The organism is Aeromonas lacus, from assembly GCF_000764665.1.
Lineage (GTDB): Bacteria > Pseudomonadota > Gammaproteobacteria > Enterobacterales > Aeromonadaceae > Aeromonas > Aeromonas lacus.
Genome location: NZ_JRGM01000136.1, coordinates 114,604 through 171,201, shown reverse-complemented (window position 1 = coordinate 171,201; position 56,598 = coordinate 114,604). Strand labels below are relative to the sequence as shown.

The following is a 56,598-nucleotide window of genomic DNA, read 5'->3' as shown; positions in this document are numbered from 1 at the left end:
TCAAATTTTTCTTTAGACATGATCGTCCCTCTAAACTAACGCTGAGTACGCGGTGGCAAGCTAACCACAGAACAGTTTATATGATGGATTTGAATCTGGTGGGGAAGAGAGGCTGGTGCTGACAGACAGGTTCGACTGCCGACTTCACCCTGAGGGCGTAGCTCTTGGTATCGCCTGAGCCATATCAGCATCTTGGAGCGGGCAGCGGGAATCGAACCCGCATCATCAGCTTGGAAGGCTGAGGTAATAGCCATTATACGATGCCCGCATTTCTCTAACCCAAAGAACTCAAACCGCAGAGAAATATGGTGGAGGGAGAAGGATTCGAACCTTCGAAGGCAGAGCCGTCAGATTTACAGTCTGATCCCTTTGGCCGCTCGGGAACCCCTCCAGATGCCAGATTGTCACAGTGGTAATTCTGCTTGCACCCACTGTTTTTTATCGCTTTTGCCGAGCAAACAGGCGACAGACATCCAAGCGTCGCGCATTTTATTGTAAGGATTTGGGGGATGCAACCATTGCACCCTGCAAAATGTGGATTATTGCCGGGATCCGGGCAAAAAAGTGGAGGGATTCAGGCCAATCTGGATGCGTCCCTTGTCGCTCTCCACCCCTTGGTGTATGGTCGCCGTGCCAAAGAAACAGTGATGACACCATGACGACAGAGCATAACCCCTATCTGCAATTCACCCGCGAAAAATGGGCGTTATTGCGCGATTCGGTCCCCCTGACCCTGACCGAACACGATCTGCAGACCCTGCGCGGTATCAACGAAAAGGTGTCATTGAAGGAGGTAGAGGAGATCTATCTGCCCCTCTCCCGCCTGCTCAATCTCTATGTCAAAGCCAAGCAGCGCCGTAGCCGGGTACTGGAGCAGTTCCTCGGCCAGTCCCGCGGCAAGGGTACCTATATCATCAGCATCGCTGGCAGCGTGGCGGGGGGCAAAAGCACCACGGCCCGTATCCTGCAGGCCCTGCTGGAGCGCTGGCCGGAGCACCCGCGGGTGGAGCTGGTCACCACCGACGGCTTTCTCTACCCAAACAAGGTCTTGGAAGAGCGTGGCCTGATGCGCCGCAAGGGTTTCCCGGAATCCTACGACATCCGCCATCTGGTGGAGTTTGTCGCCAATATCCGTGCCGGCCACGAGAAAGTGGAAGCGCCGGTCTACTCCCACCTTATCTACGACATCATCCCTGACGAGAAGAAGGTGGTGGAGCAGCCGGACATCCTGATCCTGGAAGGACTCAATGTGCTGCAGAGCGGTATGGATTATCCGCAGGAGCCACACCGGGTCTTTGTCTCCGATTTCGTCGACTTCTCCATCTATGTGGATGCCGAAGCCGACCTGCTGCGCACCTGGTATATCGAGCGCTTCCTCAAATTCCGCAGCGGCGCTTTCTCGGATCCCGACTCCTACTTCCACCACTACGCCAAGCTGACCGAGAGCGAAGCGACCCAGATCGCCAACAACATCTGGCAGGATATCAACTATCTCAATCTGCAGGAGAACATCCTGCCGACCCGGGAGCGGGCCAACCTGATCCTGACCAAGGGCAACGAGCACGCCATCGAACAGATCAAGCTGCGCAAATAAGCACGGCAGTTCGCACAGTCCCGGATAGCCGGATAACAGAGAGGGGACCCACTGGTCCCCTCTCTTTTTTGTCGCTAACGGTTATCGCCAGGCGCAACGTTCAATCACCCCGGCGCAGGGAGAGTTCGCCACCCAGATAGAACTTGGTGCCCTCCTCCGTCTCCAGCCGCAGGGCACCGCGATCGTCGATACCACGAGCGATACCGCGGATCTCCTGCTCCCCCATCAAGAGACGGACGGGGCGACCGGCAAAGTGGTCGAGCCGGTTCCACTGATCGACAAAGCTCGCCAATCCGCTCTGCTCGAAGGTCTGCATCGCCCGCTGCAGATAGGCGATCATCCGGGCGGCGAGCTCATTGCGATCAACCAGCTCGGGATTGATGTGGCGCAGCTCAGCCCAGGCCTGATCGATCTTCTCCCCCTCGCGGGCCGGCATCGCCAGATTGAGGCCGATACCTATCACCAGATGGCAACTGGCACCGGCGCTGCCGCTCATCTCTACCAGAATGCCCGCCAGCTTGCGCCCCTGATAGTAGAGATCGTTGGGCCACTTCAGCTCAACGCCGTGATAACCGAGAGACTCCAGCGCTTCCACTACGGCGACGCCAACCGCCAGACTCAACCCCATGGCGGCGGCCATGCCTTGTTCGAGTCGCCAGTACATGCTGAGGATCAGCTGGCAACCAAACGGCGAGACCCAGGGCTTGCCACGGCGACCGCGCCCGGCGGTCTGGCACTCGGCAAGGCAACTCTCGCCAGAGCGCAGTTGATTGACCCTGTCCAGCAGATACTGGTTGGTCGAACCGATCACAGGAAAACAGTGCACCGGCGCCATTGGGGCCAGCGCCTGCAGCTGCGCCTCGTCATAGAGCGCCATCGGCACCGCCAGCCGGTAACCCTTGCCGGTCAGGCTAAAGAGATCCAGCCCCAGCTCCTTGAGTGCGGCCATATGCTTGCTCACTGCCGCCCGGCTGATACCGAGCTGCTCGCCCAGCTGTTCGCCGGAGTGGAACTGGCCGTCGCTGAGCAGGGTGATCAGGGTCTGTCTGATTGGAGTCAACGTCATGAGAGCACCTCATCGAGCCAGGTTTCACCGTGCGCGCCCATGAAGCGCACCTCGTGTTCCAGCACCACGCCAAACTTCTGCTCCACGCTGTCACGCACGTGGGCAGCCAGCGCGATCAGCTCCATGGCGCTGGCTCCGCCCTGATTGACCAGAACCAGCGCCTGCTCCTGATGAACGGCGGCGCGGCCGATGGCAAATCCCTTGAGACCGCACTGGTCGATGAGCCAGCCAGCCGCCAGCTTGGCTTGCCCCTCCCCGGCCGGATAACAGGGCATCTGCGGATATGTCAGTTTAAGTGACTCCGCCAGCGCGGCGGGCACCACCGGATTCTTGAAGAAGCTGCCGGCGTTGCCGAGCACGACGGGATCCGGCAGCTTGGCCATGCGGGTGGCACAGACGGTATCAAAGATGGCCTGCGCGCTCGGTTGGTCGCCAAGAGCGGCCAGCGGGCCATAGCCCAGCACCGGCTGCCACGCCTTGGGCAACTTGAGGCCGACTGCGGTGATCAGATGGGAGTCCTGATACTCGTGCTTGAAGATGCTGTCGCGATAGCCGAAGCGGCACTGCTGCGCCTCGATCCGCTCGATCTCGCCGCTCTGCCAGTTGAAGGCCTCGACATAGGCACAGAAGTTCGCCAGCTCGACCCCGTAGGCGCCGATGTTCTGCACCGGGGCAGCACCGACCGTGCCGGGGATGAGCGCCAGATTCTCCAGTCCAAACCAACCCTGTTGCAGGGTATGACAGACCAGCTGATGCCAATCCTCACCCGCTGCGACATGGAGCAGCCAGTGATATCCCTGATCCTGTGCGGTAATTCCCTTGAGCCGGTTGAGCACCACCAGACCGTGGAAGTCGGTAGTAAACAGCACATTGCTGCCACCACCGAGGTTCAGACGGGGCAGAGTGTTCAGCTCGGCATCACTTCGCAGGGCAGCCAGATCGGAGATCAGCTCCACCTCGGCCAACCAGAGGCAGTAAGCATCGAGGGCGAGGGTGTTGAGTTTCAACAAGGAGGCGTTGGCATTCAGTTTCATCTGTCTATCCCGGCTTGGTGCAAGGAGGCAGTCTACCTCAAGTTGCCGGTGACGAAAAATCTGTGCTCTTTTCGGACGAATAACAGTGGGTTAGAGTAGTCAGCTTCAACTGTTGAGGAATAACTCATGAACAACCAGTTTGCCGTCATCGGCCTGGGCCTGTTTGGCAGTGCGCTGTGCGAAGAGCTGCAGCGGCAGGATGCCGAGGTGCTGGCTATCGATATCGACGAGAGCAAGACCCGCCAAATTGCAACCCTCTGCAACCACGTCATCGTGGCCGATGCCACCGACGAGGCCACAGTGGCAGAACTGGGACTCTCCAATTTCGACATCGTCTTCGTCGCCATCGGTGACAACCTGGAGACCAGTATCCTCACCACCTTGGTTCTGAAAGAAGCGGGGGTGAAGAAGGTATGGGTGAAGGCCCGCGACAAGTTCCACGCCAAGATCCTGCAGAAAGTGGGCGCCGACAAGGTGATCAACCCCGAGTGGGACATGGGGCGTCGCGTTGCGCAGAGCATGCTCGACAACCGCCTGTTCGACTATCTGGAGCTGGGCCACGACATGGTGCTGACAGAATTCGTCATCGGTCTGCCACAAAACGGCAAGGCCCTCAGCGACTTCCACCTGCTGCAGCAGAACGACTTCCAGCTGCTCGCCATCAAGCGCGGCGACGTGCTGCACAACGTGCTGACCGGCAAGATGGAGCTGCAACTGGGTGACATCCTCATCTTGGCAGGCAACAAACACGCGATCGATCACTGGCTGGAAACTCTATGACCCGTTGGCGTAACAACTTCGCCTTCGCCCTCCATAAGGAGGATGACTCCCGCTGGAGCGAGGCCAAGCTGATCCTTGGCAGCTTTCTTATCATCCTGCTGATAGGCACCATCTTTCTGGTGCAGCCCTCCAGCCATAACGGCGAGGTGAGCTTCATCAATGCCCTGTTCACCGCCACCTCGGCCATCTGCGTGACAGGTCTTGGCGTGGTGGATACCGGCACCGCCTTCACCCTGCAGGGGCAGATCTTTCTGATCATGCTGATGGAGATAGGCGGTCTGGGGCAGATGACCATGACCCTGCTGCTCATCGCCATCTTCAGCAAGCGGGTCGGCCTGCGCCAGCAGGTACTTGCCAAGGAGGCGCTGGGACAGGAGGGCTCGGTCAACATCATCCAGCTGGTGAAGCGGATCGTACTGTTCGCCTTCATCGCCCAGCTGATCGGCACCGGCCTGATGGCCATCCGCTGGGTGCCCGAAATGGGTTGGGATCGCGGCCTCTACGTCAGCTTCTTCCACGCTGTCTCCGCCTTCAACAACGCCGGCTTCTCGCTGTTTGCCAACAACCTGATCAGCTATCGGGACGATCCCCTCATCAGCCTGACCATCGCCGGCCTGCTGATCCTCGGCGGTATCGGCTTTACCGTCATCGTCGACCTGGTGCGCAACCGTCGCTGGCGCAAGCTGAAGCTGCACAGCAAGCTGATGATCCTGATGACGCCGGCCCTGTTGCTGCTGGGGACCGTGGTCTTCTGGCTGCTGGAGCGCAACAATCCGGGTACCCTCGGCAACGCCGGCATTGGCGGCCAGCTGCTGGCGGCGTTCTTCCAGTCGGCCAGTGCCCGTACCGCAGGTTTCAACTCCATCGACATCGGCCAGATGGTGCCCGCCTCGCTGCTATTCATGATGATGCTGATGTTTATCGGTGCCGGTGCCACCTCCACCGGTGGTGGTATCAAGGTGACCACCTTTGCCGTGGTGCTGCTGGCGACCAAGGCGTTTCTTACCAAGCGCCCTCACGTTACCGCCTTCGGCCGCACCCTGTCGCCCCAGATCGTCACCCGCTCGCTGGCCATCATTATCGTCAGCACCATGGTGCTGATGCTGGCCATGTTCCTGCTGATGATCACCGACGCCCTGCCGTTCGACAAAATCATGTTCGAAACCATCTCGGCGTTTGCCACCGTCGGCCTCTCCACCGGCATCACCCCCAGCCTGAGCGGCCCGGGCAAGTTCATTCTGGTGCTGGTGATGATCTGCGGCCGTCTTGGCCCGCTCACCCTCGCCTTTATGCTGGCCCGCCCGAGCGAGACCCGCATAAAGTATCCGGAAGAGAGCGTCTACACCGGCTAATGACCGCTGACCATTACGCCGACAAAAAGAGAGGGGCCCACTGTGGCCCCTCTCTTTTTCCTGCCGACACCCCATGGTCAGGCCGCCTGGCTTTTGGTAGTCCGCTTGCCTGTGCTCCTGCCCGCACTTCTGCCTGAACTCTTGCGAGGCGCTGCACCGCCAGCAACCGGACTCTTGCGCTTGGTAAAGCGCCGCTTGCCGGCGCCTGGTGCCTCCTTGGGTAGGGCGCTGAAGCTGGCACCGGAGTCCTGCCGCGCCCCCTCAATCAAGCCGTTGAGCTGCTCGGTGAGCGGCCCCATAAACTGCTGGTAGCTGCCGTGACGCTCGGCGATCTGACCGAGACTCTGCTCCCACAGCGCCGTCATATCCGGCGTGGTGGCGGTGGCAGGCAGCGCCTGCACCAGTGCCCGCCCGGTCGGAGTCGCCTTGATGCTCTTGCCCTGGCGCACCAGAAAGCGGCGTTTGAACAGCAGGTCGATGATGCCGGCCCGGGTCGCCTCGGTGCCGAGGCCATCGGTGTCGCGCAGGGTTTTGCGGATCTCGGGATCCTGCACATAGCGGGCGATGCCGGTCATGGCCGCCAGCAGAGTCGCATCGGTAAATGACTTGGGCGGCTGGGTCATCTTCTCCTGCAGCTCGCCCCGCTCGCAGAGCAGCTGTTCGCCCTCTTTCAGGGCAGGCAGAGTGCCCGCCTTCTCTTCATCGTCATCCTCCTCCACCCCGAGCAGCGCCTTCCAGCCCGCCTTGAGAATGCGCCGCGCCTTGGCCTGAAACAGGCCACCGGCGATGCGCAGCAGCACCTTGCTGTCGTTGTATTCGAACGGGGGATAGAACTGCAGCAGGTACTGGCGGGCAATCAGGCCGTAAAGCTTTGCCTCGTCGGCCCCCAAGGTGGCGGGGTTGCCCTGCTTCTCGGTGGGAATGATGGCGTGGTGAGCATCCACCTTGCTGTCGTTCCACGCCTTGCTGCGGATCTTGCCATCTGCCTCGCTCACCGCCTTGGCCAGCGCAGGAGCAGTGGCGGCGATGGCGCCGCGCACCTGCTCGGCCCGCTTGAAGTGGTCGGTCGGCAGATAGCGGCTGTCGGAGCGCGGATAGGTGATAAGCTTGTGGCGCTCGTAGAGGCTCTGGCAGATGTCGAGCACCCGCTTGGCATCCATGCCGAAGCGCTTGGCGGCATCGATCTGCAGGCTGGAGAGGTTGTAGGGCAGCGGCGCCGCCTGCTTGCGGGCCTGCTCCTCCACCGATTCAACCTGTGCCGGTTGGCCGTTGATCCGGCTCACCACCTTGTCGGCCAGCGCCCGGTTGAGCATCCGCCCCTCCTCATCCTGCCACGGCAGGCAGGCTTCGGACGGCAGCCACTTGGCGGTGAAGCGCTCGTTGCTATCGGTCAACAGATGGGCCAACACCTCGTAGAAGGGTTTGGGGACGAAAGCCTCGATCTCGAGATCCCGCCGCACCACCAGCCCCAGCAGCGGGGTCTGCACCCGGCCAACCGAGAGCAGCTCGCTGCAACCGGCCTTGCGCCCGAGCAGAGTGTAGGCGCGGGTCATGTTGATGCCATAGAGCCAGTCGGCCCGGCTGCGCGCCAACGCCGAGACCGCCAACGGCACGAACTCCTTGTTGTCTCTGAGCTTGTCGAGGGCGCGGCGCACCGCGGGCGGGTTGAGATCGCTGATGAGACAGCGCTGCACCGGCTTGGTTTTCGGGTAACCGAGAAAATCGATCACCTCGTCCACCAGCAGTTGCCCTTCCCTGTCCGGGTCACCGGCGTTGACCACGCAGTCGGCCTGCTTGATCAGCCGCTTGATGACGGTGAGCTGGGTTTTGGTTTTGGGTTTGGCCACCAGCTGCCACTGGGCCGGGATGATGGGGAGATGCTCCATCCGCCACTGCTTGAAGGCCGCGTCATAGGCATCGGGTTCGGCCTGCTCCAGCAGATGGCCGATGCACCAGGTGACCACATCCCCTTGGGCGGTCTCGATAAAACCGTCGCCCTTCTTGTGGGGCTTGGGCAGGGCATCGGCAATGGCGCGCCCCAGAGTGGGCTTCTCGGCGATGAAGAGTCGCATCGGTGACTACCTGAAACACTGTATATGTAGACAGTATACAGCGCCCACCGGTAAAGCCCAACCGCGACTATTCGTCGAACGGATTGTCGTGAATGGCGGCAAACAGCCGCGCCTGATTGAGCACGGGGGCATAGTGGAAGGCGTTGTCGCCATCCTCCGCCAGCAGGTAGTCGGTCAGCTGCTCGCGCACCGCCTCCTGCAAGCTCTCCAGCTTCCACGGCTTGGCGAGGTAGTAGTGCAATCCGCCGCGATTGACCGCCTCGATGGTCGCCTCCAGCCCAGCCTGCCCGGTCAGCAGCAACTTGCGGCTGGCCCGGGTCGCGCTACGCCGGTTCAGCTCCACCAGAAAATCGACCCCCAGGGTTCCCGGCATGATGTGATCGCAGAGGATCAGCGCCAGCCTGCCCCCATCCCGCTCCCAATCGTGCACCACCTCGCGCGCCTCCTCGACGCTCTCGGCGCCATCCAGCTCGAAATGGCTGCGAAACAGTGCGAGATCGTGGAGCACCGCCTCCAGCACCTCCCGCTCATCGTCCACGCACAGGATCAGATAGTGTTTGTTCATTGCTCCTCCTTGGCGGCGCACCATGGCTCGCCGTCTTTGGGCAGATGCGTCCGCTCAGGCCGCATGCTCGTTGTGGCGGGGCTCTCCCCCGTAGTCGGCCATCCCGATATCCCCCAGCGGCAGGCAGACCCGCATCCGGGTATAGCGTCCCGGCTCCGAAGCCACCTCGATCCGGCCGTGGTGCTGCTGCACTATCTGCAGCGAGACGCTCAGACCAATGCCGAGACCAAAGTGCCCCTCCCGCTTGGTGGTGAAGTTGAGATCGAAGATCCGCTGCCACAGCTCGGGCTCGATGCCGCAGCCGCTATCCTCCACCTCCACCATCACCCAGCCGGGCTCCGGCAGGCCGGTGCGCACCGTCAATCTTCCCGGCTCGCTCATGGCATCCAGACTGTTGGCGATGAGGTTGGTCCACACCTGCTGCAGGGCGGCGGGATGACAGCGCACCAGCGGCAGGGGTTGGTACTCCTTGCACAACTCATGCTGCTTGAGGCGGTTCTCAAACATCAGCAGGGTATCTTCCAGCCCCTCGTGCAGATCCACCAGCGAGGGCTCATCCCTGTCCTGCCGGGCATACTGCTTGAGGCTCTTGACCAGATCGCCGATACGACGGGCACACACCTCGATATTGCGCAGAAAGCTGCCGGTCTGCTGGAACAGCTCCAGCTGCACCAGCAGCGCCTCCCGCTCATTGGCGGTACGTCCGGCAAACCAGCGCTGCCAGCTCAGCTCGTCATCCAGATTCATCTGCACCGCCAGCCGCGCCTGCTGCCGCTCGCCAAAGCGCCGCTCGGCCTGCCGGGTTTTGTCCCGGATCTCGCTGGTCGAGACCGGCTGGGAGAAGAGCGCCTGACAGAGTGTCTGGTTGCCAAGCCCCTTGAGGGCGGCGGGCAGTTCGAGGTTGATGAGATCTGGGATGGCGGCGCGCAGGGTCTCGCTGCCGCGGATAATGGCCGCCACAGGGTTGTTGAGCTCGTGAGCGACACCGGCCACCAGCTGGCCCAGCATCGCCATCTTCTCGCTCTCCATCAGCTGGGCATGAGCCGCTTCGAGGGAGTCGAGGGTCTGCTGCAACCGCATCTCGGTGCGGATGCTGTTTTGCAGGCGACGGTTGAAGTGGCGCAGCAGCAGGTTGGTAAAGGAGGGAAGCAGCTCGCTGCGCGCCTCCATGACGCGGGAGAACTGCAGCTTGTCGAGCTTGATCACCTCGGCGCCGGTCAGGGTCACTCCGGTGGTAAAGGCGGGTTCGCCGCTCACGAAGGACATGCCCCCCACCAGCGCGCCGGTGCGGTAGTGCACCACCTCCTGATCGACCCCGTGGGCATCGCGCTTGCGCAGCACCACCTCCCCCTTGGCGATAAACCAGAGGAAGCTGTTGGGCTCCCCCTCGCGGGTCAGCACATGGCCCGGGCTGTAATGGCGGCAGACCCGCGCCTCGTCGTTGCCTTCGAAAAACTGGTAGAGGCCGTCGATCACCACTCGCGACAACTCCTCGTCGCTGCAACGGGTGTAATCCATAAAGCCCTGACGATACTCGGCCAGCTGGCGATCGACATGGGCCCGCAGCAGTCGCTGGTTATCGAGCACGGTCGCGTAGCTCAGCAGATCCGCCTCGGGGCAGTGCAGCACGAACTGACTCGCTTGCTCGATGACGGCGCGGCGCAGACTGCCATCGCGCCAGGGGCGCTGCAGGTAGTAGTCGAGGCGGCCGAGGTTGACCGCCTCGATGATCGATTTCATCTCGGGCTGGCTGCCCAGCAGGATCTTGCGGCACGCCTCGTGCTGGCTGCCGAGGCGGATCAGAAAGTCGGCCCCGCGCCCATCCCCCAGATCGCTGTCGCACACCACCACGGCCGGCGGCTGCCCCTTGCGCTCCAGCTCGTCGAGCGCCATCTCGGCCGACTCCTGCCCGGTGGCGACCACCAGCGCAAAGCGGCTGAGCAGCGGCGCCAGCTCCTGTTCGAACTCGGCCAGCAGCTGGACATCGGCGGCGACACACAGCAGGGAGAAAGGGCTCATCAGCGACACTCCGTTGAGGCTTAATCCCGACTATATCAACGAATCCGTCAGGGTTTTGCGAGGGGGCTAACAGCGGCAAAAGAAAGTAAAACAATCATTAAATTGATAATTTTCAGAACTAAATTCGACAAATCAGTCAATAACAAAACATTAATCACAATGTGACGTACATCTTAAAATTCAAACCATGATTGAGGTCAACACCCCCAGCGCCTCCGATGACTACCATGTACCTACTACTATGTTGGTATTCATCGACCACAGGACACCGCCCCCATGATTGGAAAACTGATAAGAAAGCCCTGGTTCTGGCTCCTGCTGCTGGGCGCCATGCTGGGTATCGCCGCCCTCGGCGTCACCGTAACCGTGCTGCACAAGACCAGCTCCACCGAATTCTGCGTCTCCTGCCACTCCATGCAGACTCCGCTGGCCGAGTATCAGGGCAGCGTTCACTTCCAGAACACCAAGGGGATCCGCGCCGAATGTGCCGACTGCCACATCCCGGGCGACCCCACCTCCTATCTGTGGACCAAGATCCGCGCCGTGAAGGATATCTATCACGAGGCGATCGGCACGCTCGACACACCCGAGAAATATGAGGCCCACAAGCTGCGGATGGCCCAGACCGTGTGGGACGAGCTGAAAGCCAATGACTCCGCCACCTGCCGCAGCTGCCACAGCTACGCAGCGATGGACATTCTGGCCCAGCGCCCCAACGCCCGTGCCGAGCACCCGATCGCCATCAAGGAGGGTCAGACCTGTATCGACTGCCACCGCGGCGTCGCCCACATCATGCCAGACATGAGCGGCCTGGCCGCCGCCGGTGCCAGCGAACTGGCGCAAGCGGCCGCCCAGACCCCGGCCAGCGTCACCACCCGCTACGCCATCGCCACCACCCCGCTGTTTCTCGATGCCGCAGCCAAGACTGACGAAGGCACCCTGATGCCCTCCACCAAGGTGGAAGTGCTGGCCAACGAAAACGGCCGCGCCAAGGTGCAGATCGAAGGCTGGCAGCAGGATGGCGTGAGCGAAGTGTTCTACGCCGCACCGGGCAAACGGATCCTCAGCGTACTGGTCGGCGATGCCGCCAAGAAAGCGCTGGTCACCGGCAAGAGCGAAACCGACAGCGCCACCAACCTCACCTGGCATCAGGTCAGCCTGACCGCCTGGGTGGACGAGAGCCAGCTCATCGGCGATCAGGGCAAGCTGTGGCAGTACGCCTCCACCCTGATGTCCAACAACTGCACCGGTTGCCACGGCCTCACCGCGCTGGATCACTTCAACGCCAACCAGTGGATCGGCGTCATCAAGGGGATGGAATCTCGTACCTCCCTGACCCCGGAACAGGCTCGCATGCTGACCCAGTATGTCCAGAAACATGCCAGTGACATGAGCGCGGCCCACTAAGGCTGGAACAGAGGAAAACCGTTATGACTTTTTTCAACGACAAGAAGACCAATCTGTCCCGCCGCAACCTGCTCAAGGGGCTCGGCGCCTGCGCAGCCCTGCCCCTGCTCGGCGGCATTTTTCCCAAGAGTGCGCTGGCACAAGCCATCAGCACCGCATTGAGCCAGTTCCCGACCCTGGTGCCCGCCCAGAAGGGCATTCTGACCGGCGCCCACTGGGGTGCCTTCGAGGCGATCGTCGAGGATGGCCGCATGGTGCGCGTCCAGCCGGTGGCCGATGATCCGGCACCTAACGATCTCATCGACATGGCGCCGTTCCAGGTGCACGCCAAGAACCGCATCAAGTACCCCATGGTACGCAAGAGCTGGCTGGAGCACGGCCCGGGCGCCAAACCCGAACTGCGCGGCGCCGACCAGTGGGTACGGGTGAGCTGGGAGAAAGCGATCGAACTGGTGGCTGGCGAGATCCTGCGGGTCCAGACCGACTTCGGCCCGCAGGCAATCCACGCCGGTTCCTACGGCTGGAAGAGCGTCGGCATGTTCCACAACAGCCGCACCCTGCTGCACCGCCTGATGAACCTCTCCGGCGGTTTCACCGGTTATGCCGGTGACTACTCCACCGGCGCGGCTCAGGTGATCATGTCCCACGTGATGGGCTCCATCGAGGTGTACGAGCAGCAGACCGCCTGGCCCAACGTGGTGGAGAACGCCGAACTGGTGGTGCTGTGGGGGGTCAACGCCCAGGTGACCCTGAAAAACAGCTGGAACATACCGGACCATGAAGGTCAGGCTGGCTTCAAGGCGCTGAAAGAGAAAGGCACCCGCGTCATCAGCATCGACCCCATCTACAACGAGACCGCCAAGCTGGTCGGCGCCGAGTGGATTGCCCCCAACGCCTACACCGACGTTGCCATGATGCTGGGTGTGGCCCACACCCTCTATACCGAACAGAAGCACGATCAGGCCTTCCTCGATCGCTACACCGTCGGATTCGACAAGTTCCTCGCCTACCTGCTGGGCAAGGATGACGGTCAGCCGAAGAGCGCCGAGTGGGCGAGCAGCGTCTGCGGCGTCGATGCCAAGGTGATTCGCCAGCTGGCCCTCGACATGGCCGCCAAGCGCACCATGATCATGGCTGGTTGGGGCATGCAGCGTCAGCAGCATGGCGAACAGCCGAACTGGATGCTGGTCACTCTGGCCTCCATGCTCGGCCAGATCGGCCTGCCGGGCGGCGGCTACGGCTTTAGCTACCACTACTCCTCCGGTGGCAGTCCCACCGCCAAGGGCGGCATTCTGGCGGGCATCTCCGCCGGCAACGCACCGAAGAACAGCCCGGCACCGATCCCGGTGGCGCGCATCGCCGACTGTCTCGCCAACCCGGGCAAGACCATCGACTTCAACGGCCGCAAGGTGACCTATCCGGACATCAAGCTGGTCTACGTGGCGGGCGGCAACCCCTTCCACCACCATCAGGACACCAACAACCTGCTGCAGGCGTGGCGCAAACCGCAGACCGTGATCGTTCACGAGCCCTACTGGACGGCCACCGCCAAGCACGCCGATATCGTGCTGCCGGTCACCACCAGCTACGAGCGCAACGATCTGGAGATGGGTGGCGACTACTCCCAGCGCTATGTGTTCCCGATGCACCAGTGCGTGCCGCCCCAGTTTGAAGCCCGCAACGACTTCGACATCTTCAGTGCCATCGCCGCCAAGCTGGGTGTGCAGGAGCAGTACACCGAAGGCAAGGACGAGATGCTGTGGCTCAAGCAGATGTACGACGGCATGGCGGCGCAAGCCCGTGGTGCCCGTGTGGCGCTGCCGCCGTTCAACATGTTCTGGGAGTCCAACAACTACATCAGTTTCCCGATCCCCGAGGCCAACCGCCAGTGGATCCGTCACGCCGATTTTCGCGAGAACCCGCTGCTCAACCCGCTCGGCACCCCGTCCGGCAAGATCGAGATCTTCTCCAACACGGTAGCCGGGATGGGTTATGCCGACTGTGCCGGCCATCCCAAGTGGTATGAACCCAAGGAGTGGGTGAAGAGCGAGGTGGCGACGCGCTATCCGCTGTCCCTCAACACCTCCCACCCGACCCAGCGGCTGCACTCCCAGCTCGACAACACCCCGCTGCGTGACAAGTTCGCCATCGCCGACCGCGAGGCGATCATGATCCATCCCGCCGACGCCAAGGCCCGTGGCATCGCCCAGGGAGATCTGGTGCGCGCCTTCAACGAGCGCGGTCAGATCCTGGTGGGTGCCCTGCTCTCCGAGGATGTGCGCCAAGGCGTGGTGCGGATCTGCGAAGGGGCCTGGTATGACCCGGCCAAGCCGGGCGAAACGGGTAGCATCTGCAAGAACGGCAACGTCAACTGCCTCACCTTCGACGAAGGCTCGTCCAGTCTGGCGCAGGGCAACTGTGGCCACATGGCCCAGCTGCAGATCGAGAAGTACACAGGCCCGCTGCTGGCCAACACCGCCCACGCGGTACCGGCTAACGGCTGTAGCTAACAGACAAAACGGCGCCATCATGGCGCCGTTTTTTTATCCCCGTCGTGGCGGGGATAACCCTTGTCGGGATAACCGCCACCGTCAGCACCAATAACGAGGATCGGAAGATCCCCTCGCACAGCACTGGCGGCGCTCGCAGGCACCGTGAGGGGTGCCTGATTATCCTGCATAAATTAAATTTATGGTTTTTCCGATAATGACCCTATTTTTACTTATACCAATGACCAACCGCCCCATGGCGGCCCTGCCCGTCTCCTATGCCGCCCCCGAGGGCAGCGCCCGATCACCATAAGGACGCGCCATCCTCGCCAATAGAAACGGCGCCCGAAGGCGCCGATTTTTTATCGCTGCGATGGCAGGAGAGAGGGAAATCAGAACTCGCCCTCTTCCATATACTCCTGCGCGCACTCCACCAGCTGCGGCCAGAGCTCTTCCGGCACCCAGGCGTCCGGGTCATCTTCATCCCCGTCGTACTGGCTCCAGAAGTAGCGGCGCAGACCGGAGGCGAACTCGTCGCTGATCTCGGCCAGCTCGGAGAGCGGCCCCAGCCAGGCGATGCGACGCAGGCCGGAGGCGAGATCGTTGATGGCATCCATCAGGGTGCGATCGTCGAAGCTCTGCTCCACCAGCAGGGTGAAGCGCTCGCGCGCCTGTTCGGTCTGATCCTCTTCCAGCTCGCCCACATCGGCCAGCAGATCGACAAAATCTTCCAGAAGGAACGCGATCAGGCCATCCCTGTCTTCAAACCACTGGATCTGGGCGCCCTTGACCCCCAGCACAGAGGCATCAAACGAATCGTCAAGGTGACACAGTGCCCACGGATCGTCGGTCATGGTTCTCTTCCTCAGGCTAAAACAAATGCCATATGTTATGCCTAGCTCTCGACTCTTGCCACCTTGGGCAACGAGAGGGAGGCGGCCAGCCCGCCCAGTTCGGCGCGGCCCATGATGAAACTGCCCCGATAAGCTTCCGCCAGATCGGAGACGATGTTGAGACCAAGGCCGGAGCCCGGCACCTTCTCGTCGAGCCGCACCCCGCGCAGCACCGCCTTGGCGATCTGATCCTCGCTCATGCCGGGGCCGTCATCCTCGATACGCAGGGTGATCCAGCCCCCCAGCTCGGCGCTGGAGATGCGCAGCTCGCTGGCAGACCACTTGAAGGCATTCTCCAGCAGGTTCCCCACCATTTCGTCAAAGTCCTGCTCCTCCACCCCGACCGCCAGTTCGGCCGGCACCTGCAAGTCCACCGTCTTGCCCGGATAGAGGCGGGAGAAGGCGCGGCAGATGTACTCCACCCGCGCCCGCACCGGGGTCGAGACCCCGAGGATCTTGGCGGCGCCGGTCACCCGTGCCTTGCCGAGGTGGTAATCGATATGACGCTGGATCTGGTCGAGCTGCTCACCGATGGCGGCCTGATCCTCCGGCGGTAACTGGGCCACCTGATTGCGCATGATGCTGAGCGGCGTCTTGAGGGCGTGAGCCAGATTGCCGGTGTGGGAGCGCGCCCGCTGCAGCAGCTCGCCGTAGTGGTGCAGCAGCCGGTTGATATCCTCCACCAGCGGCTGGATTTCCAGCGGATAGCGCAGCCGGAATCCCTCCTGATGGCCCTCATGAACCCGCCCCAGTTCGCGGCGCAGCAGATGCAGCGGCCGCAAACCGTAGACAATCTGGAACATGAAGCCGAGCACCAGACCGGCGGCGGCAAAGCCGAGGCCGAGGAACAGGCTGATGCGGGTCTTGTTGAGGGTCTGGGTCAGGGCGCTGCTGTCTTTCGCCATCACCAGGGTAAACAGCCGATCCGAACCGGGCAGCAGCACAGCACGGGTCATGATCAGCAGCGGCTCCTTGTTGGGCCCCTTGCCAAAGAAGAGGTCCGGGTCGCCAAAGGCGGACTTGAGGCCGCGGCTTTCCAGATGGGTGTCCCACAGGGAGCGGGAGCGCCCCACCACCTTGTGATCCAGCTCCAGCTGCCAGTAGTAGCCGGAGTAAGGCTGGCTGAAACGGGGATCTGACATCGGCTCGGTGACTACCGGCAAGCCGGTTTTAGCCACTTCCAGCCGGGAGAGCAGATCATAGAGCTGCAAACGCAGGCCGTCGGCCTCCGCCTCCTGCCAGTAGTTGCGCATCATGGTCTGCAAGCTGAAGCCGGTGGCGAACAGAAACAGCCCGCACCACACCAGCGCGATGGCGACCAGTCGCCCCCGCAGGGTTCTCACCAGCCTCATTCGTTGATCCGGTACCCGAGGCCGCGCACTGTCTCAATCAGGTCTGGATTGGTCTTCTTGCGGATCCGGCCGATGAACACCTCGACGGTGTTGGAGTCGCGGTCAAAATCCTGAGCGTAGATGTGGTCGATCAGCTCGCTGCGCGACACCACCTTGCCCCTGTGCTGCATCAGGTAACCCAGCACCCGGAACTCGTGGGCAGTCAGCTTGATGGGGGTCCCTTCGTACCACACCTGCGATGCCGCCATGTCGAGGCGCACTCCGCCGATCTCCAGAATGGAGCTGGCGTTGCCCGCCGCACGGCGCACCAGCGCATGCACTCGCGCCACCAGCTCGGCAACCTGGAACGGCTTGGTGAGGTAGTCGTCGGCACCGGCGTTGAGCCCCTCGATCTTCTCGTGCAGCTGGCCACGGGCGGTCAGCACCAGCACCGGGGTATCGATCCCCTTGCTGCGCCACTCCTTCAGCACGCTCAGGCCATCGCGCCCCGGCAGGCCGAGGTCGAGAATGATGGCGTCGTAGGGCTCGGTCTCGCCGAGAAAACCGGCCTCGTTGCCATCGTGGCAGAGGTCGGTGACAAAGCCGGAGAGGCGCAGCTGTTCAGCCAGCTGGCCGGCCAGAATTTTTTCGTCTTCAACAATCAGAATTCGCATGAACAGGCTTCCAAACAGAGGTTACTCATCATCCTCGACCGGGGGCTTGGGTGGCTCAAACAGCCGCTCCAGATGGTGGCCCTTGGCCCACACCATCTCCAGGTTGTCGGCCCGATAGGCCACCTTGAGCACGCTGTTCTCCCGATCGATCACGCGCAGTTCATAGAGCCAGATACCATCCTCTTCCCCCAGATCGACCCGCAGAACCCGCACCGGCAATCTGGATGCCACCTCCATCATTTCGTGGAAGGGCCGAACCCGTCCCTCATGGACAGCTTGCTGCAACAGGGCTTCGTCAGGCGTCAGCGCCTGCGCCAGCACTGGCAACAACAACCCGATCAGAGGGAGCGCTCTATTCATGGATGATTCATCTCCAAAAACCTAACATAATGGCGTTTATAGTCTGCCAGCCATGAATCCGGAATGAATATGATCCCGCGCAGTTTCCTGCTGATCCTCTGCCTGCTGAGCGCCTCAAGCTGGGCTGCCCAAAACCGCCTCGACATGGCCGGGCTGGTCAAACTGTTGCTGGCGCAAGGGTATCACGACATTCGCGAAGTGGAGCTGGAAGGGGACAAATTCGAGGTCAAAACCCTCGATCGCCAGAATGAAAAGGTACATCTCATCGTCGATGCCTACACTGGCGAGATCAAAAAACAAGAGGCCGATTAGGCCTCTTTTGCTTTCCAGCGCAGGCGCCAGGGGCGCAGCAGCTTCTCCCGTCTCGGCCAGAGCAGGGCGCAGGCCAGCAGCAGGTAGATAAGCGGCTCCAGCCAACCGCTCTTGAGCGACCACCAGTAGTGCACCGGCACCAGCAGGGCTACCGCATAAACCCAGTTGTGCAACTTCTGCCACCCCGCCCCCATCCGCCGCTGCAATACAGGCAGCGAAGTGATACCCAGCGCCAGCAACAGCAGCAGCGCCACCATCCCCACCACGATATAGCGGCGCTTGACCAGCTCGCCACCAATCAGCCCCCAGTCAAACTGCAGATCCAGCCCCAGCCACACCATGAAGTGGAGCTGCGCCCAGACCATGCACCAGAGCCCGAGGGGGCGGCGCAGCTTGATGAGCTGCCCCTGCCGCCAGCGTTTGGCCAGCGGCGAGACCAACAGGGTGAGCAGCAGCAGGTTGAGAGCCCCCTTGCCGAGGTAGTGGATAAGCTCGGGCACGGGGTCGCCCCCCAGCAGACCGGCCGGCAGGGCGTACCCCAGCCAGAGTAGAAAGCCGAGGGAACCCAGATGCACCAGCGCCCGCAAGCCGCTGATATGTGAGGCTTTCAGTTTCAGTACCATTGGCGCAGATCCATCCCCTGATAGAGCGAGGCGACCTCGTCGCCATAGCCGTTGAACATCAGGGTTGGCTGGCGCTTGGCACCGAACAGCCCGCCCTCGCCGATGAACCGCTCGCTCGCCTGACTCCAGCGCGGGTGATCCACCTGCGGGTTGACGTTGGCGTAGAAGCCATATTCGTTGGGGGCCAGCAGGTTCCAGGTAGTGGGTGGCATCTCCTCCACCAAGCGGATGGAGACGATGCTCTTGATGCTCTTGAAGCCATACTTCCACGGCACCACCAGCCGGATCGGCGCGCCGTTCTGGGCTGGCAGGGTCTTGCCGTAGAGCCCCATGGCGAGGAAGGAGAGCGGGTGCATCGCCTCGTCGATACGCAGCCCCTCGACGTAGGGATAGTCGATGCCGCCGCCAAGGGAGGCTGAGGCCTGACCGGGCAGCTGTTTCGGATCGAACAGGGTCTCGAAGGCAACAAACTTGGCGCGGCTGGTCGGTTCGGCACGGCGAATAAGCTCCGCCAGCGAGATGCCATTCCAGGGCAGCACCATGGACCAGGCTTCGACGCAGCGCAGCCGGTAGATCCGCTCCTCCAGCTCGGTTTTGTTGATGAGATCCCACACATCCAGAGTGAAGGGCTTGGCGACCTCCCCCTCCACCTTCAACGTCCAGGGTTCTGGTTTGAGGTAATGGGCGTTGCGGGCCGGATCCGTCTTGTCGGTACCAAGCTCGTAGAAGTTGTTGTAACTGGTCGCCTTCTCTTCCGGTGTCAGCACCAGATCGGCTGGCCGCGGGGCCTGCTTGCTGTTGAGCGGTTTGGTGGCTAGCTGGGGCGCATCCTCTTTACCGCGCAGCAGATCGAGTACCCCGGCCTGGGTCGGAAAAGCGAGGGTGGCGGCGCCCAGACCCAGCCCCTTGAGAATAAGGCGGCGATCCTGATAGACGGCTTCCGGGGTGACATCCTGTTCGGTGAGATGATGGGGGGCACGACGTTTGATCAACATGAAAAACTCCCGGGGCAGTTAGAGGCGACAGAGATAAGACCCGCCCCGGCAGATTTTTATTTCACACCGGATTACATGAGGTGGTACAGGGGCAGCGCCTTGGCCATGGTTCCGACCAGAAACAGCACTACGAATACCAGCAGGGGAACGATCACATTTGGCACCATCAGACTCACTCCATGAGCAGGACAGGGCCTCTAACTATGGTCGAGGGTTTGGCCGGTCACCAATGAATTTTTTTCGCGAGCGCAAGCGTATTCCTGAGTTGAAAAAGGTGATGGAGATCACACACAATTCCGCCCCCGCTTGCCGCCCCGATTGCCAGGGGTAGGCTGCCCGTTTTCGTGAAGCCAACTGAAGAGTCACGCCATGAGCCCACTGATCGCCATCGCTATCACCACAGGTATTCTCTCCGCCGTATGGGGCTGGCTGGCCGTCGCGCTCGGTCTGCTCTCCTGGGTCGGCTTCCTCGGCTGCACCAGCTACTTCGCCTCCAGCGGCGGTTACAAGGCGCTGTTGCAGACCATCTTCTGCAACACCAGCGGCATGTTGTGGGCGCTGCTGCTGATCCATGGCGGTGACCTGTGGGGTGCCGGCGTGGCGGGTTATGTGATGACGGGTGTGGTGGCGACCCTGATGTGCGTACAGGCCAAGCAGCAGTGGCTTGGCTATATTCCCGGCACCTTTGCCGGCTGCTGCGCCACCTTCGGGGCGGCGGGCGAGTGGCGGCTGGTGCTGCCCTCGCTGGTGGTAGGTGCCCTGTTCGGTTATCTGATGAAGGCGAGCGGCCTCTGGTTCTCCCAAAAGACCCTGAAGCCCCGCAACGCGGATGGCGTCACCGACCCCGCCTGAGCGACATCCACTGCGAAGCGGCCCTCTCATTCAGGGCCGTTTCGCACAGCGTTACCCTTTCGACTTGAAGTTTGCCGCCTCGATGCCGTGTCGATTCAATAGCTTGTAGAAATCGGTACGGTTCCTCCCCGCCATATTGGCCGCCAGAGTCACGTTGCCCTCGGTGGTGCGCAGCAGCCGGATCAGATACTCCTTCTCGAACTCGGCCCGCGCCTCGTTGAACGAGGGGATGCCACCACCACCACCGCTCAGGGCAGACTCCACCATGGATACCCCGATCACCGGGCTGCAGCAGAGGCTGGCCAGCTGCTCCACCACATTGCAGAGCTGGCGCACGTTGCCGGGCCAGGCCGCCGCCGCCAGCATGGCCAGCGCCTCGGGTGAAAACCCCATGGCAGCGCAGTCACTGTTGCGACTGCGGTAGTCATCGAGGGCCTGACGGGCCAGCAGGGGAATATCCTCGCTGCGGGCGCTGAGGGATGGCAGGGTAATATTGGCGACGTTGAGGCGGTAGAAGAGATCTTCGCGAAAGCGCCCCTCCTCCATCGCCCTGACCAGATCCTGATGGCTGGAGCTGAGCACCCGCACCTCCGGGGTGCCCTGACCATACTCCTCCATCACCTGCAGCAGCTTGGCCTGCAGCGACTCCGACAGGCTGCCGATCTCGTCGAGAAACAGGGTCGCTCCCTTGGCCTGTTCGAACAGACCCGAGTGCCCATCCTCCCCGAACAACTGCAGGTCGAGGGCCGCCCAGGGAATGGCGGCACAGTTGATAGTGTGCAACGGCCGATCACGCCGCTGGCTCGCCTGATAGAGCGCCTGCGCCATCGCCCCTTTACCGGAACCGGACGGCCCCATGATCAACACGGGCACCTCCATGGTGGCGATGCTGTGCGCCTGGATCAGCAGCTGCTCCAGCTGGGGATTGCGGGTCAGGATCAGCGACTGCCACTCCAGCTGCTGTTTCGGGCGGGTCAGGCTGAGGGCCTGCTCTATGGTGGCCAGCAGCTCATCCTTGTCGATGGGCTTGGTCAGAAAGCTGAACACCCCGGAACGGGTCGCCTGAATGGCATCGGGTATGGTGCCGTGGGCGGTCATGATGATGACCGGCAAGCCGAGCCACTGGGCCTGGATCCGCTCGAACAGCGCCAGGCCGTCCATACCGGCCATCCGCAGATCGCTCAGCACCAGATCGGCCCGCTGCTGACGCAGCCGGTCGAGGGCCCCTTCCGCACTGTCGGCGGTATCCACTTCATAACCCTGACTGCGCAGCCGCATGCTCATCAGTTTGAGCAGGCTGGCATCGTCATCCACCAGCAGGATCCGGCTCATGGTACTACCTCACGATGCTCGTTCAGTTTGCGCTGATTCAGCTGTTCATCGATGGCTGAGAGCTGTTCGATCTGGCGGCGCAGCCGCTGGATCTCCTGACTCTGGTCATCGCGCCGGCTGTCGCGAGCCAGCAGCTGTTCGCCGAGGGCGATCCAGCTGCGCAAAAAGGCCTGCGCATCGAGACCCAGTTCTGGCAGCATCTTCTTCAGACGCGCCAGACCGGCGGTACGATTGGCCACCGATTCGGCGGGGTGGGAATCCACCATCGCCAGACTGACCCGGCTCTCCAGATCGTCGGCCCCCTTGAGACGCTGACGCTCCTGCACCCGCTGCTGGGGATGGCTGGCCAGCAACCAGTCGGAGTATTGCAGACGCACCTGCATCTCCTTATTGGCAAACTCCATTCGCTTGGCAAAAGCGATATCGGAGGACTCCTGCTGTGCCTGCGGCGGCAGCCAGGAGCAACCCGCGAGCAGCCCGGCTAGCAGGGCTGGAAATACGCGCTGTATTTTCATAGACCTCATTTCAACGTCAACCTGAAGCAGACATCTGCCTGTTCATCCTTCACCAGAACCAACTCCCCTCCCAGGCTGGAGGCAGACTCGCGAGCGATGGAAAGCCCCATGCCAGAGCCTTTCAGGACACCTTGCCGCACTGTGCTGCCCTGCTCAAAGGGTTCAAAAATACGCAGCCGGTCTGCCTCGGGGATCTCGGGCCCCTCATTGGCAACCTCCAACCAGTTCGCCTGCTCCTCTGCTCCGGCGCGGATCCAGATATTGCCACCCTGGGCACCATAACTGACGGCGTTGGAGAAGAGGTTATCGAGGATCAACCGCAACCGGTAGGGCTCTGCCCACAAGGTAACCGGTTCGGTCGGCAAGTGTACACGGATCTGCTTGGACTCCAATGCAAGCCGATACTCGGCAGAAAGTTCTGCCAGCATGGGCAACAGGGGAACCGGCTCCAGTTCGAACGTCTCCTGCTGGGTGAGGCGGTTAAAATCGAGCAGGCGCTCGATCAGGGTCTGCAGCCGGCGACTGTTCTCATCCAGCATCTGGCAGATCTCCAGCTGATCCGGAGTCAAAGGCCCGACCAGCTGCTCGCAGAGCAGATCCGACCCCTCGCGCAGCACCGCCAACGGGGTCTTCAGTTCGTGGGAAACATGGCGCAGGAACTGGTATTTTTGCAGCTCCAGCTCCTTGAGTTTGTCGTGCAGCCAGAGGATCCGCTCCCCCAGCAGCACCAGTTCGGCGGGGCCATCCACCGGCTGCGGATCCGGCTCTACCCCCGCCCCCAGACTCAAGATACGCGACTCAATTTGTCGTACCGGATGGGTGATCAGGTAGGTGAAGATAAAGACCAGCAGCAGGCTGATCACCGCCACCACAGCGCTGACCCACCAGAGCTCTTTGGTCAGGGCATCGATGGCCAGACGCACCCGATCCATCTGCTCGTCAACCCGGCTGCGGGTGCCCGCCTCGAGCTGCTGACTCAAGCGATTGAACTGGTCGAGGATGTCACCCGCCACCGCCTTTTTGGCCTGCCCCCCCTCCTGCAACGAGCCAAATTGCGCGAGCAACTCATCAAGGCCGCCATAGAGCTGGGGATCCGACAGGGAGTTGCGATGCTCCGCCAGCAGGCGGTGATACCCCTCAAGCTGCAACCGGTAACTGGCCAGACTGCGGCTATCCCCCAGCACCGCAAAGCGGCGCAGGGTGCGCTCGATATCGATCGCCTGGGCGGTGAGCAGGGTAGCGCGGCGGGTATCCTTGATCGCCCGTTCCATCTCGTCGCTGGTGAGCTGGCTCAGGTGGGTCAAGGCATTGGTGTTGTGCCAGATCATGCCGCCGAGCGGCATCAACACCAGCACAAACCCTATCAATACCACCTGCAGCAGGGAGCGTGGGCGAACCTTGGTCATCGTCTTTTCTCTTGCGTTCTCACCGGTGCGCCAGCATAGCCCTCAGCGCCCAAAAAACAAAACCGGCCAACAGGCCGGTTCGGATTATCTGGATTGTGGGGACTCACGCCAAAGCGACAGAAGCCAGACAGATGGTCAGGATCATCGCCAGCGCGCCCGAGGCGGTCAACAGCGCCCATTTCAGCTCAACACTCATGCAAACCTCCTTTCTGCCAATCAGTGCCGGATCACAATAGATAAAACAATGTTACGCCATAGTTAATCCGATAACCGTGAGCTGCGTATACATTTCAGATGAGCCCTAACCAAGGATGGTGAGCATGTTCTATCTGTGTAGCATTGGTTCCAATCTTGACCCAAACAGTCATGTCACCCGGGTGCTGGAGGAGCTGGCCAGCCGTTTTGGCCGTTTGCAGACCAGCTCGGTGATCAGCACCAAACCGGTGGGGATGCACTCCAGCCATGACTTTCTCAACTGTCTGCTGATCCTGGAGAGCGAACTGGATGCCTCCGCCCTGAAGCAGGCCTTTGTGGCGATGGAAGTGGGTCATGGCCGCGACCGCAGCGATCCCCTCTGCAAGGTGCACGACCGCCCGCTGGATATCGACATTCTCGCCAGCAACCCGAACGGCGACTTTGCTGCGGAGCAGGTCGACTCCTACCTCATCGAGCTGCTGGCCGAACTCTACGGACGCGGCGAGGTGCACGATCCCAAGGTTGCGCTGCAACTGCATCTACCCGCCGGCTCGGGCAAAACCGTGCATCTCCAGTCGATAGGTCTGGAGCCAGCCACGGTTTGCATACCATCAGAGCACGGCCAGAGCTCGCCCGCCATCCACCTTGACGCTGGCCCCGGTCATATAGCTGTTCGCCATCAGTAACTGCACCGCCTGCCAGATAGGCTCCAGCCCTCCCTCCCGCGCCAGCGGCGTTTTCGCAAGCACCTGCTGGCGCCACGCCTCGTCATGCTCGTCGAGAAACAGGATGGGGCCCGGCTCTATGGTATTGACCCGGATTGCCGGGGCCAGCTCGCGGGCAAAGCTCATGGCCAGCGAATGGGCTCCCGCCTTGGTGGCCACATAGCTGGCAAAACGGGGGGCCGGTGCATGGATATAGATATCGGTGATGTGGATGATGCTGGCGTTGGCATTGCTCGCCAGTTGCGGTGCCAACGCCCAGTTGAGTTGGAAGGGGGCCGCCATGTGCACCCGGTAGAACTGATCAAACTGGGCCAGCTGCGCCGCGGGCTCGGCAGCCTGCGGCTCGAAGGCCGAGGCGTTGTGGATCACCAGCGCCAGATCCTGATGGGATGCCAGCACGTCGATCAACTTACCCACCTGCTCTTCACTCGCCAGATCGGCCTGCACCAGCTCGACCCCCAGCGCGGCCAGTCTGGCCAGCTCCGGCCGCTCGCTGCGATAACTGCCGGTCACCTGCCAGCCCGCAGCCACCAGCTGTTCACAGAGATAAAACCCGAGCCGACGGCCACAACCGGTTACCAATGCACGCATAAGACCTCCCTCTCCTTTCATCCTCATCCATGAGTTATGCCGACACCACGGCTGGCAACAAAGCTAGATCTGGTAACGCCCCTTGTCACCAATATCAAAATGGAGGGGCATCCGCCACTTGGCCAGCGCCAGCAGGATGAGCAGAGCCCCGCTCACCAGCGCCACCAGGGCAGCGGCCCATACCACTTGCAACCACTCCAGCAACCACAACAGCGGCAGCAGCAATGGCACCAGTTTGATCCCGGGGATCGCAAAACAGAACTGCTCCTTGAAGGCCAGCCCGGATAGGGTAACCAGGGCGGCCCCCAGCACCAGCGCATCCGGAGCTCCGATGGAGAACAACGCCAGTGCGGCCCATCCAGAACCCTGAAGTATCAGCCGAATCCGCTTGTCGTAGATGTGCAGCGAAAAGGCACAGATAGCGCTTGCCAGCGCCAGCAACATCAACCATTGTGCCGGTGGCAGCAGGTCACCATGACTCAACAAGGCCGCACCGCGACAGAGTAGCAACAGCGCCGCACCGCTCAAGCCAAGGCGATATAGGAGGACGGTCAATTTGTCTATCCCGTCCAGCGGGCTCTCGATTTCAGGGTTTGCCATACACTGTCGCCTCTACCAATCAGGAGCCACCCAATATACGGGGATCAGGCTCCAAAGTTCTTCATCCGGGTTCAGGAGGGGTAGTTTGCGTGTAACCCATCTGCTTTGGCTACTACTGTTCCCGATCAGCCTATGCGCCAAAGAGCTGGTAGTCTGCGGCACCATGGAGCACCCGCTCAAATTTCTCGATGCCAATCAGCAGCCCCGTGGCCTCGATATCGACATCGTCACCGCCATCTTCGGCAAGCTGGGGATCCCTGTCCGAATAGAACTGATCGACTCCGGCGCCCGCCTCACCCGCAATGCCGAAACCGGTCTCTGCGATATGGTACTGACCCACTCCTACAATGCAGCACGCGAGCGCTATCTCATCTACCCCCAGCAGGCCCATGTTCGCCACAGCTGGCACTTCTTTGTACGCAAGGCAGACCAGCTAAAGATCCGTTACGAGACGCTGGCCGACCTCAAACCCTGGCGGATCGGCGTGACCAGGAATTTTTCCTACACCCCCGAGCTCACCGCGGCCATGGCCGATCCTGCCTACCACTTCCAGCAAATTCCTATGAATCGGCTGCAGCTGCGCAAGTTGCTGGCCGGGCGGATCGATACCGTGCCCATGCCGCTGGTCACCGCCTTTGCCCAGATCAGGGAAGAGGGGCTGGAGGGCAAGCTCGACTACCTGCCCAAACCGCTCAAGAGCAGCCCCTACTTCAACACCTGGGCCCGCGCCAAAGCGGACAAGAATACCCCTGCCCAGATGGCCGCCTACGATGCAGAACTGCTGCATATGAAACGGGATGGTCGGCTCAAGGCGCTCTACGACAAGTACGGCATTCCCTATATCGAACCCTGATCAGCCGGTCAGGGCTTCACATCTCTTAATATCGGGTTTTGCAGCGAGATCAGGGTTTCAGTGGACTGGATCTCGTCAATGGTCTGGATCTTGTTGATCAGCACAATCTGCAACTCGTCGATGGAGCGGGTCATCACCTTCATAAAGATGCTGTAGTGGCCGGTGGTGTAGTAGGCCTCCACCACTTCGTCCAACGCCTGCAGTTTGTCCAGTGCCGAGGGGTAATCCTTGGCGCTTTTCAGATTGATCCCGATAAAGCAGCAGACGTCGTAGCCCAGCTTCTTGGGGTTCACCTGCACCCGCGTCCCCTCGATGATCCCCGCCTGCTTCATCTTCTCCACCCGCACATGGATGGTGCCCGGGCTGACCGCCAGCTGCTTGGCCAGTTCGGCATAAGGAATACGCGCATTCTCCATCAGGGCGGTGAGGATGGCCTGATCGAGATTATCGATCCGGTAATTTTCCGGCATTTTTTTGCCCTCCCGTTAACGATACATTATTAAAAACCAACTTATTTTGAAGAAAAAAACACACAAAGCCTATTTATATTATCGAATATTGAATTTACTTGTCGTTCTGTTGAAGAATCACCACATCCAACGGAATTTGAAACAGGAATTCAGCATGAAACAGCACTACATTCGCAGCCAACAGCAGATCAGCTTCGTCAAAGAGATGTTCTCCCGCCAACTCGCCCAGCAACTGGGTCTGATGGAGGTGCAAGCCCCCATTCTGAGCCGGGTCGGTGATGGCACTCAGGACAACCTCTCTGGCCACGAGAATGCAGTGCAGGTCAAGGTGAAGACCCTGCCGGAGCACAGCTACGAAGTGGTGCATTCACTGGCCAAATGGAAGCGCCAGACCCTGGGTCGTTTCGGGTTCGGCCCGGGCGAAGGGATCTACACCCACATGAAGGCGCTGCGTCCGGACGAAGACAAGCTCACCCCCATCCACTCCGTCTATGTGGATCAGTGGGACTGGGAGAAGGTGATGCCGAGCGAGCGCCGCGATCTGGCCTATCTGCAGGAGACCGTGCGCGGTATCTGGGCCGCCATCAAGGCCACCGAGCGCGCGGTCTGTGCCGAGCATGAGCTGACCCCCTTCCTGCCAGCCGAGATCCAGTTCCTGCACAGCGAAGAGCTGCTGGCCCGTTACCCGGATCTCGATGCCAAGGGGCGCGAGCGCGCCATCGCCAAGGAGCTGGGGGCCGTGTTCCTGATCGGCATCGGCGGAGCTCTGTCCCACGGCGAGCGCCACGATGTGCGCGCCCCGGACTATGACGACTGGAGCAGCCACAGCGAGCTGGGTCTGGCGGGTCTGAACGGTGACATTCTGGTGTGGAACCCGGTGCTGCAAGACAGCTTCGAGATCTCCTCCATGGGGATCCGGGTCGATGCCGAGGCGCTGCGCCGCCAATTGGCCATCACCGGCGATGAAGATCGCCTGCAGTACGACTGGCATCGGGATCTGCTGGCCGCACGGATGCCGCAAACCATCGGCGGCGGCATCGGCCAATCCCGTCTGGCCATGTTGCTGCTGCAAAAAGAGCATATCGGTCAGGTACAGGTCGGCGTCTGGCCAGCCGAGATGAAAGCTGCCGTGCAAGGCATGCTGTAACGAATGAAGGCCATGCCGGCCATCGCAGCCGGCATGGCAACAGGCAGGTGGCCGTCGGGGTTGAGCGAGCGCATCCCCGGCAGGCTGTAAGAAGCAAGGCCAGCTGTGGCCACGCTTCGCAATCGGGGGCTTGCCCCTGCGACCCGCTCAACCCACGTCAGGTCGCTTCACTACATTCCTCCCGGCAATCTTCGGATTGCCGTTTTTTTATTTTCCATCGCCCAGATATGGCAACGCCAGCCCGAGGGCTGGCGTTGCAAACATAGATACGAGACTGGTCACTGGGTCATGGTGAGGCCGTTGCTGTCGGCTCCCAGCAGCAGTTTCTTGCCGGGAACGATGCGGCCGGAGAGCAGCGCCTGTGCCAGCGGGTTCTCCACCTTCTGCTGGATCGCCCGCTTGAGGGGTCGTGCCCCGTAGACGGGGTCGAACCCGGCGTGAACCAGCTTGTTGAGCAGCGCTTCGCTCACCTCCACCTCGTAACCCTGAGCCTCGAGACGGCCCATCAGGCTCTTGAGCTGGATCCGGGCGATGGACTTGATGTGCTCCTCGCCGAGCGGATGGAACACCACCGTCTCGTCGATCCGGTTGATAAACTCCGGCCGGAAACTACGAGTCAGCACATCCATCAGCATCGCCTTCATCTCGTCGTAATCCTTCTCGGAGTGGTGCTCCTGAATCAGATCCGAACCGAGGTTGGAGGTCATGATGACCACGGTGTTGCGGAAATCAACGGTACGACCCTGACCATCGGTCAGGCGGCCATCATCCAGCACCTGCAGCAGGATGTTGAACACATCCGGGTGCGCCTTCTCCACCTCGTCCAGCAGGATCACCGAGTAGGGACGACGGCGTACCGCCTCGGTCAGATAACCGCCCTCTTCATAACCCACATAGCCGGGAGGCGCCCCCACCAGACGGGCCACGCTGTGTTTCTCCATGAACTCGGACATATCGATCCGCACCATGGCATCCTGGGTATCGAACAGGAACTCCGCCAGCGCCTTGCACAGCTCGGTCTTGCCCACCCCGGTGGGCCCCAGGAACAGGAAGGAGCCGATGGGGCGATTCGGGTCGGAGAGCCCGGCACGGGAGCGGCGAATGGCGTTGGAGACCGCATCGACCGCCTCTTCCTGACCAATCACCCGGCTGTGCAGCTGCTCTTCCATCCGCAGCAGCTTGTCGCGCTCCCCTTCCAGCATGCGGGCGACCGGAATACCGGTCCAACGGGCCAAGACGTCTGCAATCTCCACGTCGGTGACCCGGTTGCGCAGCAGACTGGTCTCCTGCATCTCGGCCTGAGTGGCGAGATCCAGCTGTTTCTCCAGCTCGGGAATGCGGCCATATTGCAGCTCGGACATGCGGCCCAAGTCGCCTGCGCGGCGTGCCACGTCGAGATCCTGGCGGGCCTGTTCCAGCGCTGCTTTGATATGCTGGGTGCCGGCGAGGGCAGCCTTCTCGGCCTTCCACACCTCGTCCAGCTCGTTGTATTCCCGATCTTTTTCGCCAATCTCCTGATTGATCAGCTCCAGACGCTTGCGGCTGGCGTCATCGTCCTCCTTCATCAGCGCCTGCTGCTCCAGCTTGAGCTGGATGATGCGCCGCTCGAGGCGATCGAGTGCCTCGGGCTTGGAGTCGATCTGCAGCCGGATGCTGGCTGCCGCTTCGTCGATAAGGTCGATGGCCTTGTCCGGCAACTGGCGATCCGCAATGTAGCGGTGCGACAACTGGGCCGCCGCCACGATGGCGGGGTCGGTGATCTGCACATGGTGGTGCAGCTCGTAACGCTCTTTCAGGCCGCGCAGGATGGCGATGGTATCTTCAACTGTCGGCTCCTCCACCAGCACCTTCTGGAAACGGCGCTCAAGCGCGGCATCCTTCTCGATGTACTGACGGTACTCATCCAAGGTGGTGGCCCCGACGCAGTGCAGGTCGCCACGGGCCAGCGCCGGTTTGAGCATGTTGCCCGCATCCATGGCCCCTTCGCCCTTGCCGGCGCCGACCATGGTGTGCAGCTCGTCGATAAAGAGGATGACGTTGCCCTCCTCCTTGGCGAGATCGGTCAGCACGGCCTTGAGCCGCTCCTCGAACTCGCCGCGATACTTGGCACCGGCCACCAGCGCCCCCATGTCGAGGGAGAGCACCCGCTTGTTCTTGAGCCCCTCCGGCACCTCGCCGTTGATGATGCGCTGGGCCAGCCCCTCAACGATGGCGGTCTTGCCGACACCGGGGGCCCCGATCAGTACCGGGTTGTTCTTGGTACGGCGTTGCAGCACCTGAATGGTACGGCGGATCTCGTCATCCCGACCGATCACCGGGTCGAGCTTGCCGAGCTCGGCTCGCTCGGTCAGATCGATGGTGTACTTCTCCAGCGCCTGACGGTTCTCCTCGGCGTTGGCATCCTCCACCTTCTTGCCGCCACGCACCTTGTCGATGGCCGCTTCGAGTTTCTCTTTGGTCAGCCCCTGAGCGCGCAGCAGCTCGCCCAGCGTTCCCTTCTCGTCGAGGGCCGCCAGCACAAACAGTTCGGAGGAGATGAACTGATCCTTGCGCTGCTGAGCCAGTTTGTCACAGACGTTGAGCAGGCGGCCGAGGCCGTTGGAGAGCTGCACGTCCCCTTCTACGCCGCTGACGCGCGGCAGGCGATCGAGCTCCTCGCCGAGGCGAGAGCGCAGGGCATTGATATCCATCCCGGTCAGGGTGAGCAGCGGACGGATAGAGCCGCCATCCTGATTGACCAGCGCGGTCATCAGATGAACGGGTTCGATGAATTGGTGGTCACGACCCAGCGCAAGAGACTGGGCATCGGAAATAGCAATCTGGAATTTGCTGGTAAGGCGATCGAGGCGCATTGCACTCCCCCTTCAAACAGGCAGACGCCGCTTGCGCGGCAAACAACATAACTTTCTGAGATGAAAGATGAGGCCCGTACGGGCTATTTCAAGGGGCGATGCTGGTTATTTTTTCTGCAAAACGGGGCAAAAGCAGGATCCCCGCCCTTGCACGATGCAGGGCGGGGAGATTCATCAGGACGCCAACCAGATGATGGAGGCCATGCGGCCGGTCTGGCCGTTGCGACGATAAGAGTAGAACTGCTCGCTGTCGCTGAAGGTGCAGTATTCACCGCCATAGACGGCGGTGACGCCGGCGCGGGCCAGCCGCAGCCGCGCTAGCTGGTAGATATCCGCCAGCCATTTCCCTTCATTGGACGAAGGCACGAACGCCGCTTCTGCTTCGGCCTGCTCCGCCATAAAGGCCTCGCGCACCTCACCACCCACTTCAAATGCGGCAGGGCCAATGGCCGGGCCCAGCCAGGCCAGGATCTCGCCCGGCTCGCAGCCCATGGCCGCGATGCTTGCCTCCAGTACGCCCTCCTGCAGTCCACGCCAGCCGGCATGGGCGGCAGCCACCACAGAACCGGCCCGATCGCAGAAGAGTACCGGCAGACAGTCGGCGGTCATCACGATGCAGGCCTGATCCGCCTCATGGGCGCAGGCGGCATCGGCATCCGGCGCCTGCTCATAATGGCGGCTGACCGGATGAACGACGGTGCCGTGTACCTGATTGAGCCAGTTGAGGGGTCCCGGGATGGCGGCCACCTGCTGCAGCCGGGCCCGGTTGGCCTCGACCCTGGCCGGTTCGTCCCCTACGTGGGCCCCCAGATTGAGACCGGCAAAGACACCTTCGCTGACACCACCGTCACGGGTGGTCGAAAGCGCCCGGACGCGTGCTGGCGCCGGCCAGTCGGGTTCAATCCATTTCATTGCTCACTCCTTCACGCTCTATTGTTCAAATGGAAACGGGGCTCTTGGCTGCAACCAGTCAAGACGCCCCGTTTCAAGGTTCTGTGTACTACGCGCTGTATCGGCGGGTTACGGCAGAAGTCGTCGCAACACAGCCAGATTTACCACTATTTCCAGACCAGTTCGTCCGGATTGGCCAAGGTATCTGCACGCAGCACCTCCATCAGATCCAGCATGTCCTGCGGCGTGGGGGAGTGCCACTGCATGACCTCACCGGTAATGGGGTGGGCCAGCTGCAGCATGGTGGCGTGCAGAGCCTGACGACGGAAGCCACGCAGCACCTCGGTCAGTTCCGGCGTGGCGTTGCGCAACGGGCGCAGACGGCCACCGTAGGCCGGGTCACCCACTAGCGGATGCTTGATGTGAGCCATGTGGACACGGATCTGGTGGGTACGACCGGTTTCCAGACGCAGACGCAGACGGGTGTGGCCACGGAACTTCTCATGTACACGGTAGTGAGTCACGGAAGGACGGCCATTGGGCACGACGGCCATGTGGGTACGTTGGGTCGGGTGACGGCCGATGGGCGCATCAACGGTGCCGCCGGCGGTCATGTGACCGATGGCGATCGCTTCGTACTCACGGGTGATCTGGCGCGCCTGCAGCGCTTCCACCAGATGGGTCTGGGCCGGAACGGTCTTGGCAACCACCATCAGACCTGTAGTGTCTTTATCCAGACGATGCACGATACCGGCACGAGGCACCTCGGCAATACCGGGGTAGCGGTGCAGCAGGGCGTTGAGAATGGTGCCATCCGGCGTACCGGCTCCCGGGTGGACAACCAGACCGGCCGGCTTGTCGATCACCAGAATGTGTTCGTCTTCGTAAACGATGTTGAGCTCGATATCCTGCGCATCGAAGCGGGTGTCATCTTCCAGCTCTACATCCACATGCACCTGTTGCCCAGCAATCACCTTCTCGCGCGGGGTGTTGGCAACCTGACCATCCAGGGTCACTTTGTCCTGTAAAATCCACTCCTTGATGCGGGTTCGGGAGTAGTCGGGAAACAATTCGGCCAGGGCCTGGTCGAGTCGCTGCCCGAATTGGTGATCCTGGAATTCGCCTGTCAGTTCAATATGCTGGCTCATGTATGGTCTCTTGAGCGGGGGTATCAATTCGAAATAATCCGGGTATTCTAGCTTTTCTTTTAGCCAAGCATAACGGATACTTTGCCAATTTCGTGGAAATGGACCGGATGTTGTTGATGGGAAAGAAGTCTCACCTGCTGATGTCGCTCGCCTTGGTCGCTACCTTGATCACAGGCTGTTCCAGCACCAAACCCAAGGTACCCGACGAACCGCCGGAGACCCTGTACCAGAAAGCACGCCTCAAACTGGACGTTGGCAATTACGTGCAAGCCACTGAATTGCTGGAGGCTTTGGACTCTCGCTACCCGTTCGGCGCCTACTCCAACCAGGTGCAGCTTGACCTCATCTATGCCTACTACAAGCAGGATGATACCGCTCAGGCGATCGCCAATATCGACCGTTTTATCCGCCTCAACCCGGCGCACAAGAACATCGATTACGTCTTCTATATGCGCGGCCTGACCAACATGGCGGCGGATTACAACTTCTTCCAGAGCCTCTTTGGCATCTCCCGCGATGACAAAGACCCGGCCTATGCCCGCCAGGCATTCCAGGACTTCAAGACCCTGTTGCAGAACTACCCCAACAGCGTCTATGCCGCCGATGCCCGTGCCCGCATGATTGGTCTGAAGAACCGTCTGGCCAAATATGACCTGAGCGTCGCCGAGTACTACGTGAAGCGTGATGCACTGGTCGCCGCGGCCAACCGGGCCAAACTGATTGTCGAGACCTATCCCGACACAGCCGAAACCGAAAAAGCGCTGGAGATCATGGTCGAGTCTTACGACACCCTGAAGATGCCGGAGCTGGCCAAGCATGCTCGCGAAGTACTGGCCAAGAACTACCCGGAAAACCGCCTCGCCCGCAGCTGAGTGCGAATAAACCGGTAACAGTAAAAAACCGATGCCTTGGCATCGGTTTTTTTATATCCGCAATCAATAGCGGTAGTGAAACCCCACCCCGCGGGCATCCCCCTGCATGGCAACCGGCGCTACCACCATATTGCGAGATAGCGGTGTCGTGAACAGATAGCTAATCCCGGTCGCGATGGCTGCTCCGGCAATGATATCGCGCCAGTAGTGCTGCTCGGCATTCTCTCTCGACCAGCCCACAGCACCGGCCGCAATGTACGCCGGCAACCCGTAGTGCCAGCCATAGCGGATCTGCAGATAGCTGGCGCCACTAAATGCCGCCGCCGTATGACCGGAGGGAAAACTCTGGCCAGAGCCGGATGGTCGCTCCGCATCAATGGTGAACTTCATCCCCTGCACCAGCGCTGTGGTGGTGGCAAACGAGTAACCAAACTGCTTCAGCCCCTCGAGATCATCCTCCCCCCATGAGATGAGTGCCGCCGCCACCGGAATCACAACCTGGCCGATATCGCCATAGGTTTCAAAACCACTGCCAGCATGACCGGCAGGTACCTTGAGCAGACAAAGCGGAACTATTAAAAAACGAACATATTGCGTCATCCGACGCTCCTGAAGTGGAAATAGATAGGTCAATGGCACTGCTCTGCGGCAACCAGCGTCAGCAATTGCCCCTTGTCCGAACGAAGCGAGGTCTGTGCCAGCTGCTGATAGGGGATCCCCTCCAGCAGATTTGCCACCTCCCTCGCCGTACCGTTGACCAGCACCGCATCGAAATCATCACTGCGACAGGTAATCACCTTACGCGCCGCCTCCGCATCGAGATTCACTACCTGCATCTCTTCATAGACAGAGAGCAGACCTAGCTCGGTTTCACCCAGCCGCCAGCCGGCAATGCGATCCCGCGTCTCGAGCGGTATCCCCTCAAGCAGATGGGTCATCTTGCCCGAAACCCCCTTGGCGGCATCGATCAGCGGGTAGACCAGCGCAAAGGTGAGCAGAAACATGATGGCCACCGAGCTGGTGATATGAATGGCGCCATGCACCTCCTTGCGCCGCAACAACAGCTCCAGCGCCATCACGAACAGGGTGATGGCGGGAATGTAGCGCCACCCCAGCTTGCTGGCGGCTTGCTGAACCTCTGCCGGAATATGAATGGCGACAGGGAGTGGCAGACCGAGCAGAGGGAGTGCAATGATGGCGACGCAAAACAGCAGCATGAAGTAGAGCCACCCCCGACCATAACGGGCAGTCCACACCGGCCAGCTCAGGCTGACCTGACCCAGCATGATGGCAAATACCGGCAATAGCGGGAAAAGATAGAGGGTTCGCTTGGTCGAAGAGAGAGTTAACAATAAAAGGGTTCCCAGCGCCCAGCACAGCAAAAATAACCGCTCACGGTTCCACTCCCGCTGTTTCACCGTTTGCCAGCCCCAATAAAAAATGAATGGCAACCATGGGATGGTATATTCCACCATGCCCCACAAATAATAGAGGTAGGCACCTTTCTTGATATGACCCAGTTCGGTCGAAGCGCCTGTCAAACGGCCAACCTGATTTTGCCATAACCACTCATGCCACAAGGCATCGCCATCGGCATGATTAATTAGCTCACGAACCCAGGCTGTGACCGGAAATATAAAAAAGAGCAACATCAGCAAGTGCTGAAATATAAAAATGGGGACGCCTTTCTCGCTTGAAGTTTTGCGCGCAGCAAAAGTAAAGAGAGGCAACCAGCCGAAAAATACCGTCAATGGCCCAATCGGCCCTTTTGCCATAAAACAGCCAGCCAGACCCAGTCCGGCAATAATCACCATCAAGTTGCGATGCGCCAGATAATATTCGGCAAATGCCCAGAGGGTAAATACGACAAAGAAGGCGAGCGCACTGTCCGTCCTGATCCAGTGCGTATTGATAATAAAACCCTCCATGGTGCCCAGCGCGATGACCGACCAGAGTGCCGCTGACCTGTTGCCGAGCAGGCGATAGGCCAGCAGGCCGGTGAAGAGCAGCATGCCTGCCGCCCAGACCACGCCCGCCAAACGCAGGGTGTTGGTTATCCCCAGCCAGGATGCAAACCCATCAAGAAACGGCAAAGCGGCCATGTAGAAGAGCGGCGGCTTCTCGATAAAGCTGCGCCCTCCCAGGGTAGGTAACACCCAGTCACCACTGCGGTACATCTCGAGCGCAATGGCCGCTTCGCGGGGTTCATCAGGAGTCCAGAGCTGATGATCAAACTGGCCAAACAGTAGCACCAGAGTCACCAGCAGCAACATCCAGCAGAGCTTGCGCCCCGATATTTCAGGGCGTGGCATGGCTCATTCCTTCTGCAATGGTCTCCCCACGTCCGATGGCGTAGTAGGAGAAGCCCTGGGTTTTCATCTTGTGCGGATCATAGAGATTGCGACCATCGATGATGAGCGGCATGGCCAGCATCTTCTTGAGCTGGGCAAAGTCAGGCGCCTTGAATTCGTTCCACTCGGTGCAGATGACCAGTGCATCCGCCCCCGCCAGCGCAGCCTCCTTGGTGCCCATCAGCGACAGCTCGGGCTGGCAGCCATAGATGCGCTGCGCTTCCTTCATCGCCACCGGGTCAAAGGCCTGCACCCGCGCCCCCTCCTGCCACAGCGCCTCCATCAGGGCCCGACTCGGCGCTTCGCGCATGTCATCGGTATTGGGTTTGAAGGCGAGCCCCCAGATGGCGATGGTCTTGCCCGCCAGCGACTCGCCCCGCTCTTGAAAGTGAGTGGACAGCGTATCGAATAGCTTGAACTTCTGCCGCTCGTTGACCCGCTCCACCGCGCGGATGAGCGGCGTGTCGTAGTCGAGGGCCGCGGCTGTCGCCAGAAACGCCCTCACATCCTTGGGAAAACAGGAGCCGCCATAGCCGCAGCCGGGGTAGATAAACTGGTAGCCGATGCGCTGATCGGCACCGATCCCCTGCCGCACCAGCTCGATATCGGCACCAACCCGCTCGGCCAGCCCGGCAATCTCGTTGATAAAGCTGATCTTGGTTGCCAGCATGCAGTTGGCGGCGTACTTGGTCAGCTCGGCACTGCGCACATCCATGAATAGAATGCGGTCATGATTGCGGTTGAAGGGCTCGTACAGCTCGCGCATCACGGCTCTGGAGCGCTCCTTGCCGGTGCCGATGACGATACGATCCGGGCGCTGGCAATCACGGACGGCCGCCCCCTCTTTGAGAAACTCGGGATTAGAGACCACATCGAATTCAAACTGCTTGCCAAGCTCGGCTTGCTGCTCACTGACCCAGTGGAACACCTTGTCTGCCGTACCAACCGGCACGGTGGATTTGTTGACGATGATCACCTCGTCTACACGATGTTGGGCAATCGATCTCGCCACCGCCCTGACGGCACTCAGATCGGCCGAACCATCCTCATCGGGGGGCGTACCGACGGCGATGAATTGCACCTCACCGTGGGTAACCGCCATGGATATATCCGTGGTGAATTTCAGCGAGCCATTTTGTAGTGTCTGATGCAGCAATGAATCCAGCCCGGGTTCATAAATAGGTAATTCGCCGCGGGACAACCGGCTTATTTTTTCTGCATCGAGGTCAATACAAACAACCTGATGGCCGACATCGGCCAATACAATTGCCTGTACCAGCCCGACATAGCCACTGCCAAAAACGGTGATATTCATAACGACTATTCCATAATGCGTGATGCTGGAAACTTTACATCCTTTCCCCAATTGCACTACGGGCAATTTGTAACAAGAAATTTCAATGCTGAATGACATGGCGATTATTCAGCAATGGCAAATAGCTCGAGTAGTGACACTAAAGATAAGTGGCTAAACACCAATTCAAAATAAAACCAAGCAATATTTTGTTACGAGACATTTCCAAATTGAGCTTTCCATAAAAACACCAGCAATTGTTACCAAGTGTTGCTGTGCGCTTGAATGAAAACTCGCTATTCAGCTACTTTCGAAAATATATCAAACGATATAGATATCTGCGCCATGCATATTTCCAGTGAAAATCGGCAATACCGGTTTTCATCGCCATTTGATCTCTTGCGACATTAAGACTGGAGTCGTATGAAAAACTTTTTGCCATTCTCAAAACCCGCCATGGGTGAGGCCGAGATCAACGCCGTCAGCGAGGTTCTGCAATCGGGATGGATCACCACTGGCCCGAAAAATCATGAGCTGGAGCAGCGCTTCTGCGAGACCTTTGGCTGCCAGCATGCGGTAGCGCTCTGCTCCGCAACGGCCGGTATGCATGTCACCCTGATGGCACTGGGGATTGGCCCGGGTGACGAGGTGATCACCCCCTCCCAGACCTGGGTCTCCACCATCAACATCATCACCCTGCTGGGGGCGACTCCCGTCTTTGTCGATGTGGACAGGGATACCCTGATGGTCAGCGCCGGGCAAATAGCCCCGCTCATCACCCCCAACACCCGGGCCATCATCCCGGTTCACTACGCCGGGGCGCCGGTCGACCTCGACCCCATCCTCGCCCTGGGTCGCCAGCACGATATTCCGGTCATCGAAGATGCCGCCCATGCGGTCGGCACCCGCTATCGCGCCCGCTGGATCGGCGAGACCGGCACCGCCATCTTCTCCTTCCACGCCATCAAGAACCTCACCTGTGCCGAAGGGGGCATGCTGGTGACCGATGACAAGGCACTGGCCGACAAGGTGCGGATGCTGAAATTCCACGGTCTGGGGGTGGATGCCTTCGACCGGATGACGCTGGGTCGCAAGCCGCAGGCAGAGGTAATCATGCCGGGCTTCAAGTACAACCTGGCCGACATCAACGCCGCCATCGCCCTGGTACAGCTGGCCCGCTTGCCCGAGCTCAACGCCCGGCGCGCCATCCTGGTTGCCCGCTATCGGGAGCAGCTGGAGGGATTGCCGTTCGAGCCGCTCGCCATCCCTGATTATTCCCACCTGCACGCCTGGCACCTCTTCATGGTGCGAGTCGATCCGGCCCGTTGCGGCCTCGATCGCGATCAGCTGATGCAGGCACTGCAGGAGCGCGGTATCGGCACCGGCCTGCACTTCAAGGCGGCCCATACCCAGAAGTACTACCGGGAGCGCTACCCGGCGCTCTCGCTGCCCAATACCGAGTGGAACTCGTCACGGCTCTGCACCCTGCCCCTCTTCCCCGACATGACACTCTCCGACGTGGATCGGGTCGTGGCAGCCCTGACCGACATACTGGAGTAACGACACGTGAACCATAACGATATCAAGCGAGTCTCCGTCATCATCCCCGTCTACAACGAGGAGGAGAGCCTGCCCGAGCTGCTGCGGCGCGTCACCGAGTCCTGCGATCAGCTGAGTCAGGATTACGAGGTGATCCTGATCGACGATGGCAGCCGCGACCGCTCCACCGCCATCATCAGCGAAGCTGCCGCCCGCGAAGGGAGCAAGCTGGTCGCTGTGCTGCTCAACCGCAACTATGGCCAGCATGCCGCCATCATGGCCGGCTTCGAGACGGCCAAAGGGGATCTGGTGATCACCCTGGATGCCGACCTGCAGAACCCGCCGGAAGAGATCCCGCGACTGGTCGCCACCGCCATGGAAGGATACGACGTGGTCGGCACCATCCGCCGCAACCGGCAGGATTCATGGTTTCGCAAGACGGCCTCGCGCTTTATCAACAAGTCGGTACAGCGGGCGACCGGCGTCCAGATGAGCGACTACGGCTGCATGTTGCGCGCCTATCGCCGCCACATCATCGACGCCATGCTCTGCTGTCAGGAGCGCAGCACCTTCATCCCCATTCTGGCCAACAGCTTTGCCCGCCGTACCACCGAGCTGGAGGTGGGCCACGCCGAGCGCGCCCACGGCGAATCCAAATATGGCCTGATGCACCTCATCAACCTGATGTACGACCTGGTCACCTGCATGACCACAGCCCCGCTGCGCCTGCTCAGCATCGTCGGCAGTGTGGTGGCGGGGATCGGCTTCACCTTCTCGATCCTGCTGATCCTGCTGCGCCTGCTGATGGGCGCCGACTGGGCAGCAGACGGCGTCTTCACCCTGTTTGCCATTCTCTTCACCTTTGTCGGCGTGCAGCTGATCGGGATGGGGCTGCTGGGTGAGTACATTGGCCGCATGTATACCGATGTCCGCGCCCGCCCCCGCTACTTCATTCACCAAATCGTTCGCTCCACCCCGGATGCTTCGCAACAGGAAACTCAATCATGAACGTTGTCGTCTTTGCCTATCACGATATCGGCTGTACCGGTATCGAATCCCTGCTTCAGGCCGGCTATCAGATCCAGGCAGTCTTCACCCACGCCGATGATCCGGGCGAGAACCGCTTCTTCGACTCGGTAGCCCAGCTCTGTGCCGAGCACGATCTGCCGGTCTTCTCCCCCGAAGACGTGAACCATCCGCTCTGGATTGAGCGCATTCGCGAGCTGGCACCCGAGGCCATCTTCTCCTTCTACTACCGCAACATGCTCAAGCAGGAGATCCTCGATATCCCGACCGTCGGTGCCTTCAACCTGCACGGCTCCCTGCTGCCCGCCTATCGCGGCCGAGCCCCTATCAACTGGTGTCTGGTCAATGGCGAGACCGAGACCGGCATCACCCTGCACCGGATGACAGCCCGTGCCGATGCCGGCGATATCGTAGCCCAGCAGGCAGTGACCATTGCCGACGACGACACAGCGCTGACCCTGCATGGCAAGGTGCGCCAGGCTGCCCATGCCCTGCTGGAAGGTGAGCTGGTCAAACTCAAGCGCGGGGAGTGCCGCTTCACCCCGCAGGACGAGAGCAAGGCGAGCTACTATGGCCGCCGCACCCCGGCCGATGGCGAGCTGCACTGGCACCGCCCGGCCCGCGAGCTCAACAATCTGGTGCGCGCCGTCACCCAGCCCTATCCGGGTGCCTTCAGCTTTGCCGGCGATCGCAAGCTGACGGTCTGGAAGGCGCAACCGCTGGCAATCCAAAGTGACCAGCAGCCGGGCACCATTCTTTCCCACGACCCGCTGCGCGTGGCCTGTGGTGAAGGAGTGCTGGAGATCCTGGCCGGTCAGGCCGAAGGGGGGCTCTATATACGCGGCGCCCAGCTGGCCCGCGAGCTGGGGCTGGTCGAAGGAATGAAGATCGGCGCCAAGGCGAGCAATGCCCTGCGCAAGGCGCGCCTGACCCGGGTGCTGATCCTCGGCGTCAACGGCTTTATCGGCAACCACCTCACCGAGCGTCTGCTCAAGGATGGCGGCTACGAGGTCTATGGCCTCGACATCGGATCCAGCGCGGTGGACCGTTTCATCGGTCACCCCAACTTCCACTTCGTGGAGGGGGACATCAGCATCCACACCGAGTGGATCGAGTATCACATCAAGAAGTGCGACGTGATCCTGCCGCTGGTGGCCATCGCCACCCCCATCGAGTACACCCGTAACCCGCTGCGGGTGTTCGAGCTCGATTTCGAGGAGAACCTCAAGATCGTCCGCTACTGCGTCAAGTACAACAAGCGCATCATCTTCCCCTCCACCTCCGAGGTGTACGGGATGTGCGACGATCACAGCTTCGACGAAGATGAATCCCGCCTCATCGTCGGCCCCATCAACAAGCAGCGCTGGATCTATTCGGTCTCCAAGCAGCTGCTGGATCGGGTCATCTGGGCCTACGGCAAGAAAGAGGGGCTAAACTTCACCCTGTTCCGCCCCTTCAACTGGATGGGGCCGCGCCTCGACAGTCTGGACTCCGCCCGCATCGGCAGCTCCCGCGCCATCACTCAGCTCATTCTCAATCTGGTGGACGGTACCCCGATCCAGTTGGTGGATGGCGGCGCCCAGAAGCGCTGCTTCACCGATATCGAGGATGGCATCGAAGCCCTGTTCCGCATCGTCGAGAACAGGGACGATCGCTGCAACGGCCAGATCATCAACATCGGCAACCCGGACAACGAGGCGAGCATTCGCGAGATGGCAGAGGTGCTGCTCGCCAAGTTCGATGCCCACCCGCTGCGCGACCACTTCCCGCCGTTCGCCGGCTTCAAGCTGGTGGAGAGCAAGTCCTTCTACGGCGACGGCTATCAGGATGTCTCCCACCGTCGTCCGAGCATCCGCAATGCCCGCAAGCTGATCGACTGGGAACCGACCATCGAGATGGAAGAGACCATCGGCAAGACGCTGGACTTCTTCCTGCAAGGGGCGGTCACCACAGGAGTCGAGCATGACTGAGGTGGGTCTGCGGATCGACGTCGATACCTTCAGGGGGACCCGTGACGGGGTGCCCCGCCTGCTGCAACTGCTCGACCGGCATCAGATGAAGGGGAGTTTCTTCTTCTCGGTCGGTCCCGACAACATGGGGCGCCACCTGTGGCGCCTGCTCAAGCCCCGCTTCCTGCTCAAGATGCTGCGTTCCAACGCAGCATCTCTGTATGGACTCGATATCCTGCTGGCCGGTACCGCCTGGCCCGGCAAGTCCATCGGCAAGCAGCTCGGGTCCCTGATGCGCGACACCGATCAGGCGCACCATGAGGTGGGGCTGCACGCTTGGGATCACCACGGCTGGCAGGCCAACACCGGCCGCTGGGATGAGACCGAGCTGATCCGTCAGACCCGGCTCGGAGTCGATGCCCTGAGCAACATTCTGGGGCGAGAGGTAGATTGCTCCGCCGCCGCTGGCTGGCGGGCTGATTCGCTCACCACCCAGGCCAAGGAGCAGTTCGGCTTTCGCTACAACAGCGACTGTCGTGGCTGCGGCCTGTTCCGTCCCATTCTGGAGGATGGACGGCCCGGCACCCCGCAGATCCCGGTCAACCTGCCCACCTTTGACGAGGTGGTGGGGCATCAGGTGACGGTCGACGGTTTCAACCATTTCCTGCTGGATCAGCTGACCGCGGCGCCGCAACCGGGCCCCCATGTCTACACCATCCACGCCGAGGTGGAGGGGATCGTAATGGCGGATCAGTTCGATGCCCTGCTCGGCGAGGCCAAAGCGCGCGGTATCCGTTTCGTCCCCCTTGGCGAGCTGCTCCCGTCCGACCCGACTCAACTACCGACCGGTCACCTGCTGCGCGGCACCCTGCCGGGTCGCGAAGGGTGGCTCGGCTGCAAGGCCACCCCATGAACCAGCTCACCAGATTGCAACCGAGGATCTCATGAAGATGACCCGATGGGCCCTGCCCCTTTTCTTTCTGCTCTTTTACCTGCTGCCGCTCAACCAGCGGATGCTGTGGAGCCCGGACGAGAACCGTTATGCCGAGATCAGCCGGGAGATGGTCACTACAGGTGACTGGGTGGTGCCCCACTTCCTCGGCCTGCGCTACTTCGAGAAACCCATCGCTGGTTACTGGTTCAACAGCCTCAGCCAGCTGATGTTCGGCGAGAGCAACTTTGCCGTCCGCTTCGCCTCGGCCGCCTCGACCGGGCTGAGCGCACTGCTGGTCTTCTGGTTTACCCTCCAGCTCTGGCAGTGCCGGCGCAAGGCGTGGTTCGCCAGCCTGATCTATCTCTCGACCCTGATTGTCTACGGCATCGGCACCTACAGCGTGCTTGACGCCATGGTGACCCTCTGGCTCAACGCCGCTATGGTGAGCTTCTACCTCATCCGGCAGGAGGGGCCACCCAGCCGCAGGATGGCGGGCTATCTGCTGTTCGGCCTCGCCTGCGGCATGGGCTTCCTCACCAAGGGCTTCATCGCGCTGGCGGTACCTGTGATCGTGCTGGTCCCATATATGCTGACCCGGGGACGCCTGCTCGAACTGGTGCGCTTCGGGCCGCTGGCCATCCTGAGCGCCGCCCTGCTGGCCGCCCCCTGGGCCATCGCCATTCATCAGCGGGAGCCGGACTACTGGCACTACTTCTTCTGGATTGAGCACATCCAGCGCTTCGCCTCGGAAGATGCTCAGCACAAGTCCCCCTTCTGGTACTACCTGCCGATGGGACTGCTCGGCACCCTGCCCTGGCTGGGGCTGCTGCCGGGCGCGCTGAAGCAGGGGTGGCAGGAGCGCAAGGTCGGCCCGCAGACTCTCTATCTGCTGGCCTGTCTGGTACTGCCCTTTATCTTCTTCAGCATCGCCAAGGGCAAGCTACTCACCTATATCCTGCCCTGCTTCGCCCCGCTGGCCATCCTGCTCGCCAATAGCGCGGTCAATGCCCTCAGGGAGGGGCGCGATCAGCCATTTCGCCTCAACGCCTGGCTCAACGGCCTGTTCGGGCTCGTCTGCGTAGGGGTGCTGGCGGTACTGGCCTTCTCGCCGCAACATGCAGTCTACGGTCGCTACGAGATGGACAAGCTGGCCATTGCCATGGCGATCTTTGCCGGCTGGTCGCTGCTCGGCTTTATCCAGCTGGTGGCCCCCACCCGCAGCTGGCAACTGAGCGCCCTCTGTCCTATGGTGCTGGCCGTCGCCCTGCCACTGGCGCTGCCGTTATCGCTGGTGGACTCCAAACTGCCGGAGCACTTCATCAAGGCCAACCGGGAGATCCTGATGGAATCCCACACACTGCTGGCCAACGAGGTAGGTACCGCCTCCTCCATCGCCTGGGAGACCAAACGCAGCGAGGTCAACCTGTTCGACAGCATGGGCGAGCTGAGATATGGCCTTGGCTATCCTCAGGGCAAGGGGCGCTACGTCACGCAAGAGGAGTTCCCGAACTGGCTGGCACAGGCACGCCAGGAGGGGCAAGTCGCCCTGCTGCTGCGCACCGATGATGGCGAGCAGATCGCCGCGCTGCCTCCGGCAGACAAGACCATCCGCAGCCACCGCTTCACCCTGCTCGTCTACCACGGGAATCGTTGATGGATATCCTGCTCCTCCTGCTGGTCAGCCTCCTCACCAGTGCGGGCCAGATGTTGCAAAAGCAGGCGGTCATCAGCTGGCAACGCACACCGCACGACCACTGGCAGAAGCTCGCCTCCCCCTGGTTGCTGGGGAGCATTGCAGCCCTTGGCAGCGGCATGCTGCTCTGGATCTACCTGCTGCAACGGCTGCCGCTGAGCATGGCCTACCCCATGCTCAGCATCAATCTGGTGCTGGTGCTGCTCGGCTCGCGCCTCTTTTTCCGCGAGCCGGTGAGCAGCCGCAACTGGCTGGGGGCTGCCGCCATCATTGTCGGCGCCCTGCTGCTGGGAGGTCTGTTATGAAGGGTTATCTCTACGTACTGGGCAGCATAGTGCTGGTGACGGCGGCGCAACTCTGCATGAAGTGGGGGGCAATCAGCCTCCCTGCGTGGCAGGCCGATCCCGCCGTGATGCTGGCTCACCCCCTGCCACTCCTCACCATCGCCATCGGCATCCTCTGCTACGGGTTGTCGCTGCTCTGCTGGCTGGCGGCGCTGCACTCCACCCCGCTCAATATCGCCTACCCGCTACTCAGCACCAGTTACGGGCTGGTCTATCTACTGGCGGTGAGCATGCCGGCCTTTGCCGAACCGCTGGTGGCGAGCAAGGCGGCTGGTGTTGCGCTTATCTTCTTCGGCGCCGTGCTGGTCGGCAGCAAATCGGCAACTGACAAGCCGGAGCAGCAAGAGCCCCCTACCGATCCCTGAGGCAGTTTTAAGTAAAAAGAAGAGGCGGCACCCTGTGCCGCCTCTTCTCATTTTCCGCCTGACCAGCGCCCGTTACCTGGCGACGTTACCCGCCACGTTCAGGGCATCCCAGGTGCGGGAGAAGGGTGGCGCGTAGGCAAAGTCCAGCATGCCGAGCTGCTCGGTGGTCACCCCCATGGTGATGGCGACCGCCAGCGCATCGATGCGGTGTACCGCCCCCTTGCGACCGAGGATCTGGCCGCCCAGCAGCCGCTTGCTGCCAGCCTCGTAGACCAGCTTGACGTGAATGTCGGACTGACCCGGGCAGTAGTTGGTGTGGCACTTGTCCTTGATCACCACGGTGCGATAGTCGATCCCCATCGCCCTGGCTTCCTGCTCACAGAGGCCGGTACGGCCCGCCTCCAGCCCCAGCACCTTGAGCGCGGCAGAGCCGAGGGTGCCCGGGAACGTCTGCTCGGCCCCCGCCAGGTTCTCGCCCACCATGCGCCCCAGCTTGTTGGCGATGGTGGCGAGCGGCACATAGACCTGCTGCTGCTTCACGCTGTGCCAGACGCTGGCACAGTCGCCAGCCGACCAGACGTTGGCCAGCGAGCTGCGCCCCTGCCGGTCCACCTTGATGGCGCCGTTGCCGAGCAGCTCGATGCCGGTATTGGCCAGAAACTCGGTGTTGGGCTTGACCCCGGTGCAAACCACCACGATATCGGCTTCGAACTCGCCCTGGCTGGTTCGCACGCCGGTCACCCGGCCATCCCCCAGCAGCGCTTCAACTCGCTCACCCAGATGGAGAGAGACCCCCTGCTCGCGCAGTTCGGTTTCGATGTGCTGGGTGATCTCGCCATCAAACGCACCGGGGATGACCCGATCCGCCAGCTCGATGAGACGCACCTCTTTGCCCTGATGGACCAGCGCCTCGACCACCTCCAGCCCGATAAAGCCGGAGCCGATCACCACGGCGCGGCGATTGTTTTTGTCTTGTACCGCCGCCTTCAGCGCCAGCCCATCGGCCATCCGGCGCAGACCGAATACCCCTTGCTGCTGCAAACCGGGGATGGGGGGCATCACTTCGCGGGCACCGGTGGCGATCATCAACCGATCGTAATGGTCGGTGAAGGTGTCGCCGTTGTGCTCGACAGTCAGCGTCTGCGCGGCAGCATCCAGACTCAGCACCCGGTGGCCAATCTTGACCTCGATCCCCTTGGCGGCGAACTGCTCCGGGGTGAACTCGGCCATGTAGCCGGGCTCCTGAAACTCGTCGCCGACGAAGTAGGGCAGGCCGCAGGCGCCGAAGGAGATCACCTCGGAGGCTTCATACACCACGATTTCGGCCTCTTTGGCCAGTCGGCGCGCTTTGGCGGCCGCACTCATACCGGCGGCTTCGCCACCGATGATCACGATTCTCATAGTTGCTCCTGTCAATGACGCAGGGAGGGTATGCCCTCCCTGTGGTTGATGGCGGGAAGTTTACCCCTCCCGCAGCGGATCAGATGGTGGACTCTTCGCCGTCCAGACTCACTTCGTGATCGCTGTTGAATACATTCATGTCGGTCTCCCCCAGCAGGCGGCTGGTAACCGTGCCCGCGGTGATGGAGCCGGAGACGTTGAGCGCAGTACGGCCCATGTCGATCAGTGGCTCGATGGAGATGAGCAGACCGGCCAGCGCCACCGGGAAGTCCAGCGCGGAGAGCACGATCAGCGCGGCAAAGGTGGCGCCACCGCCGATCCCGGCCACCCCGAAGGAGCTGACGGTGATGATGGCGATCAGGGTCATGATGAAGCTCGGGTCCATCGGGTTGACCCCGACAGTCGGTGCAATCATCACTGCCAGCATCGCCGGATAGATACCGGCACAGCCGTTCTGGCCGATGGTGGAACCGAAGGAGGCCGCGAAGTTGGCGATCCCCTCCGGAATACCCAGCGACTTGGTCTGGGTCTGCACGTTCATCGGGATGGAGCCCGCACTGGTGCGCGAGGTAAAGGCAAAGGCCAGCACCGGCGTGATCTTCTTCAGGAAGCGGGCCGGGTTGATGCCGACCATGCCGACCAGCAGCAGGTGCACGGCGAACATGATGGCGATGGCGCCGTAAGAGGCCATGACGAAGCTGAGCAGATTGATGATGTCAGCGTAGTTGGAGCCGGAAACCACCTTGGTCATCAGGGCCAGCACGCCGAACGGCGTCAGGCGCAGCACCAGGGTCACCATCCGCATCACGATGGCATGGGCCACGGCGATGAAGTGGCTGAAGCTGGCGAAGATCTCCGGCTTCTTGCGGGCGATGCCGGTAGCCGACAGACCGATGAAGATGGAGAAGATCACCACGGCAATAGTGGAGGTCTTGCGACCGCCGGTCATGTCGAGGAAGGGGTTGGCCGGAATGAACTCCAGCACCATCTTGGCAAAGGACATGCTCTCGACGCTGCCGAGGGTGCTCTGCAGCGCCGCACCGCGAGCACTTTCCGCAGCACCGGCAGTGAGCCCTTCCGCCGTCAGACCAAACAGGTTGGACATCAGGATGCCCGCCCCTGCAGCAATAGCGGTGGTGAAGATCAGCACGCCTATGGTCATGGCGCTGATCTTGCCAAGAGCGGTACCGCCGTTGAGCTTGAGGATGGCGCTGATGATGGAGACCATGATCAGCGGGATGATGATCATCTGCAGCAGCTTCACATAGCCGCTACCGACGATATCGAGATAGTCGATGGTCTGGCCAATCACCGCAGAACCCGCTCCGTAGAGCAGCTGCAGGGCCGCGCCGAACAGGATACCCAGCCCCAGACCGGCAAACACCCGGCGGGTGAAGCTCACATGTTTTTGCTGCAACCGATAGAGGAAGAACAGCAAGAAGGCCGTAATGGCCAGATTACCGATAACGCTAAGTGTCATGAGATGACCCCCCCAAAAAGCGGGCAATGCCCGGGAAACAAGAGCAAGCACGACGCATGCCCTGGCAACCGTGTCGGACGGCCTGACCCGTCACGACATAAACAAGGGGGTCTGAGCCCCCTTTGTTTCTACAAACTTATGGCTTCTGCTGTTTCGCTCGCATGATGTTGATGATCTCGATATCCGTATCCAGCATCCCCTCTTTGGAGAGGCGGCCCAGATTGGCGATTGTCTGGTCCACATCGTCGGAGACGATCCCCTCACTCTGGGGCACATGCAGATTGTTGATGGCCATCAGCGAGGATTTCACCGCCGCCGAGGTCGAGGTGGAGACCTTCATGGAACAGGCGCTGCCGGCGCCGTCACAGATGATGCCGGAGACATCGCCAATCATGTTGTTGATGCAGTGGCTGATCTGCTCGAACTGGCCGCCCAGCAGCCAGGTGATGGCCGCACCGGAGCCCATGGCGGCGGTGCTGGCGGCACAGAGGGCCGACAGCTTGTTCTGATAGGTCTTGATGTAGATGGCCACCAGATGGCTCATCACCAGCGCCCGGGTCAGCTGCTCGTCGCTCACCTTGAGGAAGCGGGCGGCGGCGACTACCGGCATGGTGGCGGCAATGCCCTGATTGCCGGAGCCCGAGTTGGACATGGCGGGCAGCATGGCGCCATCCATCCGTGCATCGGAAGCGGCAGAAGATAGGCGCATCGCCAGGGTCATCAGGTCATCGGAGAGCAGCTTGCGCTCCACCTGCTCGGTGAGGATCTTGCCGATGCGCAGGCCATACCCCTGCAACCCTTCGTCCGCCAGCGCCTGATTCATGGTGGCCGCCTCCCGAATGAAGTCGATCTCGGCCAGCGGTACCTGCAGGGCAAAATCAACGATCTCGCGCAGGGTCATGGCGGGCTTGCTGGAAGGAGCAGCCTGGATCTGCACGCCGGGAGCGTTGTCCTGCTGCATCAGCACCTCGCCATCCTTCTCCATCAGGATGATGCGGGTGTGGTCGGTGCAGATCACCACCCGGGCGCTGTGGCCATCCACCTCGGCCAGCACCTCGGCGTAGAGCACGTCCGGCACATCCTTCACATCCACCTTGATGGCAGGCAGCAGCGCCTTGGCTGCTTCCACCTGATCTGACGTGAGAGTCTTGAGCACCTCCAGCCCGGCATCCGGGTTACCACCTGTGATGCCGACCGCAGCGGCCACCGGCAGACCGATCATGCCGGTACCCGGCACCCCGACGCCCATGCCGTTCTTGAACAGGTTGCCGCTGACCCATACGCTGATACGGGTCGGATCCTGCCCCAGCAGCTTGCGGCAGTTGGCCGCAGCCAGGGCGACCGACATTGGCTCGGTGCAGCCAAGGGCCGGCACCACTTCACGCTTGAGCAGGGTAATAAAGTCGGTCCATTGTGCTTTCATCTGTGCAATCTCATCTTGGTGGCGCAATGCCTGTCATCGCTACAGGCAACAGCATGGCAAAAAAGGGTGACCCGGGGTCAGCATCAATTCGGGGAGCGCCGCAACGGCGTCGCGAGAGAGGTAGCCACCTGATGGCAGCCCCATGCAAATCAACTGGATTTGATCCTAATATCAATAAAATCAAATTAAGTTGCGCAATATCGCTTTTTTCAGCGCCATTATGCCCGTCTTTTAACAAAGTGCGACAAATTGTGAGGCAACGCACAGAGGGCGGGCCCGCCTAGAGGTGATAGCGGGCCAGCAGCTGCTTGTAGGCGGGGGTCTGCTTGAACTGTTTCAGGGCGGCAGAGAAACGGATAGCCAGCTGATCGTGGCCGGGTTTGTGGGTAAATCCGAGAAAGTTGCGGCTATCGTCGGTCAACATATAGGAGCCGTGGCTCACCTGATCCTGCAAACCCTGGGTGTGCAGCAGGTAACGCCCGACCAGCTCGTTCAGCACCACTCCATCCAGCCTGCCCGCCATCATCAGGTGAAGCTGCTTGACGGCATTCCCCTCCCCCGTCATCGGCACCCGGATCACCCCGGTATCGGTCAAGAAGGATTTGCTGTAGGCATAGTCGGCCTGAATGCCGACCCGCAACCCCTTGAGGTCGGCCAGCTGGGCAACGTGGAGTGGGCGATCCACCGGATAGAAGAGCACCTCGCCACTGTAGGAGAGCGGCTCCTCGGGATAGTGGAGCCAGCTCTTGCGGGCCTCGACATAGAAGATATCGATCACCGCATCTCCTTCACGCAGCATCGCCTGCTGCAAAACCCGCTTCCAGGGGAGCACCCTGATTTCGGTGCGATAGCCAAGCTGCTGCAGCACGGTACAAGCCAGATCGAGATCGGCTCCCACCAGTCGACCACCATCATCACGCATCACGTAGGGCGGCCACAGCTCGGTTAGCAGCGTCAGGGTCGGCGGTTTGTCCGCCGCAGCCGCCAAACCGGCACCAAGCAGGGAAGCCAGCAGCCAGCCGTAACACCCGATCCTTCGCCAACCCTGACACCACATCATGGAGATCCCTCACGGTCCGTATGGATTGAGGATATACAAGGGATGAGCAATAAAAAAGGAGGCCGAAGCCTCCTTGATATCCAGTCTCTGAATGGCACTTACAGTGCTTTCAGGATTGCCTCGACGCTGGCCTTGGCATCGCCAAACAGCATCTGGGTATTCTCTTTGAAGAACAGCGGGTTCTGGACACCGGCATAGCCAGTGTTCATGGAGCGCTTGAAGCCGATGACGTTCTGCGCTTTCCACACTTCCAGTACCGGCATACCGGCGATCGGGCTGCCCGGATCTTCCATCGCAGCCGGGTTGACGGTGTCGTTGGCACCAATCACCAGCACGGTGTCGGTATCGGCGAAGTCCTCGTTGATCTCGTCCATTTCCAGCACGATGTCATACGGTACTTTCGCTTCCGCCAGCAGCACGTTCATGTGGCCAGGCAGACGACCGGCAACCGGGTGGATACCGAAGCGCACCTTGACGCCGCGGTCACGCAGCTTCTGGGTGATCTCGGCAACCGGATACTGAGCCTGCGCCACCGCCATACCGTAGCCCGGGGTGATGATGACGGAGCTGGAGTTCTTCAGCAGGTCAGCCACTTCCTCGGCGCTGGTTTCGCGGTATTCGCCCATCTCCTGATCAGCCGTGGAGGCCACGCCATCAGAGCCGAAGCCACCGGCGATCACGGAGATGAAGGAGCGGTTCATCGCCTTGCACATGATGTAAGAGAGGATGGCACCGGAGGAACCTACCAGCGCACCCACCACGATCAGCAGGTCGTTGGAGAGCATGAAGCCCGCCGCCGCCGCCGCCCAACCGGAGTAGGAGTTCAGCATGGAGACCACTACCGGCATGTCGGCACCGCCGATGGAAGCCACCAGATGCCAGCCAAAGGCGAAGGCGATCAGGGTCATCACCAGCAGAGCGAAGGTGGAACCACCGGCGTTGACGAAGTAGACCATCAGCGCCAGCGAGGCGACCACAGCCAGCAGGTTCAGCTTGTGGCGGTGCGGCAGCATCAGCGGCTTGGAGGAGATGAGACCACGCAGCTTGCCGAACGCCACCACGGAACCGGTGAAGGTCACGGCACCGATGAAGACGCCGAGGAAGATCTCGACCAGGTGGATGTTCAGCATGGCGCCGGTCAGGTGCTCGACCTGGGCAACGCTGGCTGCCTGCTCGAACGCCGCACGGGCGGCTGCCAGCGTGGCATCCAGGTTGGAACCGACGGAGACAACCACTTCAGCCGGTGCGGAGGGGTGCAGGTCGATGAAGCTGTTGAAGCCCACCAGTACTGCTGCCATACCCACGAAGCTGTGCAGCACGGCCACCAGCTCGGGCATCTCGGTCATCTCGACCTTGAGCGCCAGACGCACGCCGATGGCACCACCGATCACCATGGCCAGAATGATCCAGTGAACGCCACTGGTCTCCGGGTTGAACGCGGTCGCGATCAGGGCGATGGCCATACCCGCGATACCGAACAGGTTGCCATGTTTGGCCGTCTCTTGCTTCGACAGTCCCGCGAGACTGAGGATGAAGAGCACGGCGGCAACGATATAGGATGCTGTTACCAGTCCTTGAGACACGTTAAACCCCCTTAATCCTTACGGAACATCTTCAGCATGCGCTGAGTGACGGTGAAGCCGCCGAAGATGTTGATACTGGCAATCAGCACGGCGACGAACGCCAGCGCGGTAACCAGAGTCGACCCTTGCCCGATCTGCAGCAGGGCACCGACCACGATAATGCCGGAGATGGCATTGGTGACCGACATCAGCGGCGTGTGCAGGGCGTGAGAGACGTTCCACACCACGTAGTAACCGACCACACAGGCCAGGATGAATACGGTGAAGTGGGAGAGGAAGGCTGCCGGGGCAACGGAGGCGATCCAGCCGAAGGCGGCGATGCCGAGGGCACCGAACACGAACTTCTTGTTGGAGGGCTTGGCCTCTTCCTTCTTGGCTGCCGGTTTGGCGGCGGCCGGTTTCTGCGGGGCAGCAGAGACGGAGATGGCGGGCGGCGGGAAGGTCACTTCACCGGCCTGGATCACCGTCATATTGCGCTGCACCACGTCTTCGAAGTCGATGGCGACGTTGCCGTCCTTCTCCTTGCACATCAGCTTCATCAGGTTGACCAGGTTGGTACCGTAAAGCTGGGAGGATTGGGCAGGCAGTCGACCCGGCAGATCGGTGTAACCAATCACCTTGACGCCGTTGGCGGTGACATGCAGTTCGCCCGGCACTGTGTATTCACAGTTGCCGCCGGCCTGAGCGGCCATGTCCACGATGACGGAGCCCGGCTTCATGCTGTCGACCATCTCTTTGGTGATCAGCTTGGGAGCCGGCTTGCCCGGGATCAGGGCGGTGGTGATGATGATGTCCACCTCTTTGGCCTGCTGGGCAAACAGCTCCATCTCGGCCTTGATGAACTCTTCGCTCATCACTTTGGCGTAACCATCGGAGGAGGAACCATCCTCACCGCCGAAGTCCAGCTTGAGGAACTCGCCACCCATGGACTCGATCTGCTCGGCCACTTCCAGACGGGTATCGAAGGCACGCACGATGGCACCGAGGGAACCGGCAGTACCGATGGCAGCCAGACCGGCTACGCCGGCACCGATCACCAGCACCTTGGCAGGCGGCACTTTACCGGCAGCAGTGATCTGGCCGGTGAAGAAGCGACCGAACTGGTGCGCAGCTTCAACAACGGCACGATAGCCACCGATGTTGGCCATGGAGGAGAGGGCATCGAGGGACTGGGCACGGGAGATCCGCGGCACCATATCCATCGCCATTACATTGATGTTGCGCTCGGACAGCTTCTTGACCAGCTCGGGGTTCTGGGCAGGCCAGATGAAGCTAATCAGAGTGGCGCCATCTTTAATTTGTGCGATCTCGGCATCGGTCGGCGCATTGACCTTGAAGATAAGGTCGGCTTGCCAGACATTCGGCACCACGCTGGCACCGGCAGCCTCGAAGGCGGCATCATCGAAGCTGGCCGACAGGCCTGCGCCGGTCTCGATGGCGACCTCGAAGCCGAGCTTTTTCAGCTGCTCGACGGTAGCCGGGGTCGCTGCGACCCGGGTCTCACCGACGAGACTCTCTCTCGGTATTCCAATCTGCATGACTATTCCCTGATGGTTAATAAACAATCGCTGCCCAGTGTCTCATTTCTGGCGAAACAAGACATGACCAAAGTGCAGGTCTTGGGCTCTTTGTTATGAAAATCAGTAGGCTTTACCTCAACCTCCTGTCATGGTCAGGCCCCCGCTTTTCAGGCGCGAAGGTGATTAGTATCAAATTTTGGAGTTTTATTACAACCGCACGCCCGACAGCACGCGTACAGATTTCAGCCCATCCCCGCCGAGGATTAAAAAAAACAAACCAAATTAGAGGCTTATACCAGTAAAAACGGCTGAAAAAAGTGATCCAACCAGTCAAAAAAAATGTTTCACCGGCTCTCTATCTTAGCGTTTTTTGTTCTTACTAAATGCGCCGGAGCTCTGTACGGCTGCGGCAAAGGCCGAAAAATAACAATTTCACAACAATGACAGGGCCGCACTCCCGCCAGCTGGCAGGAGGCGGCCCTCGATATTCAATCGTTTCGCCGGTTGGCGCCCGTTCAGAGGCTTTTACCAGGCAGCTTCATAAATATGCTGACTCTGCACCAGATCGATATCGCCGTGCTCGCCCAGACGGCTCATGCCGTGCTCACCCAGCTTGCCGATCAGGGTATCGATACCCAGATCGTTGAGACCGTAGTCGCGCAGCCGGGTCTTGACCCCCATCCGCTCGAAGAAGTCGCGGGTCGCGGCGATGGCATCGTCGATGCGCTCCGCTTCGCTGCCGCTGCGCAGACCCCACACCCGCTCTGCGTATTGCAGCAGCTTGGCATGCTTCTGTTTGCGCTTGGCCTGCAGCAGAGCGGGCAGCACGGCCGCCAGAGTCTGGGCATGGTCAAGGCCGTGCAGGGCGGTCAGCTCGTGACCCAGCATGTGGGTGGCCCAGTCCTGCGGCACACCGGCACCGATCAGGCCGTTCAGCGCCATGGTGGCACTCCACATGATGTTGGCGCGCACCTCGTAGTTGTGCGGCTCGGCCAACGCCTTGGGGCCCTCTTCAATCAGGGTCAACAGCAAGCCTTCGGCGAAGCGATCCTGCACCTTGGCGTTGACCGGATAGGTGAGGTACTGCTCCACGATGTGGACGAAAGCGTCCACAACCCCGTTCGCCACCTGACGCTCGGGCAGGGTGTAGGTGAGCACCGGATCGAGCACGGCAAAGCGCGGCATCACGAACGGCGAGAAGAAGTGCACCTTGTCGCCACTGCTGCGACGGGTGATGACGGCACCCATGTTCATTTCGGAACCGGTCGCTGGCAGAGTCAGCACTGAACCCAGCGCAATGGCGGAGCGCACTTCGCTGCCGACGGTCTCGAGAATGTGCCAGGGATCCTTGGCCAGATCGTAGTGCGCGGCAGCGGCGATAAACTTGGAGCCATCGAGCACCGAGCCGCCGCCAACGGCGAGCAGGAAATCGACCCGCTCGGCACGGGCCAGCTCCACGGCACCCATCAGGGTCTCGTAGGCCGGGTTAGGCTCGATGCCGCCAAATTCAAACAGGGTGAAGCCAGCCAGTTCGCTGCGGATCTGCTCCAGCAGGCCGCTGCGTACCACGCTGCCGCCACCGTAGGTGATCATGACGCGGGCATCGCTCGGGAGCTGCTCGCGCAACTGGGCGATCTGCCCCTGGCCGAACAGGATTTTGGTCGGGGTATGGAGAGTAAAGTTGTTCATCGACATTGCCTTCTTCTGATAGTCAGGGCGGCCTAGCCGCGAAATCGTGATTGCATTTTTCTCCAGAACAACCCTACCATCAAGACAACATCCTGCTTGATTCTTGCCTATTTCTACAAAGCAGCGAAAACCGGAACAGTCGAATCAAAGAGCCCCCATGCAAAACCGTTACAGCGACCTCGCCGCCAGAGTGGCCCGCCACGTCACCACCCCCGGCATCTCCCCGTCACCGGTGAAACAGGTCAACTTCATCTACACCACCGAGTACCACGGCCGCACCCCGGTGCTCTACCAGCCGCGGATGATAGTGATCCTGCAGGGGCACAAGGTGGGCTATCTGGCGGATCAGGTATTTCGCTACGACCCCAACCACTACCTGCTGATGACCCTGCCGCTGCCCTGCGAGTGCGAGTGTTTCGCCTCCCCCGAGCAGCCCCTGATCGGCTTCACCATCGAGATCGATCTGGTCATCCTGCAGGAGCTGTTGCTGGAGCTGGGCGATGCCCTGCCCGCCCCCGCTCCGCAAAAGAGCGGCGTCCACTCGGTCCCCCTGTCGGAGACCATGTTCTGCGCCGCCGAGCGGCTGATCGAGCTGATGGACAATCCGCTGCACGCCAAGGTACTGGGGCCGCAGACGGTGCGAGAGATGCTGTTTCACGCCCTCACCGAGGGGGGCGGCCCGGCGTTGCAGGCGCTCGCCAACCGCCACAATCATGTGGGCCAGATTGCCCGGGTGCTGCGTATGATAGAGCAGCGCTACGCCGACAACCTCACCATGGAGGAGCTGGCGCGGGAGGTGAACATGAGCGTCTCCGCCTTTCACCACCACTTCAAGGCAGTCACCGCCACCTCGCCGCTGCAGTACATCAAGTCGTTTCGCCTGCACAAGGCGCGCCTGATGATGCTGCACGACGGCATCAAGGCGGGGGCGG

50 protein-coding genes and 2 tRNA genes (1 of these 52 only partly in view) are annotated in these 56,598 nt (G+C 61.1%); 19 read left to right on the top strand and 33 right to left on the bottom strand.

What is annotated here, in order from left to right; translation table 11 throughout:
• Window positions 1-193: 193 nt before the first annotated feature.
• Together LG31_RS0112790 and LG31_RS0112785 are read right to left on the bottom strand one after the other, a co-directional pair.
• Window positions 194-268 (bottom strand) — tRNA-Gly (locus LG31_RS0112790).
• A 38-nt stretch (window positions 269-306) separates the two neighbouring features.
• Window positions 307-391 (bottom strand) — tRNA-Tyr (locus tag LG31_RS0112785).
• Window positions 392-655: 264 nt separating this feature from the next.
• Between LG31_RS0112785 and coaA the strand changes: the two genes are divergently transcribed.
• Window positions 656-1,594: a type I pantothenate kinase gene (gene coaA / locus LG31_RS0112780; protein ID WP_033114855.1), complete on the top strand. Its 939-nt coding sequence runs from the start codon at window positions 656-658 to the stop codon at window positions 1,592-1,594.
• A 100-nt stretch (window positions 1,595-1,694) separates the two neighbouring features.
• Here coaA and birA read toward each other — a convergent pair whose 3' ends face one another.
• Both birA and murB read right to left on the bottom strand, forming a co-directional pair.
• Window positions 1,695-2,660 (bottom strand): bifunctional biotin--[acetyl-CoA-carboxylase] ligase/biotin operon repressor BirA, encoded by a 966-nt coding sequence (gene birA / locus LG31_RS0112775; protein ID WP_033114854.1) that lies wholly within the window; start codon window positions 2,658-2,660, stop codon window positions 1,695-1,697.
• Complete coding sequence (gene murB, locus LG31_RS0112770) at window positions 2,657-3,694, bottom strand: UDP-N-acetylmuramate dehydrogenase (protein WP_033114853.1); 1,038 nt, start codon at window positions 3,692-3,694, stop codon at window positions 2,657-2,659. The genes birA and murB overlap by 4 nt, the downstream gene beginning before the upstream one ends.
• 126 nt (window positions 3,695-3,820) lie before the next feature.
• Here murB and LG31_RS0112765 point away from each other — a divergent pair, with 126 nt between their 5' ends.
• Window positions 3,821-4,474 carry a potassium channel family protein gene (locus LG31_RS0112765; RefSeq protein ID WP_033114852.1) on the top strand — a complete coding sequence of 218 codons (654 nt, stop codon included), beginning with the start codon at window positions 3,821-3,823 and terminating at the stop codon, window positions 4,472-4,474.
• Window positions 4,471-5,826, top strand: coding sequence for a TrkH family potassium uptake protein (locus tag LG31_RS0112760; RefSeq protein WP_033114851.1), 1,356 nt, complete (start codon window positions 4,471-4,473; stop codon window positions 5,824-5,826). The genes LG31_RS0112765 and LG31_RS0112760 overlap by 4 nt, the downstream gene beginning before the upstream one ends.
• Window positions 5,827-5,903: 77 nt before the next feature.
• On the opposite strand, the gene LG31_RS0112755 is transcribed toward LG31_RS0112760, so the two are convergent.
• The 3 genes from LG31_RS0112755 to LG31_RS0112745 all read right to left on the bottom strand — a co-directional run bounded on the left by LG31_RS0112755 (window position 5,904) and on the right by LG31_RS0112745 (window position 10,482).
• Window positions 5,904-7,898, bottom strand: a complete 1,995-nt coding sequence (locus tag LG31_RS0112755) for a DNA topoisomerase III (RefSeq protein ID WP_033114850.1) — start codon at window positions 7,896-7,898, stop codon at window positions 5,904-5,906.
• 67 nt (window positions 7,899-7,965) lie between these two features.
• Window positions 7,966-8,463 (bottom strand): response regulator, encoded by a 498-nt coding sequence (locus LG31_RS0112750; protein ID WP_033114849.1) that lies wholly within the window; start codon window positions 8,461-8,463, stop codon window positions 7,966-7,968.
• Between the two features lie 54 nt (window positions 8,464-8,517).
• On the bottom strand, window positions 8,518-10,482 hold the full coding sequence (locus tag LG31_RS0112745; protein ID WP_033114848.1) for a hybrid sensor histidine kinase/response regulator: 1,965 nt from the start codon (window positions 10,480-10,482) through the stop codon (window positions 8,518-8,520).
• A gap of 276 nt (window positions 10,483-10,758) precedes the next feature.
• Here LG31_RS0112745 and LG31_RS0112740 point away from each other — a divergent pair, with 276 nt between their 5' ends.
• Window positions 10,759-11,889 (top strand): NapC/NirT family cytochrome c, encoded by a 1,131-nt coding sequence (locus LG31_RS0112740; protein WP_033114847.1) that lies wholly within the window; start codon window positions 10,759-10,761, stop codon window positions 11,887-11,889.
• 23 nt (window positions 11,890-11,912) lie between these two features.
• Window positions 11,913-14,399, top strand: coding sequence for a trimethylamine-N-oxide reductase TorA (gene torA / locus LG31_RS0112735; protein ID WP_033114846.1), 2,487 nt, complete (start codon window positions 11,913-11,915; stop codon window positions 14,397-14,399).
• Window positions 14,400-14,770: 371 nt separating this feature from the next.
• Here torA and LG31_RS0112730 read toward each other — a convergent pair whose 3' ends face one another.
• From LG31_RS0112730 to LG31_RS0112715, 4 genes are read right to left on the bottom strand one after another with little or no spacing between them, the layout of a single operon-like run.
• On the bottom strand, window positions 14,771-15,232 hold the full coding sequence (locus LG31_RS0112730) for a hypothetical protein (protein ID WP_033114845.1): 462 nt from the start codon (window positions 15,230-15,232) through the stop codon (window positions 14,771-14,773).
• 41 nt (window positions 15,233-15,273) lie between these two features.
• Window positions 15,274-16,623, bottom strand: a complete 1,350-nt coding sequence (locus tag LG31_RS0112725; protein WP_033114844.1) for a sensor histidine kinase — start codon at window positions 16,621-16,623, stop codon at window positions 15,274-15,276.
• Window positions 16,620-17,276, bottom strand: a complete 657-nt coding sequence (locus tag LG31_RS0112720) for an AHA_4052 family stress response regulator transcription factor (protein ID WP_005339826.1) — start codon at window positions 17,274-17,276, stop codon at window positions 16,620-16,622. The genes LG31_RS0112725 and LG31_RS0112720 overlap by 4 nt, the downstream gene beginning before the upstream one ends.
• Window positions 17,277-17,297: 21 nt before the next feature.
• On the bottom strand, window positions 17,298-17,636 hold the full coding sequence (locus LG31_RS0112715; protein ID WP_033114843.1) for a PepSY domain-containing protein: 339 nt from the start codon (window positions 17,634-17,636) through the stop codon (window positions 17,298-17,300).
• Window positions 17,637-17,699: 63 nt separating this feature from the next.
• Between LG31_RS0112715 and LG31_RS0112710 the strand changes: the two genes are divergently transcribed.
• The gene (locus LG31_RS0112710; protein WP_033114842.1) at window positions 17,700-17,948 is read left to right on the top strand and encodes a PepSY domain-containing protein; all 249 of its coding nucleotides are present in this window, start codon (window positions 17,700-17,702) and stop codon (window positions 17,946-17,948) included.
• On the opposite strand, the gene LG31_RS0112705 is transcribed toward LG31_RS0112710, so the two are convergent.
• Both LG31_RS0112705 and msrP read right to left on the bottom strand, forming a co-directional pair.
• Window positions 17,945-18,571, bottom strand: coding sequence for a protein-methionine-sulfoxide reductase heme-binding subunit MsrQ (locus LG31_RS0112705; protein WP_033114841.1), 627 nt, complete (start codon window positions 18,569-18,571; stop codon window positions 17,945-17,947). The two genes, LG31_RS0112710 and LG31_RS0112705, sit on opposite strands and share 4 nt — an antisense overlap.
• Window positions 18,562-19,566: a protein-methionine-sulfoxide reductase catalytic subunit MsrP gene (gene msrP, locus LG31_RS0112700; protein ID WP_033114840.1), complete on the bottom strand. Its 1,005-nt coding sequence runs from the start codon at window positions 19,564-19,566 to the stop codon at window positions 18,562-18,564. Before msrP ends, LG31_RS0112705 begins: the two co-directional genes overlap by 10 nt.
• Window positions 19,567-19,935: 369 nt before the next feature.
• On the opposite strand from msrP, the gene LG31_RS0112695 reads away from it, so the two are divergent.
• Window positions 19,936-20,418, top strand: a complete 483-nt coding sequence (locus tag LG31_RS0112695) for a DUF1097 domain-containing protein (RefSeq protein WP_033114839.1) — start codon at window positions 19,936-19,938, stop codon at window positions 20,416-20,418.
• A 51-nt stretch (window positions 20,419-20,469) separates the two neighbouring features.
• Here LG31_RS0112695 and LG31_RS0112690 read toward each other — a convergent pair whose 3' ends face one another.
• From LG31_RS0112690 to cydH, 4 genes are all read right to left on the bottom strand, one after another.
• On the bottom strand, window positions 20,470-21,750 hold the full coding sequence (locus LG31_RS0112690) for a sigma 54-interacting transcriptional regulator (protein ID WP_033114838.1): 1,281 nt from the start codon (window positions 21,748-21,750) through the stop codon (window positions 20,470-20,472).
• On the bottom strand, window positions 21,747-22,274 hold the full coding sequence (locus tag LG31_RS0112685) for a hypothetical protein (RefSeq protein ID WP_420796193.1): 528 nt from the start codon (window positions 22,272-22,274) through the stop codon (window positions 21,747-21,749). Before LG31_RS0112685 ends, LG31_RS0112690 begins: the two co-directional genes overlap by 4 nt.
• A complete protein-coding gene (locus tag LG31_RS0112680) occupies window positions 22,271-23,671 on the bottom strand; it encodes a sensor histidine kinase (protein ID WP_033114836.1) in 1,401 nt (466 codons plus the stop codon). The genes LG31_RS0112685 and LG31_RS0112680 overlap by 4 nt, the downstream gene beginning before the upstream one ends.
• Window positions 23,672-23,774: 103 nt before the next feature.
• Window positions 23,775-23,867, bottom strand: a complete 93-nt coding sequence (cydH, locus tag LG31_RS20985; protein WP_005341891.1) for a cytochrome bd-I oxidase subunit CydH — start codon at window positions 23,865-23,867, stop codon at window positions 23,775-23,777.
• A gap of 124 nt (window positions 23,868-23,991) precedes the next feature.
• On the opposite strand from cydH, the gene LG31_RS0112675 reads away from it, so the two are divergent.
• Window positions 23,992-24,552 (top strand): 2-amino-4-hydroxy-6-hydroxymethyldihydropteridine diphosphokinase, encoded by a 561-nt coding sequence (locus LG31_RS0112675; RefSeq protein WP_033114835.1) that lies wholly within the window; start codon window positions 23,992-23,994, stop codon window positions 24,550-24,552.
• On the opposite strand, the gene LG31_RS0112670 is transcribed toward LG31_RS0112675, so the two are convergent.
• Together LG31_RS0112670 and LG31_RS0112665 are read right to left on the bottom strand one after the other, a co-directional pair.
• Window positions 24,478-25,182: an SDR family oxidoreductase gene (locus LG31_RS0112670; protein WP_033114834.1), complete on the bottom strand. Its 705-nt coding sequence runs from the start codon at window positions 25,180-25,182 to the stop codon at window positions 24,478-24,480. The genes LG31_RS0112675 and LG31_RS0112670 overlap by 75 nt on opposite strands.
• Before the next feature lie 63 nt (window positions 25,183-25,245).
• Window positions 25,246-25,782 (bottom strand): DUF2301 domain-containing membrane protein, encoded by a 537-nt coding sequence (locus tag LG31_RS0112665; protein ID WP_033114833.1) that lies wholly within the window; start codon window positions 25,780-25,782, stop codon window positions 25,246-25,248.
• Window positions 25,783-25,867: 85 nt separating this feature from the next.
• Here LG31_RS0112665 and LG31_RS0112660 point away from each other — a divergent pair, with 85 nt between their 5' ends.
• The gene (locus tag LG31_RS0112660) at window positions 25,868-26,635 is read left to right on the top strand and encodes a substrate-binding periplasmic protein (RefSeq protein ID WP_033114832.1); all 768 of its coding nucleotides are present in this window, start codon (window positions 25,868-25,870) and stop codon (window positions 26,633-26,635) included.
• Between the two features lie 8 nt (window positions 26,636-26,643).
• Here LG31_RS0112660 and asnC read toward each other — a convergent pair whose 3' ends face one another.
• Window positions 26,644-27,105, bottom strand: a complete 462-nt coding sequence (gene asnC, locus LG31_RS0112655) for a transcriptional regulator AsnC (protein WP_033114831.1) — start codon at window positions 27,103-27,105, stop codon at window positions 26,644-26,646.
• A gap of 154 nt (window positions 27,106-27,259) precedes the next feature.
• Here asnC and asnA point away from each other — a divergent pair, with 154 nt between their 5' ends.
• A complete protein-coding gene (gene asnA / locus LG31_RS0112650; protein WP_033114830.1) occupies window positions 27,260-28,252 on the top strand; it encodes an aspartate--ammonia ligase in 993 nt (330 codons plus the stop codon).
• 278 nt (window positions 28,253-28,530) lie between these two features.
• Here asnA and clpB read toward each other — a convergent pair whose 3' ends face one another.
• The 3 genes from clpB to rluD all read right to left on the bottom strand — a co-directional run bounded on the left by clpB (window position 28,531) and on the right by rluD (window position 33,143).
• Window positions 28,531-31,104 carry an ATP-dependent chaperone ClpB gene (gene clpB, locus LG31_RS0112645; protein ID WP_033114829.1) on the bottom strand — a complete coding sequence of 858 codons (2,574 nt, stop codon included), beginning with the start codon at window positions 31,102-31,104 and terminating at the stop codon, window positions 28,531-28,533.
• A 174-nt stretch (window positions 31,105-31,278) separates the two neighbouring features.
• Window positions 31,279-32,016, bottom strand: coding sequence for a peptidoglycan editing factor PgeF (pgeF, locus tag LG31_RS0112640; RefSeq protein ID WP_033114828.1), 738 nt, complete (start codon window positions 32,014-32,016; stop codon window positions 31,279-31,281).
• A 146-nt stretch (window positions 32,017-32,162) separates the two neighbouring features.
• Window positions 32,163-33,143 (bottom strand): 23S rRNA pseudouridine(1911/1915/1917) synthase RluD, encoded by a 981-nt coding sequence (gene rluD, locus LG31_RS0112635; RefSeq protein ID WP_033114827.1) that lies wholly within the window; start codon window positions 33,141-33,143, stop codon window positions 32,163-32,165.
• 116 nt (window positions 33,144-33,259) lie between these two features.
• On the opposite strand from rluD, the gene LG31_RS0112630 reads away from it, so the two are divergent.
• On the top strand, window positions 33,260-34,015 hold the full coding sequence (locus tag LG31_RS0112630; RefSeq protein WP_033114826.1) for an outer membrane protein assembly factor BamD: 756 nt from the start codon (window positions 33,260-33,262) through the stop codon (window positions 34,013-34,015).
• A 63-nt stretch (window positions 34,016-34,078) separates the two neighbouring features.
• On the opposite strand, the gene LG31_RS0112625 is transcribed toward LG31_RS0112630, so the two are convergent.
• Genes LG31_RS0112625 through LG31_RS0112615 form a run of 3 tightly spaced genes read right to left on the bottom strand, consistent with a single transcriptional unit; the run spans window position 34,079 to window position 37,681 of the window.
• Window positions 34,079-34,615, bottom strand: coding sequence for a phosphatase PAP2 family protein (locus LG31_RS0112625; RefSeq protein WP_050513457.1), 537 nt, complete (start codon window positions 34,613-34,615; stop codon window positions 34,079-34,081).
• A gap of 29 nt (window positions 34,616-34,644) precedes the next feature.
• Window positions 34,645-36,327 (bottom strand): ArnT family glycosyltransferase, encoded by a 1,683-nt coding sequence (locus tag LG31_RS0112620; RefSeq protein WP_033114825.1) that lies wholly within the window; start codon window positions 36,325-36,327, stop codon window positions 34,645-34,647.
• A complete protein-coding gene (locus LG31_RS0112615) occupies window positions 36,314-37,681 on the bottom strand; it encodes a UDP-glucose dehydrogenase family protein (protein ID WP_033114824.1) in 1,368 nt (455 codons plus the stop codon). The genes LG31_RS0112620 and LG31_RS0112615 overlap by 14 nt, the downstream gene beginning before the upstream one ends.
• A gap of 402 nt (window positions 37,682-38,083) precedes the next feature.
• Here LG31_RS0112615 and arnB point away from each other — a divergent pair, with 402 nt between their 5' ends.
• From arnB to arnF, 7 genes are read left to right on the top strand one after another with little or no spacing between them, the layout of a single operon-like run.
• Entirely contained in the window at window positions 38,084-39,220 is a 1,137-nt protein-coding gene (gene arnB, locus LG31_RS0112610) for a UDP-4-amino-4-deoxy-L-arabinose aminotransferase (protein WP_033114823.1), read from the top strand.
• Between the two features lie 6 nt (window positions 39,221-39,226).
• Window positions 39,227-40,207, top strand: a complete 981-nt coding sequence (gene arnC, locus LG31_RS0112605) for an undecaprenyl-phosphate 4-deoxy-4-formamido-L-arabinose transferase (protein ID WP_033114822.1) — start codon at window positions 39,227-39,229, stop codon at window positions 40,205-40,207.
• Window positions 40,204-42,195, top strand: coding sequence for a bifunctional UDP-4-amino-4-deoxy-L-arabinose formyltransferase/UDP-glucuronic acid oxidase ArnA (gene arnA, locus LG31_RS0112600; RefSeq protein WP_033114821.1), 1,992 nt, complete (start codon window positions 40,204-40,206; stop codon window positions 42,193-42,195). The genes arnC and arnA overlap by 4 nt, the downstream gene beginning before the upstream one ends.
• Window positions 42,188-43,087, top strand: coding sequence for a 4-deoxy-4-formamido-L-arabinose-phosphoundecaprenol deformylase (gene arnD, locus LG31_RS0112595; protein WP_033114820.1), 900 nt, complete (start codon window positions 42,188-42,190; stop codon window positions 43,085-43,087). The genes arnA and arnD overlap by 8 nt, the downstream gene beginning before the upstream one ends.
• A 31-nt stretch (window positions 43,088-43,118) precedes the next feature.
• On the top strand, window positions 43,119-44,762 hold the full coding sequence (gene arnT / locus LG31_RS0112590) for a lipid IV(A) 4-amino-4-deoxy-L-arabinosyltransferase (RefSeq protein WP_033114819.1): 1,644 nt from the start codon (window positions 43,119-43,121) through the stop codon (window positions 44,760-44,762).
• Window positions 44,762-45,106, top strand: coding sequence for an EamA family transporter (locus LG31_RS0112585; protein ID WP_033114818.1), 345 nt, complete (start codon window positions 44,762-44,764; stop codon window positions 45,104-45,106). Before arnT ends, LG31_RS0112585 begins: the two co-directional genes overlap by 1 nt.
• A complete protein-coding gene (arnF, locus tag LG31_RS0112580; RefSeq protein ID WP_033114817.1) occupies window positions 45,103-45,510 on the top strand; it encodes a 4-amino-4-deoxy-L-arabinose-phosphoundecaprenol flippase subunit ArnF in 408 nt (135 codons plus the stop codon). The genes LG31_RS0112585 and arnF overlap by 4 nt, the downstream gene beginning before the upstream one ends.
• 72 nt (window positions 45,511-45,582) lie before the next feature.
• Here arnF and LG31_RS0112575 read toward each other — a convergent pair whose 3' ends face one another.
• The 7 genes from LG31_RS0112575 to yqhD all read right to left on the bottom strand — a co-directional run bounded on the left by LG31_RS0112575 (window position 45,583) and on the right by yqhD (window position 55,666).
• On the bottom strand, window positions 45,583-46,911 hold the full coding sequence (locus LG31_RS0112575) for a CoA-disulfide reductase (RefSeq protein WP_033114816.1): 1,329 nt from the start codon (window positions 46,909-46,911) through the stop codon (window positions 45,583-45,585).
• A 79-nt stretch (window positions 46,912-46,990) separates the two neighbouring features.
• Entirely contained in the window at window positions 46,991-48,391 is a 1,401-nt protein-coding gene (locus tag LG31_RS0112570) for an L-cystine transporter (protein WP_033114815.1), read from the bottom strand.
• Window positions 48,392-48,527: 136 nt separating this feature from the next.
• Window positions 48,528-49,814: an L-cysteine desulfidase family protein gene (locus LG31_RS0112565; protein ID WP_033114814.1), complete on the bottom strand. Its 1,287-nt coding sequence runs from the start codon at window positions 49,812-49,814 to the stop codon at window positions 48,528-48,530.
• A gap of 280 nt (window positions 49,815-50,094) precedes the next feature.
• Window positions 50,095-50,874 (bottom strand): substrate-binding periplasmic protein, encoded by a 780-nt coding sequence (locus LG31_RS0112560; RefSeq protein WP_033114813.1) that lies wholly within the window; start codon window positions 50,872-50,874, stop codon window positions 50,095-50,097.
• Between the two features lie 98 nt (window positions 50,875-50,972).
• On the bottom strand, window positions 50,973-52,457 hold the full coding sequence (gene pntB / locus LG31_RS0112555; RefSeq protein ID WP_033114812.1) for a Re/Si-specific NAD(P)(+) transhydrogenase subunit beta: 1,485 nt from the start codon (window positions 52,455-52,457) through the stop codon (window positions 50,973-50,975).
• Between the two features lie 11 nt (window positions 52,458-52,468).
• Window positions 52,469-53,995 (bottom strand): Re/Si-specific NAD(P)(+) transhydrogenase subunit alpha, encoded by a 1,527-nt coding sequence (pntA, locus tag LG31_RS0112550; protein WP_033114811.1) that lies wholly within the window; start codon window positions 53,993-53,995, stop codon window positions 52,469-52,471.
• Between the two features lie 507 nt (window positions 53,996-54,502).
• Window positions 54,503-55,666 (bottom strand): alcohol dehydrogenase, encoded by a 1,164-nt coding sequence (gene yqhD / locus LG31_RS0112545; RefSeq protein WP_033114810.1) that lies wholly within the window; start codon window positions 55,664-55,666, stop codon window positions 54,503-54,505.
• A gap of 157 nt (window positions 55,667-55,823) precedes the next feature.
• On the opposite strand from yqhD, the gene LG31_RS0112540 reads away from it, so the two are divergent.
• A protein-coding gene (locus LG31_RS0112540; RefSeq protein WP_033114809.1) for an AraC family transcriptional regulator crosses the window boundary here: on the top strand, window positions 55,824-56,598 show its 5' portion. 128 nt of this gene lie beyond the right edge of the window; 775 of the gene's 903 nt are visible here — the first part of the coding sequence; the start codon lies at window positions 55,824-55,826; its stop codon lies beyond the right edge, outside the window.

What these genes read in the sequence shown, in the direction of transcription:
- coaA (WP_033114855.1), top strand. Translation starts at nt 656, where the DNA reads ATGACGACAGAGCATAACCCCTATCTGCAATTCACCCGCGAAAAATGG.
- birA (WP_033114854.1), bottom strand. Translation starts at nt 2,660, where the DNA reads ATGACGTTGACTCCAATCAGACAGACCCTGATCACCCTGCTCAGCGAC.
- murB (WP_033114853.1), bottom strand. Translation starts at nt 3,694, where the DNA reads ATGAAACTGAATGCCAACGCCTCCTTGTTGAAACTCAACACCCTCGCC.
- LG31_RS0112765 (WP_033114852.1), top strand. Translation starts at nt 3,821, where the DNA reads ATGAACAACCAGTTTGCCGTCATCGGCCTGGGCCTGTTTGGCAGTGCG.
- LG31_RS0112760 (WP_033114851.1), top strand. Translation starts at nt 4,471, where the DNA reads ATGACCCGTTGGCGTAACAACTTCGCCTTCGCCCTCCATAAGGAGGAT.
- LG31_RS0112755 (WP_033114850.1), bottom strand. Translation starts at nt 7,898, where the DNA reads ATGCGACTCTTCATCGCCGAGAAGCCCACTCTGGGGCGCGCCATTGCC.
- LG31_RS0112750 (WP_033114849.1), bottom strand. Translation starts at nt 8,463, where the DNA reads ATGAACAAACACTATCTGATCCTGTGCGTGGACGATGAGCGGGAGGTG.
- LG31_RS0112745 (WP_033114848.1), bottom strand. Translation starts at nt 10,482, where the DNA reads ATGAGCCCTTTCTCCCTGCTGTGTGTCGCCGCCGATGTCCAGCTGCTG.
- LG31_RS0112740 (WP_033114847.1), top strand. Translation starts at nt 10,759, where the DNA reads ATGATTGGAAAACTGATAAGAAAGCCCTGGTTCTGGCTCCTGCTGCTG.
- torA (WP_033114846.1), top strand. Translation starts at nt 11,913, where the DNA reads ATGACTTTTTTCAACGACAAGAAGACCAATCTGTCCCGCCGCAACCTG.
- LG31_RS0112730 (WP_033114845.1), bottom strand. Translation starts at nt 15,232, where the DNA reads ATGACCGACGATCCGTGGGCACTGTGTCACCTTGACGATTCGTTTGAT.
- LG31_RS0112725 (WP_033114844.1), bottom strand. Translation starts at nt 16,623, where the DNA reads ATGAGGCTGGTGAGAACCCTGCGGGGGCGACTGGTCGCCATCGCGCTG.
- LG31_RS0112720 (WP_005339826.1), bottom strand. Translation starts at nt 17,276, where the DNA reads ATGCGAATTCTGATTGTTGAAGACGAAAAAATTCTGGCCGGCCAGCTG.
- LG31_RS0112715 (WP_033114843.1), bottom strand. Translation starts at nt 17,636, where the DNA reads ATGAATAGAGCGCTCCCTCTGATCGGGTTGTTGTTGCCAGTGCTGGCG.
- LG31_RS0112710 (WP_033114842.1), top strand. Translation starts at nt 17,700, where the DNA reads ATGAATATGATCCCGCGCAGTTTCCTGCTGATCCTCTGCCTGCTGAGC.
- LG31_RS0112705 (WP_033114841.1), bottom strand. Translation starts at nt 18,571, where the DNA reads ATGGTACTGAAACTGAAAGCCTCACATATCAGCGGCTTGCGGGCGCTG.
- msrP (WP_033114840.1), bottom strand. Translation starts at nt 19,566, where the DNA reads ATGTTGATCAAACGTCGTGCCCCCCATCATCTCACCGAACAGGATGTC.
- LG31_RS0112695 (WP_033114839.1), top strand. Translation starts at nt 19,936, where the DNA reads ATGAGCCCACTGATCGCCATCGCTATCACCACAGGTATTCTCTCCGCC.
- LG31_RS0112690 (WP_033114838.1), bottom strand. Translation starts at nt 21,750, where the DNA reads ATGAGCCGGATCCTGCTGGTGGATGACGATGCCAGCCTGCTCAAACTG.
- LG31_RS0112685 (WP_420796193.1), bottom strand. Translation starts at nt 22,274, where the DNA reads ATGAGGTCTATGAAAATACAGCGCGTATTTCCAGCCCTGCTAGCCGGG.
- LG31_RS0112680 (WP_033114836.1), bottom strand. Translation starts at nt 23,671, where the DNA reads ATGACCAAGGTTCGCCCACGCTCCCTGCTGCAGGTGGTATTGATAGGG.
- cydH (WP_005341891.1), bottom strand. Translation starts at nt 23,867, where the DNA reads ATGAGTGTTGAGCTGAAATGGGCGCTGTTGACCGCCTCGGGCGCGCTG.
- LG31_RS0112675 (WP_033114835.1), top strand. Translation starts at nt 23,992, where the DNA reads ATGTTCTATCTGTGTAGCATTGGTTCCAATCTTGACCCAAACAGTCAT.
- LG31_RS0112670 (WP_033114834.1), bottom strand. Translation starts at nt 25,182, where the DNA reads ATGCGTGCATTGGTAACCGGTTGTGGCCGTCGGCTCGGGTTTTATCTC.
- LG31_RS0112665 (WP_033114833.1), bottom strand. Translation starts at nt 25,782, where the DNA reads ATGGCAAACCCTGAAATCGAGAGCCCGCTGGACGGGATAGACAAATTG.
- asnC (WP_033114831.1), bottom strand. Translation starts at nt 27,105, where the DNA reads ATGCCGGAAAATTACCGGATCGATAATCTCGATCAGGCCATCCTCACC.
- asnA (WP_033114830.1), top strand. Translation starts at nt 27,260, where the DNA reads ATGAAACAGCACTACATTCGCAGCCAACAGCAGATCAGCTTCGTCAAA.
- clpB (WP_033114829.1), bottom strand. Translation starts at nt 31,104, where the DNA reads ATGCGCCTCGATCGCCTTACCAGCAAATTCCAGATTGCTATTTCCGAT.
- pgeF (WP_033114828.1), bottom strand. Translation starts at nt 32,016, where the DNA reads ATGAAATGGATTGAACCCGACTGGCCGGCGCCAGCACGCGTCCGGGCG.
- rluD (WP_033114827.1), bottom strand. Translation starts at nt 33,143, where the DNA reads ATGAGCCAGCATATTGAACTGACAGGCGAATTCCAGGATCACCAATTC.
- LG31_RS0112630 (WP_033114826.1), top strand. Translation starts at nt 33,260, where the DNA reads ATGGGAAAGAAGTCTCACCTGCTGATGTCGCTCGCCTTGGTCGCTACC.
- LG31_RS0112625 (WP_050513457.1), bottom strand. Translation starts at nt 34,615, where the DNA reads ATGACGCAATATGTTCGTTTTTTAATAGTTCCGCTTTGTCTGCTCAAG.
- LG31_RS0112620 (WP_033114825.1), bottom strand. Translation starts at nt 36,327, where the DNA reads ATGCCACGCCCTGAAATATCGGGGCGCAAGCTCTGCTGGATGTTGCTG.
- LG31_RS0112615 (WP_033114824.1), bottom strand. Translation starts at nt 37,681, where the DNA reads ATGAATATCACCGTTTTTGGCAGTGGCTATGTCGGGCTGGTACAGGCA.
- arnB (WP_033114823.1), top strand. Translation starts at nt 38,084, where the DNA reads ATGAAAAACTTTTTGCCATTCTCAAAACCCGCCATGGGTGAGGCCGAG.
- arnA (WP_033114821.1), top strand. Translation starts at nt 40,204, where the DNA reads ATGAACGTTGTCGTCTTTGCCTATCACGATATCGGCTGTACCGGTATC.
- arnD (WP_033114820.1), top strand. Translation starts at nt 42,188, where the DNA reads ATGACTGAGGTGGGTCTGCGGATCGACGTCGATACCTTCAGGGGGACC.
- arnT (WP_033114819.1), top strand. Translation starts at nt 43,119, where the DNA reads ATGAAGATGACCCGATGGGCCCTGCCCCTTTTCTTTCTGCTCTTTTAC.
- LG31_RS0112585 (WP_033114818.1), top strand. Translation starts at nt 44,762, where the DNA reads ATGGATATCCTGCTCCTCCTGCTGGTCAGCCTCCTCACCAGTGCGGGC.
- arnF (WP_033114817.1), top strand. Translation starts at nt 45,103, where the DNA reads ATGAAGGGTTATCTCTACGTACTGGGCAGCATAGTGCTGGTGACGGCG.
- LG31_RS0112575 (WP_033114816.1), bottom strand. Translation starts at nt 46,911, where the DNA reads ATGAGAATCGTGATCATCGGTGGCGAAGCCGCCGGTATGAGTGCGGCC.
- LG31_RS0112570 (WP_033114815.1), bottom strand. Translation starts at nt 48,391, where the DNA reads ATGACACTTAGCGTTATCGGTAATCTGGCCATTACGGCCTTCTTGCTG.
- LG31_RS0112565 (WP_033114814.1), bottom strand. Translation starts at nt 49,814, where the DNA reads ATGAAAGCACAATGGACCGACTTTATTACCCTGCTCAAGCGTGAAGTG.
- LG31_RS0112560 (WP_033114813.1), bottom strand. Translation starts at nt 50,874, where the DNA reads ATGATGTGGTGTCAGGGTTGGCGAAGGATCGGGTGTTACGGCTGGCTG.
- pntA (WP_033114811.1), bottom strand. Translation starts at nt 53,995, where the DNA reads ATGCAGATTGGAATACCGAGAGAGAGTCTCGTCGGTGAGACCCGGGTC.
- yqhD (WP_033114810.1), bottom strand. Translation starts at nt 55,666, where the DNA reads ATGAACAACTTTACTCTCCATACCCCGACCAAAATCCTGTTCGGCCAG.